The organism is Gordonia sp. (in: high G+C Gram-positive bacteria) (genome assembly GCF_020438995.1).
GTDB lineage: Bacteria > Actinomycetota > Actinomycetes > Mycobacteriales > Mycobacteriaceae > Gordonia.
On the sequence record NZ_JAGQTN010000272.1, the window covers coordinates 1 to 57,671 of the forward strand.

The following is a 57,671-nucleotide window of genomic DNA, read 5'->3' on the forward strand; positions in this document are numbered from 1 at the left end:
CCACCGGTCGGATCGGCCGATGCGACACCCGCACCGCCCAGACCCACGGCCATCGCCGCCACCGTCGCCAATGCCGCCGACCGCACACCGATCATGCGACGAGTTCCCCACAACCCAGCCATATACTCACTACCCTCCGCGAACCGATACGCGATATCACATATCCGGGAGGACAATAGCAGTTGTCGGCGTCACATCATACGGATGTCCCGATTTGTATGACCCGAATCGGACTATTCACACGCGACGCCGTCGCCGTCCCGGTCCAGTTTGCGTGAATAGCCCGGTTGCCCTGCATAGATCGGATCGGCCCCGGCGGCCCGGACCGCCGAGCAGTTGGCGTAGTAGACACTGCCGCCGCTGTCGGGAACCTCTGTCGTCTCGGGCACGACCGTCGGTTCCGGAACGACCGTCATTTCGGGGGTGACCGTCTCCTCGACGGGGAGCTCGACCACCCGGTTCGGGGTCCGGATGGGTGTGTCGGTCGTCGTCGTCGGCGTACGTGTCCGGGTCCGGGTCCGTTCGGTCTCGGTGGCTCGTTCGGTCTCGGTGGTCCGGGCGGGGGCCTCGCTCGACGTGGTCGAAGATTCCGTGATCGTCGCGCCGCAGGTCTCGAGGACCCGTTGCATCGCCGACTTCTCCGCGGTTGTCACCCAGAGGCGATATTTGGTCTTGACGTCGATCTGCCGCGACACGTACGTGCATCGGTACGACTTCTTGGGCGGCAGCCACGTCGCCGCGTCACCGTCGCTCTTGCGCGAGTTGGTGGGTCCGTCGGTGGGTTGCAGGTTGATCGGGTCGTTGGCGAGGTCGCGGCGTTCGTCGGCCGACAGTTTCTGCGCACCCTTCTGCCAGGCGTCCGACAGGGCCACGATGTGATCGATCTGCACCGCGGACGAGGACTTCTCGCCGCGCACGAACTCGATGTCGCGGCCGGTGTACGGATCGCGCAGCGTGCCCGACAGAACGACGCAGTCGCGAGTGCCGGGCTTGAAGGTGACGTCGTCGAGACCCTTGAGCATGTCGTTGCGGGTGTCGCAGCCGTTGTGGCCGCCCTCGACATCGACGTCGTCGGACCAGCGGCTGCCGAACTCGTCGCGGCTGTAGCCGGTCTTCGGAGCGCGGCCCTTGACGTCGAGTTCGTCGAGCTTGCCCAACGCCACCATCGCCTCGCGGCCCTGCATCCGGGTGCCGGTGGCCACCGCCGACGGACTGGCCGACGACGAACTCGACGAGGTGGTCGGCGGCGTTGTGGTGGTCGAGGACCCGGCGACGGTGTCGACGGTGCCCGCATCGTCATCCGGGGAACCGACAAGCCCCGCGACGACGATCAGCCCGACGACGGCCGCGCCCACGACCGCGAGCCACTTCCATTTCGGTGACCGGCGGCGCGGCGCACCCGGTGCACCACCGGTGACCGGCGACGGCGGCGGATACGGCGACGCACCGTCCTCATCTGCGAAGCCGTCGGTCCATCCCGACCCGTCCCACCAGCGCATCCGGCCACTGCCCGCCGGATCGGCAAACCATCCCGCCCCCGGCAAACCCGATGACATCTCTCGCACCCACTCCACTCTCACACCCACGCCACTCGCGGGCCATTCCGCACCGGCACCAGGTTCTGTACCGTCGTAGGCGCCAGAATTGTTACACAGGCACGGCAGCCGCCCGGGTGTCATCCGCTTCAACGATGTCCGGTCTTTCCGTGTTCGCATAGAGTGGCGTCTGTTGAATGTCGGCACGACAGACGTCGGCATCACACCGTCGGCACCACACACCACCACATCAACGGAAGGCTATACACAATGGGCGTGAGCCTGAGCAAGGGCGGAAATGTCTCGCTGACCAAGGAGGCCCCCGGCCTCACCGCGGTCTCGATCGGCCTCGGCTGGGACATCCGGACCACCACCGGCACCGACTTCGACCTCGACGCCAGCGCCATCGCGCTCGGCCCGGACAAGAAGGTGCTGTCCGATAATCACTTCGTGTTCTTCAACAACCTGCGTTCGCCGGAAGGCTCGATCGAGCACCTCGGCGACAACCTGACCGGCAGCGGCGACGGTGACGACGAGGTCATCAACGTCGACCTCGCGGGCACCCCCCCGACCATCGACTCGATCGTCTTCCCCGTGTCGATCTACGACGCCGAGGCCCGCTCGCAGTCGTTCGGGCAGGTCCGCAACGCCTACATCCGCGTTCTCAACCAGGCCAACGGCCAGGAGATCGCCCGCTACGACCTGAGCGAGGACGCCTCCACCGAGACCGCGATGGTCTTCGGCGAGCTGTACCGCAACGGCGCCGACTGGAAGTTCCGGGCCATCGGCCAGGGCTACGCCTCCGGCCTGCGCGGTATCGCCCAGGACTTCGGCGTCAACGTCTGACACCGCACCTCCCGGCCGGCGAGACTTCCCGTGCCCGGGTCCGGCACTCATTCAGTGCCGGGTCTGGGCACGGGAGCGCTCGCCGGTCACTCCCTCCGCAGCGTTGCGGACAACCGCTCCATCCCCGCGCGTTCACCGCGCACTTCCTGTTGCCCGCATGAAAGGCCCCGCGAACTCTCGTGGTTCTACGAATATTCGGCCTCTCCTTCGCCATCACGATCGTCTCGCTGATCGTCGCGTTCCTGTATGGCGGACCGGAGGCCCTGCTCCTCACCCTGATCCTCGGCATTCTCGAGGTCAGCCTGTCCTTCGACAACGCGGTCATCAACGCCACCGTGCTGCGCCGGATGAGCGAGTTCTGGCAGAAAATCTTCCTCACGGTCGGTGTGCTCATCGCCGTGTTCGGTATGCGTCTGGTCTTCCCGCTCGCCATCGTGTGGCTCACTGCCGGCCTCGATCCGGCCAAAGCCCTCGACCTGGCACTCAACCCGCCGGCCAACGACGCCGCGCACTTCGCCGACGGCTCACCGAGCTACGAAACGATCATCACCGACGCGCATCCGCAGATCGCGGCGTTCGGCGGCATGTTCCTGCTGATGCTGTTCCTCGGCTTCATCCTGGAGGAGAAAGAACTCACCTGGCTCACCTGGATCGAACGTCCGCTGGAGAAGATCGGCAAACTCGACCAGCTTGAGATCGTGCTGGCGATCGGCCTGCTGGTGGTCACCGCCGAATGGATCGCCCCCGACGACAAGCGCGCCACCGTCATGGTCGCCGGCGCGCTCGGCCTGATCACCTACGTCGTGGTCAACGGACTCGGCGAACTGTTCCACACCGATCAGTTCGAAGAGGACGACGAGGACGAGGCCACCGAAGACGCGAAGCCCGCTCGCAGCGGCCCGAGCGACCTGGCCAAGGCCACAGGCAAGGCCGGCTTCTTCCTGTTCCTCTACCTTGAGGTGCTCGACGCGTCGTTCTCGTTCGACGGTGTCATCGGCGCGTTCGCCATCACCGCCGATCCGATCATCATCGCGCTGGGCCTGGGCCTGATCGGCGCCATGTTCGTGCGTTCGCTGACGGTGTACCTGGTCCGCCAGGGCACCCTGTCGGAGTACGTGTACCTCGAACACGGTGCACACTGGGCGATCGGTGCGCTCGCGCTGATCCTGCTGTACTCCATCGGTACCCACGTGCCCGAGGTCGTCACCGGCCTCATCGGCGTGGTGCTGATCGGCGCGGCGCTCGTCTCGAGCATCATCCGCCGCCGCAACGAGCAGGCCAAGGAACTCACCGCGGCCTGACGCACGCATCGCGGTCACACATGAACGTCCCGCCCGGATTCGTCCGGGCGGGACGTTCATGTCTGCTCAGGAGGTGGTGACGCCGAAGCTCGCGACCGTCGCGACGAGATCGGGGTACTCGGTGCCTTCGGCCCAGAACTTCCAGGTGTCCGATTCGCGTGCCAGACGCCCGTAGACCACCGACCGGGCGTTGGGCATGCCCGAGTTGAGATTGTAGTCGGCGAGCACCTCGCCGCCGCGCCGCACGGTGATCCGGGCACCGGGTACCCGACCGAAACCGACCGCGGCGTCGTACACCGTGACCGCGACCGCGACCTGCGCGACCTGCGGGTCCATGCCGGCCAGATCGATCGTCAGGGTCTGCTCGGAGTCCTGCTTGCTGAAGCCGACCGTCCCGTCGGGAGTCACTGCGTTGTTGAAATAGACGAAGTGCTGGTTGGAGATGACCTTGCCGTCGCGGTCCAGCGCGTAGCCGGACATATCGGCGTCGTAGCCGAGCGAGGCGTCGGCGTCGACCCCGACGGTGACGGTGACCCTGTCCCGCCCTGCGCCCGGCTTGCGGCGCCGGTCCCGCGTCATATCTATCGCCATGTGCGCGTCTCCCTCACCGGATAACCCCGCGTCACCGGATAACCCCGCGGTAGGCCAGGACCCATCTGATCGGGTCCAGGCACCGGAACGGTGAGATGCCACTGCGGTGCAGCTTTTCGCCCACCGGCGGCATCCCGAGCGCCGATACCGCGAAGTATCTGTTCTCGTAGTACTGCCCGGTGACCGGGTTGCGCAGTGTCCGGAGCATCGGGCCCGCATGCAGTCGCTGCAGCAGACTCACCACCTCGGCATGCAGCAGATCGCCGTCATGCTCGTTGTACTCGGCCGGAATCAGCCCGGGATCGCGGTTGAACGCGGCGCCCGGGTTGGCCATCACCCGCCCCCACGAGCTCTGTTCCACTTTCGACAATGCTTGCAGCGCATCGAATTTCGACAGCACGAGGCCGATCTTGGGGTTGCCGTGACCGATCAGCGCCATCACCTTGCGCAGCACGTCGCCGGGGTCGCCGCCGATCAGGTTGGTGGGCGGCACCAGATCCAGGAGTTGGTCGGAGATGTCGCGCACCCGCAGCGGGTCGAACAGGAACAGCACGGCGTGCGCCTGACCGAAGAACTCCCACGACGGCCCGCCGGTGTCCGCGTTCTCCAGATCCTCCCCGGCCACGTCCCGGATGACGAGGAACTGCTGTCGCTCGCCCCAGAACCCGATGTTGAAGATGAGGGGCGGCTGATGTGCGGCCGATGCTGCGGCCGGGGTGGCGGCGGCGATCCCACGTTCCTCGAACAGCGGCCGCTCGTAGTTGGCGGCGTAGGTTCGCTCGGTCACCGCGTCGGCGGGGGTGACTTCCGTGTCAACGGCCTCCAGGAACTTCTTGAGCTGCTTGATCAGCACGGCTATGTACACGGTCTTGCCGGTGTAGCGGGCCCCGGCCATCGCGATGCAGGTGGCATCGCCCCAGCGCCAGTGCTGCGGCAGTTCGTAGTGGCAGCGCGGGCACACCTCGACGACATGAGTGACGTCCCCGGGCACCGGCGACCAGGTGTGGTCGGCGTCCGGCGGCCGTCGGGCGGTACTCACGGTGCGGGTGTGTACATCGCCGGCCGCGTACCGGGAGGCGACCGGGTTGAGTTCGACGCGTGTGTCGGCGCTGTCCGTCCAGGCGAACTCGTCGTCGGGAAGATCGTGAAAACAGCGGGGGCACTTGATCATCGGGCGGCTCCGAGGTGTCCGGTCCGACCGGACGCGGCGAGCAGTCCGGCGACCACCCGCGAGACGAGTTGTGGCTGCCCGGACAGGAATTCGCGGCCGTCCACACCGGGCGGCGGCAGCGGGCAGATCGCACCCGCGAAACCTGGCCGCGCCGACACCGTCGTGGAGTCCGAAAGCACCAGGGCCACAATGCCTTTGTTGAGGTCGACCACCCCGGTGCCGTGAGTGACCACCACGGTCAGCCCCGACCTGTCGAACGGGCTGATCGCCGCGTTCACATCCACCGAGTAACCGAATCCCGACGCCGGCGGCCGTCCGAGATGCTCACCGAGTTCGCCACCGCTGAAAGCGTTCTGCCCTGCGCCGGAGGGGCCCGGAGTGGTGAGAGCGACCGGCTGCCCACCCGAGAGGACCGCCGCCAGACCGGCCACGATGTCGCCGGCCGCGGCCACCATACCGGATGCGTACAACGACGCCATCGACACCGAGGTGTCGACGACGCAGCCGACGCTCACCTGATCGTCCTCGTCGACCTGATCGCGATGCAGCACCCCACGGCAGGCCGCCCGCGCCTGTGCGGCGACCGGCGGCAGCGGGGCATCGGGCACGGCGAGTTTGGTGGTGACGCTCACCGCGGCAGCGCCGGCGGGCACGAGCGTGGCCAGCTCGATGAAACTCAGGCCCGACACGTCGCGGGGTGTCAGCGCGATGACATCGGCACCCATGTCGGCCGGGTCGTCCGGGCCGAGCGTCACATGCAGGACCGTCCCCTGGTCGAACCGGTCCCGGCCGTCGGGCACTGCCGAGACCACCGTCTCCTCGTCGACGCGCGGCAGAATCAGCAGGCCGGCGGTGTGCTGGACCACCCGGACGGTCCGCCCGCCCCGGCCCTGTGCCAGCAGCCGGGCGCCACCGGTCTGGCCCCCGTCACCGATGCCGACCGATCCGGCGACGATCAGCGTTACGGCGATCGGCCTGCGCGGCAATTCCGCGGAAGCCTTGCCGTCGAGTACGAATGTGGCCATCAGCGTGGCTCCTTCCGGCTTCGGGGCGGCTGCCCCCCATCACGTACGGGATTGCCCTCACGTGCGGTGACACGAAACTCCTTGAGCCAGTCCCTGGCCGCGGCCGGATACTCGGCGAAGAACCGCTCGGCCCGCGCCGCGTACCCGCGCGCGAGGACCGGCCACACCGCATCACGCAGCGCGGTCACCGATGCGGGCAGCGGATAGCCATCGGCGGCCAGTGTCTCGATGATCCGGTCCGACCAGGTCGCCAGGCCCGGAACGTCGATCAGTGTGCGCACCGGCGGTTTTCCGTCGATGCGGCCGAGCAGCGACTGGGCCACCAGCAGGTCCACGTCGACGATGCCACGGCGGATCAGGTGCAGCAGGAACGGCGACACGTACCGGCGATCCGGGGTGAGTGCCCCCAGCGACGGTGTCCCCGGCCCCGACGGCGGTGCCCAGGGCTCACCTGCGAGCTGACCGACCACATATCCGGTACAGATGGCCAGGGCCAGGTCGGGTGCGCAGCGCCGCTCCGAAACGATGCCCTCCGTCACGCAGATCTCCACCGCCGCAAGCAATTCGGCGCGTGTCAGGGGCACACTGTCCGGTTCGGTGCACAATCGGCGCAGCATCGCGGCGGCGAGCGTCCCGTCGGTGATCCCGGCCTCCCGGACGTGCCCACGATCACCGGCGATGACCTGTTCGAACAGTCGGTGATCGGCCGGCCCGGTCAGCACCGGTGCACGCAGCAACGCCGAGCCCGTCCGGGCGGGCTCCCGGCTCGACCAATCCAGCAGATCCTCGACATCAGGACATTCGAGACCGACGATCCCGGCGACGACTGCGCGACAGTCCTCGTCGCTGTAACGGTCCGAGGAGAGAGTGAACTCTATTGCCGCCGTGGCCCATTCGCGCCGGACAGCGCGATCGGCCTGCGCGGTCTCCGGGGCCGCGAGCACCTGCACCGCGGCGAAAGGATACAGATACGCGTCGGCCGGGGTGGGGTTGGCCGGCACCGGAATCACCTGTCCGGCAATATCACCCGAACCGGCGGGGGCGTCCTCGAAGATCCACGACCACCCGGCGAAGCGGATCGACCGCAGATAGTCGACCGGATACTGGGCAAGTATCGGACGCAGATAGCGCGCCCGTACGTCAGGCCCGATGATGTGCACGCCGAAGTTGCCGGGCCAGCGATCGGGCGGCGCCCAGAAGAAGTCCCGGAGCCCGCCGGCGTCCAGAGCCGCGGCGAGTTCGCCGGTGACCCTGGTGAATTCGCTTCCACGCCGGCCCACCCTGTCGATGACCTCGGCCAGTCGCAGACCCTCGATCATTTGTTCGGCGGGTTCGGCCGATCCGCTTCGGGCGGCCAGTTCGGCGATGCGTTCGTCGAGCGCGGGACGCAGCGCGGCCAGGTCGACCGCCCGCGCATCCGGCACCGATTCCACAGGCCCCCAGGCGATCCACTGGGCATCGGCGAGCGCAGCGGTCAGGAACTGCGCACCGATCGCCTCCACCGGCCTGCTGTTCCGGTGCGCCTCGACGAACCTGGTCAAGAGTTGGTCGGCGGTCAGCGGGTGGCTCATGCGGGCCTTGCCGACGCGTTGCGCCGCCCATGGCACTCGATCCACGCCGTCGGGTGCGTCGTCGGCGATCACCTTGAGCGCATCGGCATGGAACTCGGCCAGATCCGCATCCTCCTCGACGGCGATCGCCAACGGCCACAACGGCGTCAGCGTGTCGTCGGCGAACTCCTCCGAGATCTGCTCACAGCGGGCGAGTACCCGGATCGCGATCTCCTCGTCGGCCAGTACCCCCTCGGCGAGCGTCGAGAGCACGCCGACCGGCACCTGTCCCCGGGCCACCCGGTGCACCGAGCCCAGGTCGCCGAGGTCGGGCACCTCGCTCTCGTCGATGACGACCGCTCCGGCCGGTCGGCCGGGCTCCGGCTCGGCGCCGTGGGCCATCGCGATCAGGTGCACACCACGGCTGACGTCGATCTCGGCGTAGTCGGGGCCGTCGTGGGTGGTCCACGAGAACCCCTGCGTAACCTGAAGCGGCAGAAAGAAACTCACCGCCGCAATCCACTGGGCCGAGTTCTCGTGGCCGTCGGTCAGCAGCACCACCGATGGTCCGCCGGAGATCGCCTGGGCGACAGCGTCGAGCAGCACCCGGAACACCCCCTGACGGTCGATGTCGCGGCCGAGCAGAAACTCCACTGCCGACACCACATTGATGTCGGGGTTGGGCCGCGGCAGCTCCGGACCCGCGAGGGTGGCCGCGGCCACGTGCGCCTGCCCGTAAGGCACCAGCCAGTCCGGCGAACGCCAGCGGACGATGGGCCGGTCGGCGCGCGCGGCGATCGGCCGCCGGTCCAGCGCCACGTGCGCGAACACGTTGCCGGGCCGCCCCGAGGCATCGCGACCGGCGTCGACGGTGTGCCAGTAGGCACCCACCCCGCCGATCACCTGATAGCTCAATCTCCTGGGGCGAGAATCGATCTGGTCCTGATCGGGAAACCGCGGCAGCCGCGGCTCGAGATCGAATGCCGTGACGATTCGCTTGACCAGGCTCTCCCGCTCGCTCTGGGACAGGTGCCCGGTGACCTCTTTGATCTGCCACCCGCCCGGACCCGTGCCGGTATCGAAACTGGTGTATGTCAACTGGGCGGCAGAGCGCGCTGCCGCGGCCGGCCGCGGCGTGGTGACGGGTGCCTTCGTGCTGTCCATGACCGGGCTACCTCTGCATTCCGGGCGTCTGGTGTGGTTGCGGGGACCGGTCCGGGATGAACAGGTGATTCATCGGCGGGTCGAAGAGCGCGACCGCGCGGGGCCGCCGGGTGTCGGTGGCGAACAATCGTAGATAGCCGCGTAGCCCGCTGGTGTCGAACGTCCACTCCGTACCGATGGCCCGGCCCTCCTTGAGGACTCCGTTGAACCGGCAATGCGGCACCGAACCGGTCGGTGAATCGAGCAGAATCGCTTGTCCGTCCTGCGGTTCGAGAGGCAGCCGCTGCTGATTGTTCACCAGCACCAGCGCCGGCGGTGATTCGATGTCGTTGTGCGACCGCAGAATCAGCCGCAACCGTCGCGATCCGGGGGCCACCGTGTCGAACCAGTAATCGAGGCGTTCGAGACCCGGATATGCCAACGAGGTGATCTCGCCGCGGATTGTCTCACCACGCGAATAGGCCACCGGCACAAGACAAACCTGGCATCCCGACCAGTGCAGCAGACGTGGCCGGAAGGTGAGCGCGCCGTCGCGTTCGTGGACCTGCTTGGTGATCTCCGCCGCCGGATGCTGCGCGCATACCTGCTCCGGCGGCAACGACATCGAGCCGACGAACGCCTGCACTGCCGCTGCCCCCGCCGGCCAGCCGAAGGTGGCGAGCTGGGTGTGATACCGCTCGACGATCCGCGGTTCTTGCACCGCGGCAAGGGGTCTGGTGTGCACACGGGTGGTGCCGACCCGGACCCGGTTGCCCGACACCGTGACCGGCGTGATGTAGGCGCGTTCCCAGTTGGGCGGCCAGATGACCCCGACCATCTGCGATCGCTCCGGATCGAGCGCGACGATCGGATCCTTGATGAGGTTACCGTCGACGAATCCCTCTGCGGCGATGACGGATTCGTCCCGGTCCTCACTGCCCAGGCCGGCGGTCGGCTCGGCGGGGAACCGGTAGATCCGTACATTCTGACCCGCATCCGGTGTGGTCCAGCGCAATCCGAAGGTACTACGGTCCTCGCCCATCTCCACATGCAGATCGGTGATGGGCTTGAGCTCCACGGGCACAAGGATTTCCAGCTGCCGTGGCCGGGACAGCCGGACCGTGCCGGCGAGGTCGACCTCGGCGACGGCCCGGTACAGGAACCGGCGTCCGCGGGCGGCGCCGGTATCGACGAAGCCGGTCAGGTTGGGTGCGCCCACACAGATCTGGTTACGCGGATTGCCGACCGCCGGCCCCGAACCGTCGAGCGGAATCCGGAACACCTGCACCGCACGGGTTCCCGGAAACACCGTCCACCGCCCGATGATCCGGCCACCGTCCTCGGTGAGGGTCATCGAGTCGACGGGGCTCACCTCGTGGCCGACCGCCCACCGCACCGGCTGCTGTGCGCATGCCGACGCCACGTCGGCGCCGACATGGCACCACACCTCGAACAGCCGCACCGCCGAACTCAGGAACCGGCCGTCGGCCAGGGATGTCGATGACGTCGCGGCCAGGAGCTCGCCGGCCTCGGGCCGGTAGATCGACGGCGGAGCGGCACCGGACCCGTCCGCCGACACCACCCGGTACACGACCACCTCACCGGCCCGCGCGGGCCACGGATTCCACGACAGTGCAACACCGTCGGCGTCCGGGGCGATAGTGATCCGGCCCGGTTCGACGTCGGTCTCGGGATAGTCGTAGTCGCAGAAGTCGGCGTGTGTCAGATTCAGCACGCCGCCTTGTGTACGCGGTTCCGACGGTGCCGGACGCGTCTGTGCGGGGACGGGTTCGGGTGGCCGCGAAATGGCGGGCACGGGCGACGTGCGCGGTGCGGTCGGTGTATCCGGTTCCGGCTCACCGAATCGGGCGAACACCGCGGCGATCTCGCCGGCCAGCCCTTTGGCCTGGCCGGGCAGTTTCACCCGGATGACGTCCTCGCCGGTCTGGTTGTACTTGACCAGGTTGCGCAGGGTGATGTCCTTGATGGCCTCCGCACCGTCGACACCGGCGGCGATCTGCGCGGACCGCCAGTCGATGAGCGCCTGGAAGATCAGGGTCTCGCGGTCGACGACCCGGGGTTCGGGCTCCGGCTCTGACGGCAGCACCTCAGCCGGGAATGCCTGAGCCGGTGGTACGCCCGGTGGCGTGCGCAGTGCGTCGGGCAGGAACTCGACGGCCGCCGCCGCGACCACCCCGAGACGCACCTGGAGAAGCAGGTGGTCGACGGTCGGGCGCCAGGCCAGTTCCACCGGGTCCGTCCCCGCCCGCCACCAATCGGCGGGACTACGCGAGATCTCCACCAACCGCGCCGGGTCCGGTACCGTCAGGCCCCGGTCGGCGGCCTCACGCGACCACCGGATCAGGACGTCGAGGTTGCCGTCGTTGCCGGAAGTCATGTCAGAACTCGAATCCCTTTCCGAGGTCCGGGGCCCGGAACTCGTCGGACGGGCCGGTGGCCGGCTTGAACAGCGGTGGTGGACCCGAATCGGGAGCGCGGCCCGCCTCGGTCGTCCATTCCGCAGCAGCGGCGACCGGTCCGGAGCGAATCTGATCGGGCACCAGAGCATCACTGAATTGGGTTGCCGCGCAGATGATTCCCAATCCCAGGCGCGCGCTGTGCCGGACGTCGGTGGCCACCCGCGCACCCGACCCGGTGATCGCGGTGTCGGTGAGCAGCGTCGTGGGGAACGATCCGGCGGGTGCGGCGGGCCGGTCGAGCCCGGCCAGGAAGTCGCCGACCGGCACCCGCGGGCCACCGGCGACCGCGACACTACCCACCAGTTTCCCGGCCAGCCCCGCCATCGGCCCGCCGAGCAGACTCAGCGACTCCTGCCACACCAGTTCGGCACCGGTGGAGGTGATGACGCCGTCGAACAGGTCCGACGACCAGCGGTCCAGGCCCGAACCCGTCTTGCGGCCCGGGTCGGTCCACAACGGCGAAGCGGTGGAGGAGAATTCGTAGCCGAACTGCGGTGGGGTGGCCACCGCGAGCATCTTGTCCCACGACTGGGTCAGCCAGCCCGGATGGAACAGGTCACGGCGCAGATAGCCCGCGGCCGTCGCCGTCTCCGCGTCGTCGGGCACCACCGAGCCCAGTCCCGCGGCCATCGGCAGACCCCACGCGACCGGGACCGGCTCCGGGTCGGCGTGGGTGTCGGGGCCAAGTGGTCCGGCGAGGAAACCTCCGATGGCCCGGCTCCACGACAGGAACTGCCCGTACGCGCGGGAGAGCCGGCGCAGATCGGCCGATGCCGTCAGCAGGTTCTGCTGATCGATCCGTTGCTCGCTGGTCACCGACTTACGCTGATGGATCAGGGCGAACAGTTTGCGCTGGACGTTGACGAATGCCACGGCCAAGCAGACCAGCGCCGCGACCACCGAACCGGCGACGATTCCGACGGCCGTCCAGGCGCCGATGACCTCCTTGTAGCCGAAGTAGCCGACCACCGCGGCCAGGATCACCAGCACCACGACCGTCACCTGTACCCAGCGGGCCAGTCGCAGGTCACTCGGCGGGGCCTCCGGGGCGGGCCGCGCGTTGCGCAGTTTCTCCCACAGGTACGCGACCTCCTGCTTGCAGTCGCTGAAGGCCTGCGCGAGAGCGGCACCGGCCTGCACGCCGAAACTGCGGGCGTGACCGTACTGCCACTCACCCAGCGCGGCCAGCGTCGACCCCGCTGCCAGACCGAGATCCGGGTTGCGCTGCAACTCGGTGAGCCGCTGGCGCAGGTCGATGATGCCGAGCGCGTCCGTGGCGTCGACGCCGTCGAAACCCACCGCCGCGGCGATGACACCTGGTATTTCGGTGAACCGCGCCTCGATCCCGGGCACCGCGTCCGCGGCGCCCGGCACGATCCCGCGCGCCGCGCCCACCCGGATCGGTGGGAGCTCGTTGGACCGCTCGCCCGCGTCACCGAGCGTCATCGCCGCGCGGGCGTAGTCCTGCCACACCCCCGACAGGTCCGCGGCCGCCTCGTGCACCGGGTGGTGGCCCGTGGTGTCACCGAACTGCCCTCCGGCGAGGGTGTCGCTCAGATGCCCCGAGGCGGCGCCGACCTCGGCCCAGCCCGCGTGCCGTCCGTCGGCACTCCGCCCCCGCACGACCACCTCGTAGGCGGCATTGCCCTCGGAGAAGACGGCCTGCTGCACCTGTGCGGCCATCCGGCCCGCAGCGTTGCTGACCATCCTGTTGTACCAGGACGACGGCGCATTCTTGATCGCCGCCCACAGGAAACCGAAGAACAGCTTCAGCGCCGCCCACCCGCTCAACGCCTCGACGGTCTCGGTCTCATACGCAAGCCGCGGGCCGCGCAGGACGTCACCATGCTTGCGCCACAACGCGTTCGCCATCGAATGGGACGCGAGCCCCACGTCGTCGACGTAGACCACGCGGGTGCGTTGATCGCCGGGCAACGGGAACTGCCCGCCCTGCGCCAGCACCTGATGCCGCAGCGCGGCTTCGGCGGCTGTGGTGTCCAGCCTTCGATAGTACGAACGGGCCAGTCGCACAACGCGACCCGGAAGAACGGCGGCGTCGTCGAGCGGGGCGTGGGACAGCCCCGACCACAGGCCGCACAGACCGGCGAGCACGGGTGCGGCGGTGCGGCCCAGGCTAGCCGGCGACGGATCTGCGGCAGTGGGCACCCGGCCGAAGTCGGGACCGCGCGAATCCTCCGGGGAGACGATGATGTTGTGCCAGCCCTCGACGACGGCGCCGTGGATGTCGGTCGCGCAGCCCTGCGGCCCGGTCAGCAGACAGCGGATCCGCACCACCGCGCCGGCCGCCGTCGCCGTGGCCAGCGCCGACACCGCCGACAGCTCCGCCGGGATCGACAGCCTGCGGTCACCCGCATAGGCGGGAACCAGCGAACACACCCGCAGCATCGTGGTGCGCTGCGTGGTGACGAACTGGTCGAGCCGCACGTCCGCGGCCAGTCCGCCCTCGACCACCGTGAGGCTGTCGGTCGGGACGTCGGCCGACGGATCGGCGATCCAACCGAACCGCTCGATGAGTCCGGCGGCCGACAGGTCACCGAGCGCGGCCAGCACACCGTCGGCACGGCCGGCCGGCGCGATGAATACGGTGAATGCCGACATCAGAGCATCCCTCCGAGCGGACCGTCGAATCCGGAACCGAACTTGGGCGCGCTCCAATCGTCGCCCTGCGCGGTGGGCACCGGCCCGATACCCTCCTGCTGAACGGGCCGTTTGGCGGCGACCGCCGCCGACGGCAGCAGAGTGATCAATTCGTTTGCGGCCCAATACACATCGGGCGCCAGATCACGGAAGAACGGGGTCTTGGACGCCTGGGCGCGAACACCGATCACCGAGAACACGCCGCCGCCGCGGGCCGGTGGCTGCCCCGCCGCGCTCACGTCGCCGGGCTTCATGAAGTGCTCGGAGACGAAGTTCGCGTAGTCGCGCAGGTAGGTGCCCGCCCGTTCCGCCCGTTCGTCGATGCTCGCCTTCTCCCCCGTGTCCTTGACCACCGACGCCAGGCCGGTTCCCGAGTCACCGGTCCGCAGCCAGTCCGCGAGGTTACGGTGGCCGGCGAGCAGGCTGCGCGCATCCGGTCCGGTGGTGGCGTTCTCCTGCGCACTGTCGAAGATGTGGCGCAGCGCCCGGTACGGCGCCATCGAGGTCATCACCGGCGGCTGATGCGACTGCGCGATGGCCAGCAGTACGGATTCGAGAACCGCAGGCAGCCAGTCATATTCGGCGAGGAACTCCGACGGCGGGGTCAGCAGGGGGTGCGGGAACGACAGCCACTGCCGGTTCTCCGCATCCCACACCCGCACCGGCTGGGTGAACGGCGGCTCGGGGGTGCGGACGAATCCGACGACCCGGCCCAGCAGCCACCCGGCCACCATCGCGCGCCGCTCCGCCTCGTGCATCGGCAGGCTCGCCTCCAGCGGGCGGGCCCGCCGGTACGTCCAGAACGCCGACCGTTCGGCGGGTGATGCCGCGAGCCACTGGCGTGCCGCCGGTTCGACCACCGATTCATAGGCCAGCGGCGAATAGTTGGGGTACGAGCCGAAGATATCGATGCGTTTGATGTTGCGTTCGTCGGTGAGTGCGTTCCCGAACGCCGCGGCGCTGTTGGAGTCGACGCGGATCCGTTGGGCCAGTGCGGTTCCCAATCGGTCGCCGAGTTCGAGTCCATGGAACGGCACGGCAGAGAACTTGTAGCGGTACACCATCTCCGACACCCCGTGGATGGCCTGCATGGCGTTCTCGTTGACGCTCGCGAGCGGACGCGCCAGGTCGACGGCCTCCCCGAACCGCAGCAGCAGATCCTGTCTGCGGGTATGCAATTCGGTCTCGGGCACCCGGCTTTCCGCGCCGGTCACGTACTCGCGCAACGACACCGCACAGAACCGGTCGAACGACTCGCCCGTGCGGGCGATGAATTCCCTTGCTCTGCTGAGAATTTCGGCTGGCGAGGTATGTACCTTGTACGCGGTGGGGGCGGCGATGAGGGTCTCGCCGGTCTCCGGATGCCGCGGGAACGCCCGCGATACCCACGCCGTCGTGCGTTCGACGACCGGACACGTCTCGCTCGGCGACCGCGTGCCGCCGACGGTGGTCCACGAACCGGTGATCACGTGCATCGACGCCCGCGTCACCGCGGTGCCGAACGCCTGGATGTCGACCGACGTCAACCCCACCGAACTGGGCAGGTCGATCTCGTAGCGCTGCTTGAACTCCGCGGACCGGGTCAGCATCACCTCGTTGTCGGCCTCGGCGAACCGTTCGGAGACGCGCTCGTCGGCGTCCGACGGCCAGGCCGCGTACTCATCGGTCTGCAGGTGCGCCAGACCCGACTCGCGGCGTGGAGCGGCGGCGGCCCGGCGCAGCAGCGACTGCGATTCGTTGAGCGCGGCGATCATCGGCTCGATGGCCTCGTTGACCAATGCCCCCGCGGCGGTGGATATCTGATAGGACAGTGCCGCGTAGATCTCCTGGGTGATCGTGGCCTGCAACCCGGCGAAGACCTGCTCGGACACCGCACCCGTAGTGGCCAGAGTGCCCTTGAGCGAGGCGAGGGTGCGTTTGACCTCGGGCGTGGCCTCGACGACGTCGGCCGGGGCATAGCCGGACAGATTGTAGGTCTCGGGCATCACCACGTCCTGCAACATGCGTGAGATCCTCTTGACAAGACCTGTGGCATAAGGTAATCCGAGCGTGGCGAGCGCATGGGTGACGGCATGTTCGAGCGCCGCCGCCAGCCGCTGCTGCCAGTGGTAGGCGATCGCATACGCGGCCGAGGCGGCATCGCTCTTGATCGTCTCGCGCTGCTCGGCCAGCACCCGGTACACCTGCGCGGCCCACTGCTCGCCGTTGACGCCCGGCGAGGTGTCCAGCCGCGGGCGCACCGTCTGGTTGACGATGGCCGCCGCATGCTGGTTGACCTGCTGGGTGGGCAGCACCACGTTCGAGAGCCACTGCGCGGTACCCGACGTGGTGCCCGCCCCGGCCAGGCCCAGTCCGCGGCAGATGTTGTCCCACTGATTGTCGAGGGCGGCGCCCACCTGCTCCTCGTCGGAGGCGGTGTTGCCCGGCCGCAAATGCCCGTGCAGGAGCCGGTCGGCACTACTGCGCGCCAGGCGCTGGGCGGCGTACTCGGCGTACCGGTCGCGGCCCATACTCAGGCTCGCGAAACCGAAAGTGCCCCAAGGGATGTTGTTCCACTGCCGGTTGCCCCAGCCCAGATACTCCAGCGAACCCTGATCGCCCACGCCGTTGGTGAGGTCCCACTCGACGAACTGCTGCATCGCCGGCGCCGACAGGGTCAGACCGGCCAGACCACGCCCCAGACCCCGGTACACCGCGTCCGGGGTGCCGTCACCGAACACGGTGCGCTGGGCACCCACGTAGCGGCCGACCGGGAACACACGGGCGAACGGGATCCGGGCGCCCTCGCCGTGTTCGTGACCGAGCGCCCGCAGCAGCTCCACGTCGGAGCGGCGGGCCGACCCGGTCTGCGCGGCGACGATCTCACCGAGCATCGCCAGCGCGTTGGCCCGGGTGCCGGTGACCGCCGACGGCGGTAGCGTCTCGAAGATGTCCGGGGTCACCATGAACACGGCCATCAGCCGCGGATCCACCCCCTGCACCAGCGTCAGGACACGGCAGATGTCCAGGGCCATCGACGCACCCGCACCGCCGGCCATCGACGACACCACCAGTACCAGCGGCTGATCGTCGGGACGGTAGGCCCCGGCGCCCGGGATGTGCAGCGACCGCATCTCGGTGTCGGTGGACGTCAGGTACAGCTGATCCCACGCCCGCTGCAACGAATCGCGCACCTGCCCGACGCGGCTGAGCGTGATCATCCGGCCCAGCGCCCGGTACTGGCCGGCACCCGTCGACAGCGGCGTGTACACCGTGTCAAGTTCGCGGGGCGCCCAGGTGGCGATGGTGTCGAGTTGCTGACCGGCGGCCAGACGCTGCGAAAGCGCGTTGTCGAGAACCTTGTAGCTGTCGCTTTCGGGTCCGGTGCCCACGTACACACCGTCCTGATCGCGGACCGAGCCGACACCCTCGACCCGCGACGGCGAGGTCGGCACGTCCAGGTGGACGAACTGCCAGCCGGCCGGGATGCGACCGATACCGTGTGCCGCCAGGTCCGACCGCAGCTGATCCATCATGTAGGCCAGCGTCGCGCCGCCCGATCCGCCACAGCCGACGATCAGTAGTCGCCTCATATGTCCCTCAACCCCTCGCCGTGATCCGGTCGGATCACTTGGTTATGCGTGCGTGAAAGATTCATCACCCGAACGGATTCGGTCTGTCTCCGGTTCCCGGACCACCCTGATTTCCCGGACCACCCTGATTACCCGGACCGCCCTGATTTCTCGGACCGCCGGGTGGAGGACCGAATGGGTTGCCGCCGAATGGGTTGCCGCCGAATGGGTTTCCTCCCTGCTGCGGCGGAACCTGTCGGGGTGGACCCTGTTGGGGCCGGAACTGTTGCGGCGGCCCCTGCTGTCCGGGTGGCGGGCCGAACGGGTTGGCCGGAGCACCGCCCGCACCACCTGTGCCGCCACCGCCGCCGAAGGGATTGCCCGGACCCGACGGCGCCACCGGACGCTGGTCCTCGGGGAGGTTGCGCAGCGCGTCGGCGCGCAGTTGCGGCAGTACTCGCGGCAGATGCTCGGTGACCTCGGCGGCGAGCCGGTCGATCACGTCGCGGCCGACGTCGCCGACGAGCATGACCACCGTGGCCGTGTTCTCCGGTCCACGCGGATCGTGCAGCACGAACCAGGTGTTGTGTACGGCCAGCGGCAGACGGGCGTCGGGCGTGGCGCCGGTCCGGTCACCGGAGCGGCCGGCCGCACCCGCCAGACCGGGCGCGGTGGCCACCACGTACCCGGTGCCGAACGGCGACCGGCCGATCCTGGTGCGCAGCAAGATCCCGCCCAGGTCGAGCCGGCGCGTCGCAGACCCGGTGCCGGGCACGAGCTGGACGAACTCGTCGTCGCGAACGGCCAGCGGCCGGCCACGGTGGGTCAGGGACGGCCCGCCGTCGCGGGTCAGGGACGGCCCGCCGTCGCGGGTCAGGGACGGCCCGCCGTCGCGGGTCAGGGACGGCGCGCCGTCGCGCATGACGGACGAGCCGTCGACGCGGACCTGGATCTGTTCGGCCCGCAACGCGCGGCCCGGAATCCGGGCGGTCAGCCACTTGGCCGCGTACAGCACCAGCAGCGGGATGAGCGGCCCGAGGACGAGCCCGACGATCAGTGCGATGAGGAAGTTCGTGGTGTTCAGCGGCTTCTGCAGTGCGGCGGTGAACGGGACCTCGGTGGCGATCGGTTGCTCGCCGGCCTGCTCGGGTCCGAGCATTACCCGCAGGGTGCCGTTGACGTCGCCGTTGACCGCGGTCGGTACGGCCATGCGGACGGTGAGTTCACCCGACGCGCCGTCGACGACCTTGACGCAGGAGTCCTTGGCCGCGGCGTCGGAGCTGATCGCGAGGCCGTCCGCGCCGTCGGGTGCGGCGACGACGGTGGTCTTGTCGAGCCAGACGCAGCCCGGGCCGGTCACCTTCAGGGTGGCCGTCGTGGTGCCCTCCCCCTCGAATGTGCCGAAGTCGAGCTTGGCGTCGACCTTGGGGTAGCCGACAGGTGGGTCGACGGTGACCGGTAGCTCCACCGTCGACGGCGACAGCGCGGTGCCCTGTACGAGCGTGCCGTCGCTGTCGCGGGCCGATGCGGTGGTCACCGACAGCGTCATCCGGAGCGTGGCCCGGCCGGGTGCCACCGAACCCAGATCCAGCGATCGGGCCGCGGCGATACGGCCCTTGGGGATGTCGCGCCCGATGGAGATCGCCTTACCCGACGCGGGAACGAGTTCGGTGGTCAGCGACGCCGTCCCGGGGATGCCGGCGGGGTCGACCTGTTTGCCCGCACCGTTGCGCAGGCCGAACTTCATGTCCACGGTGTTGCCGGAATGCAGGGCGGTGTTCTTCCCGCCGAGCCAGGTGGCCGTCAGATCACCACGAATGTGTATCTGCGACTTGGTCTTTGCCGCGGAATCGGAGTCGGGGGCGATGAACACCAGCGCCCACGCGCCACGCCACTGCGCCGCCTGTGAGTTGGTCATCCGGACAGCGACGGCCTTGTCACCGGGGAAGTCGTAAGCGATCGTCACCCCGCCCACCTCGGCGCTGCCCTGCTTGTCACCGGCCATGCGCGTTTCGGTGCCGTCCGGGGACACCAGCACCGGGGTCAGGCCGGTGCGGTCGGCACTGGCCAGGATATTGACACTGCCGACAGACGAATCGAGCACGAAACGATGCTTGCCCGAGTCGCACACCTTGACAGCGCAGGCTCCGGTCTCGTTGGTCAGCGGCGGCTGTCCCGGGGTGCTGAGTTTGTCGAAGGTGAACAGCAGTTCGTCGATGTCGTCGGCGAGGTAGAAGTCGCCGGGCACCGGGCTGCGCACGTCACCGCAGGTGCCGGTGGACGTCTGCTCACCGGTGGCGATGGACTTGAGCAGATCGAAATCGGCCGCCTTGACGTCCTTGCCGGCCAGGCCGATGGCGACGGTGATGATGTCGGACGAGCGCACCTGGTCGACGAGGCCGCCGGGACGGCACAGACTGGTCTTGGCCGCCTCGACCATCTTCTTGCGGTCCTGCTCGGTGTCGAGGGAGACGCCCGGCGCGTACGGCTTGTCCGCGCTCGACCGGATGGTGAAGTCGAGCTTGCCGTCGGTGAACCAGGCGATCATCCGGCACGTCGGCGCGTCACCGGACTGCATCGTCTTGCGGGCCCCGTCGAGGGCGAGCCAGTAGTCGGTGTCGGTGCCGCCCGCGCGGTCGGCGAACCCGTCGAGGGTGGCGGTAATCGAATCGAGGGACTTCTCCGACAGAGTGGTCCAGCCCTTGCGTTCGCTGTAGGTGTCGGAGAATCCGGCGATCGCCACATCGAGGGACACGCCGGTGTCGGTGGCATAGGTACTGAGCTGTTCGGTGAGGAACTTGGCCGCGGCTACGCGCGCGGCGTCGGGGTCGGTGACGGCGAGGCTGCGTGATTCGTCGACCAGCAGCAGCACCCGGCCTTCCTTGGCGCCGGCCATGCACGCACCGAACCGGTCGATGCCGGACTGGTCGTCGGGTGCGGCGCCGGCTGCCGGCGTCCCGGTGAGCGTGGCCAGGAAGGTCAGCAGGATCGTCGCGGCCAGCGCATGCCACCTCATCGGCGTCCCACCCAGATCGCGAAACCGAAGGCGCCGACCAACACGCCCGCGGCCACCAGCACCATCACCGCCACGTAGGCGCCCATGATCCAGCCGGGCCGCAGGTACACCGCCGACGTGCGGCGCATCGTGTCCTTCGAGGAGAACAGCGCCACGACACCGATCGCGATCGGTCCGGCCAGCAGCCAGCCGATCAGGCTCTGCCACTGCGCCCAGAACAGCGCACCGATCGCGATACCTGCGGCGGCGAGCACACCGGAGGCCACCAGCAGTGCGGTGGGCGGTCCGACCGGTGTCAGGTCCGCCTGTGCCGGGGCCGGTGGCGCCGAGTATCCGGGGACAGTACGGGCCTGCGGGGCTCCTGCCGGGGCGAATGGTCCCTGCCCGAACGGACCTCCCGGGGGTGGTCCCTGCGGGCGCCCACCACCGGGCGGCCCGAACGGCGAGCGGCCCGGACCGCCGTTGTTCACGGGGCCGCCACTGCCGGGGCCAGGCCCAAAGGGGTTACCGGAAGACACCCTCGCATCGTTCCACATCGCACCGGCGGTTGGGCGCTGCCGACGCCGGATTCGATCCTTTATCCGACGCTATTGATGCTGGCCGAGCTGCATGTTGATCTGCTGGTTGATCTGTTGCAGCCCGGGAGCCGACAGTCCGGCCAGCTGCCCCTGGATCGACCGGACGATCGAGCTGTCGTTGATGACCTTCTCGCTCGACTGCACCAGTACCGTTCCGGCGCCGGTGAAATCGAACTGCCGTTCCTCGCCGGAGTTGATGCCCATCCGGCGGCCGGCGGCGGCGATGAAACCGTTCACCCACGCTTCGTCGTAGTGATGGCTCGGCGACGGGCAATCGGCCCAGCCCACCAGCGCTTCCGGGTCGACCCGCACCGGCGGTTCGATGAACATCACCGGCCCGCTGGAGGAGGCGAGGAACTTGCCGCTGCCGATCAGGGTGACGAAGCCCGGCACGATCGACTGATTCATCGACAGGGTCGGCTGGAAGCCCAGCAGATTCGCCGACCGGATGGTGAGGTTGCCGTCGTCGAGATCGTAGGAGTTGATGTCGTAGCCGCGGTCGCCGATGACCAGCTTGCCCTGGCCCTCGGCGACGACGAAGTCGGCCAGATACAGGGGCGCCGAGAATTGCTGCGCCACCATCTGCAACAGACCGCCCTGCAGGCCGTGCGTCAGCGCGGTGAACCGCATCTGCCCGTAGTAGGCGATCATCGCGCCCTTGGACATGAACCACGGCTGGGTCAGGTCGATGCAGTAGGCATATTTGTTGCCCTCGATGTTGTCGTCACTGGGCAGGGTGTGCGGATTCCACACCGTGTTGTACACGCTCACAGTTGTTTCTCCACTCACATCTTCTGTTCGGATGCCTGCACGTACACCACGCCCTGACCGGTGCATTCGAGCTGCATGGACTCCCCGCCGCCGCGGCCGACGTTGCGCCAGCTCATCGCCGACTTGAGCGTCGAATTGACCTGTCCGGCCGAGGCGACGAACGCCTGCGGGTCGACGAGCACCGCGCCGCCGGGGTTCACCGGAAGCTCGAAGATGCCGCCGTGGCCGAGCACCACGACGCTGCCCGCACCCATCAGCTGGGTGGTGAACATGCCCTGCCCGGTCATCGCGCCCGCGGCCGCGTTACGCAGCGACCCGAACAGGCCACCGCCCCCGCCACCGCCCTGGCCGCCAGAGGAGGCCACCGACACGATCGACGCCTGGATGTCGGCGGTGCGGGCAAGCAGCCGGGACGCCTCGACGCGCATCTGCCCGCCGACCGATCCCAGGTTCACCACCGTCGCCTCGATGCCGCGGAAACCGTAGTGCACCACGCCGTTTCCCTGCGCGAGCATCGTGGCCTCATGTTCGCCGGAGAGCATGCGACCGGCCATCCCGCCCATCATCCCGCCGCCCATGCCCCCACCCCCGCCGGGGACCTGATGGGGTTCGAAGTACACCTGCCCGGTGTAGAAGAGCATCGCGCCGCGCCGGGCGACGATGGGCCCGGACTGTGCGAGATTGACCGAAACGACCTTGCTGTTGACCGCTGTGAACACCGCTGGGCCTCCTATCGTTCAGCCGGCTGGATGGAGACGACGCCGGTGCCGGCCCAGCGCAGCGAGAACGCCTCGCCACTGCCCTGGCCGACGGCGGTGCGCCACGACACATCGGTGTCGAAGGACTGGGTGAGCTGGCCGCGAGCGCACACGAACGCGTCGGGGTCGACGACCAGCGGGTACTGGGGGCTGACTTCGAGGTGGATCAGCGGCCCGCCGCGCGAGAGCAGCGCCACCTGCCCTTGTCCGGCGACCGTGGTGGTGAACAGCCCCTGACCACCGGCCATGCCCCGCACACCGGCGAACGTGACGTTGGTGGTCAGGTTTCCGGCCAGCAGCAGCAACTGCTCGGACTCCACCTGCAGCGTGTCACCGTTGAGGTCGATGATGGTCACCTCGGCGGCATCGTGGGCGAAGTACACCACCCCGTGCCCCGTGCACTCCATCAGCGACAGGGATTCGCCGGTCGCCTTCTGTTTGAGGCCGGCCACCACGCCCGCACCGCCGCCGAATCCGGCCGACTTGAACGTGACCTGGCCTTCATAGGCCACCATCGAACCGCTCAGCGCACGCACCGAGGTGCCCGCGAGGTGCGCTTCGAGCACCCGCTTGGATCGTTGTACCAGTTGCACGAGTCAGATAGTGACACACCGACGGGCGCTGCGGAATGCCCGGCGGAGCATCAGATCGCGTTGTCCGCCGTCCGACCGACACGACATGCGCCGATTAGCATCGGTGCCGTGGCCGGGAACTTCGTCAGACGCGTGTTCGGGGGGCGCTCGCGTGTGCAGGGCGCGCAGGTGCAGGAACAGCTGGGCGCGCTGACCACGGCCTTTCTCGACCTCGAACGACAGCTCACGCAGATCGACGCCGCCGTCGCGCCGGCCCGCGAGATCAACCCGAACTCGCCGGCCGCTCGCGACTGGCCGCCGCTGCGCGACCGGCAACTTCAGATCGTCGGTGAGTACCTGCGGCTGACCGCGACAACCGATCCCGGCGCCCGTGACCACACCCGGCCGCCGTCGCCGGCGGAGATCACCGCCTGCATCGACGCCATCGGTGCTCTATCGGGCGACATGGCCCGCTTCGGCCAGGTCCACCACAACGAACTGACCTCGGCCGCCGGTGCCGCCAGCCTCGCGGGCCACGAAACCCACCAGGCGAAAGTCGCTGCCCACCAAGCACTCTCCCAACTCGATCAGGCGCCGGGCGCCGCGCGCAGGCTCCGGACCGTCGACGGCGCCGCCCGGGCTGTGCGCGAGGGACTGCCCCGGCTCGATGCCGCCACGACGATCCCCCAGCGTCGTCGGGAGGCGGCGGCGGTCACCGCGGCGGCCCAGCGGCTGCACGGCGTGCTGACCGAGGCCGCATCGTTGCCCGAGCAGGCCGACCGCGTCATTCGGTCGGTGGAAACCCGGATGTCGGCCGTCGGCCACCGCGCCACCCAGATGCCCGACGCGCTGTCGGCACTGCTGCGCGAGTTCAGCACCGACTGTTCGAAGGATCTGCGCGACAATCAGCGTGCGGTGGACGGCCATCTCACCGAAGCCCGCGACGACATCGAACAGGCCCGCCGGCATGTGCGCACCGACCCTGACGTGGCCATCACCGACGCCGAGCGGGCCCGCGATCATCTCGACGAGGCGCAGCGGGCGGTCGACCAGGTGCTCGATCGGCTGCGCACGTTGCGCGATGTGCGCGCCGATCCGGCCGGGCATGAACGCAAGGTGAGGTTCCGATTACGGGATGCGCAACAATTCGCCGTCAACAATTCTCTGGTTGACGATTGGGGTTCTGTGCTCGACGCTCAAGGCGACCGCATCGACCGGGCAAAAACGACGCTCGGCCGCATACACCCCGACTACTGGGCGTACTGGACCGAACTTCGCGCGGTCGATGCCAGGATCACCGAGATCATCGACCGCATGAGAGGACAACTCGCCGCGAAATGAGCACGCCCCGATTCCGGCACTTCCATCACCTCGACGACGCCGTCGTCGAACGCCTGTTTCTCCATAGCCCCCAGCCGGTCGGGCACGACGATCCGACGCGGGTGCTGGCCCTGGCACTGGGCGCCACGCTGTACGTGCCCGGCAACCGGGCCGATCTGGCGCGCACCATCGAGCGGCGCTTCGCCAATGGGGTGACGTCGATGGTCATCGACCTCGAGGACGCCGTCGCCGACGACGAGGAGGACCACGCCGCCGCCTGTGCCGTGGCCGCCCTCGACGAACTCGCCGACGGGCCGGCGGCGGCGATGCTGCTGTTCGTGCGCACCCGCACCCCCGAACGGATCCCGAAGATCGCCGCCGAACTGGGCCCCGGCCGCACGGCCCTGTCAGGTTTCGTGCTGCCCAAGTTCACCTCTGCCATCGCCCGCGACGGGCTCGACGCGGTGGTGCGGGCCTCGGAGGTGCTCGGCAAACACCTGTACGCGATGCCGGTCCTGGAATCGCCGGAGATCGTGTACCGGGAGACCCGCGACATCGAGCTCGGGTCTATCGCGGAGATCCTGGGCGAGTATCGATCTCACGTCCTGGCCGCCCGGATCGGCGCCACCGATATGTGTGGGATGTTCGGCATCCGCCGCGACCGCGACCTGACGATCTACGACGTGCGCGTGGCCGCCGACGCCATCGCGAGCATCATCAACTACCTCGGGCGCGCCGGCGACGCCGGCCACATCATCACCGGGCCGGTGTGGGAGTACTTCGCCGACCACGAGCGGCTGTTCCGGCCCACGCTGCGGCAGACCCTGTTCGCCGACCACGACGCGGTGCTGTTCCGGCAGCACCTGGTGAGCCGCGACATCGACGGCCTGCTCCGCGAGATCGCACTCGACCGGGCCAACGGCATGCACGGTAAGACCGTCATCCATCCCACCCACGTGGCGGCCGTGCACGCACTGTCGGCGGTCACTCACGAGGAGTATCACGACGCCGTCGACATCGCGGGCGGTGACGCCGGCGGGGTGCGCACCTCGACCTATCGTAACAAGATGAATGAGCTGAAACCGCACCGTCGTTGGGCCCAGGGTGTGCTCGACCGGGCGCACGTTTTCGGGGTGACCAATCCGAACATCACCTTCGTCGATCTGTTGACGGCGCTGGTTCCGGCGTGAGCACATCTCTCGAAAGCAGCTGGGTGAGCGATACTTTCGGTGTCCTGCTGGGCGGTGACGGTATCGGCGACCTGGTACGGCTGGGCCTGCGCCGCAACCCCAAGCGGGCACACCTGCTGGTGTCGACGGTGCTGGGCAAGCATATTCCCACCGACCCGGCTCTCGTGCGTGGTGCCGCGGATCGGCTCGCCGATCTGGTCATCGAACATATTGGTGTGGAAAAGTCATCTGCTGCAACGGTTCTGGGATTCGCCGAGACGGCCACCGGGCTGGGTCACTGCGTCGCCGACCGGATGGGTGCGGCCTGTTACCTGCATTCGACACGGCGGTGCGCCGGCGGGGTGAGCGTCACCGCGACATTCGAGGAGGGGCATTCGCACGCCACCACCCACTTCATCGAACCCACCGACGCCGCACTGTTCACCCCCGATGCGCCGGGCACCGAGGTGCCGCTGGTACTCGTCGACGACGAGATCTCCACCGGCGCCACCGCCTTGGAGGCGATAGCCGCACTGCACCAGCAGTATCCGCGGCCGTCGTACGTCGTGGCCTCGCTGGTGGACATGCGAGATGCCGACCAGCAGCGGCAGTGCGAGGTCGATGCGGCCGAGTTGGGTGTAAGCGTCGAGTTCGTCGCCCTCGCGCACGGAAGTATCGATCTTCCGAAGGGATTCACCGACGAGGTGTGTGCGCTGGCTGCACCCGCACTCAATCCCGTCGGGCCTGTCACGGGAAGCCTGGAGACGGTCCGGATTCCCTGGCCCGCAGAGGTTCCGGACGGCGGTCGGCACGGGTTCCTCCGTACCGATGGTCCGGCATTCGGCGAGGCCACCGCCGCGGTGAGTGCCGCCATCGCCGGAGTACTCGACACGTCGGCGCCGGCTGTGGTGGTCGGGCACGAGGAGTTCATGTACCTACCGCTATGCGTGGCCGAATATCTTGCGCAGGAGGGATTTACGGTGCGCTATCAGACATCGACGCGCTCACCCGCATATGTCCTCGACGAGCCGGGGTACCCGCTGCGGCGTGGCTTCGAGTTCCCCGCTCCCGAGGGGGACCACAGCGCGAAACGTTATCTCTACAACGCGGTGGTCGACGCCGCCGACCCGCGGGGTTCTCAGGTGGTGTTCGTGTGTGACCGGCCCGCCGACACCGACGAGTTGTACGGCTCCGGCGGCCTGGCCGATGTGCTGGCCCGTGCCGGACACAATGTGATTGTGGCCGTGGTGGATACACCGTCCCAACAGACACTGCGCGCAGCCAGGGAGGCACTATGACCACGCCACCGCTGACCGGCCCTGACTTCGGCTCTTACGCCGCGGGGGAGGTGACATGGCTGCTCAAGGATCTGTCCCACGTCGCGCTCGAAGGTGATATCGCCGACCGGGAACGGGCCATCCAGTCGGGCCGGGCACACTACGCCGAATCGCTGCCGGTGGAGTTCCAGCCGGACGAGGAGTACCAGAAGCTGTTCCGCACAGCGCTGTCCGAGAGCGCCGACCGGCTCGCCACCGCCATCGGCGCCGTCACCGACCTGCTGATCACCGACAGAGTTGCCAAGTCCGGGGCTACTGATCTGACCCTGGTGTCGCTGGCCCGGGCCGGCACCCCGGTGGGAATCCTCATGCGCCGCTGGGCGGCCCGCATCCATGGGCTCGACCTGCCGCACTACACCATCTCGATCGTCCGGGACCGCGGTATCGACTCGGTGGCGCTCGACTACATCGTTTCCCGGCACCGTCCGGAGTCGGTGGTGTTCGTCGATGGCTGGACCGGAAAGGGCGCCATCGCAAAGGAACTCACCGCCGCACTCGCCGAGTACGCGGCGGCCGGCGGTCCGGTTCTGTCCGACGACCTGGCCGTCCTCGCCGACCCCGGATACTGCGTGCGCACCTTCGGTACCCGCGACGATTTCCTCATCGCCTCGGCCTGCCTCAATTCGACGGTGTCCGGGCTGGTATCACGTACGGTGCTCAACAGCGACTACATCGGGCCCGGAGAATTCCACGGCGCCAAGTTCTACCGCGACCTGACCCCCTACGACGTGTCGAATCTGTTGCTGGACACGGTCGCCGACCGATTCACCGCGGTCCGTGACGCGGCCGCGCGGCAGTGCGCCGACGTGCTGGCCTCCGACCGGGAACCCACCTGGGCCGGCTGGCATTCCATCGAGAAGATTCAACACGAGTACGGCCTCGGGTCCATCAACTTCGTCAAACCCGGTGTGGGAGAAACCACCCGGGTCCTGCTGCGGCGGGTGCCGTGGAAGATCCTCGTCGACGCACCCGACCGTCCCGAACACGACCACATCCGGCTGCTGGCCGCCCAGCGCGACGTCCCCGTCGAAGTAGTGCACGGACTGGCGTACTCGTGTGTCGGACTGATCAAGGAGAACACCGAATGACCGTGCCGCTCATAGCAACCGATCTCGACCGCACCATGATTTTCTCGAAGGCCGCGATGGGGCCCGAGCAGTTCGGCAGACTCGACCTGCGATGCGTCGAGATCCACGAGGACGCGCCACTGTCGTTCATGACGGCCGACGCCGTCGACCTGCTCGACGCGCTGGCCGCGGCGGCACCGGTAGTGCCGGTGACCACCCGAACTCCCAAGCAGTACCGGCGGATCGCACTGCCCGGCAGACCATTCCGGTATGCCGTGGTGTCCAGTGGCGGCAGGATCATCACCGACGGCGCCGACGACAAGTCCTGGCGCGCCCACATCGACAGCCAATTATCCGGTGCGGGAGCCGACCTCGGCACCGTCGTCGCAGAACTCGAATCGCGGATCGATCAAGCGTGGGTCAAGAAGTTCCGCATCGCCGACGAGCTGTTCTGCTACATCGTCGTCCGTACCGAACGGCAACCGGCCGGGTTCCTGGCCGACTGGACAGGCTGGTGCGCCGAGCGTGGCTGGACCGTATCGCAGCAGGGCCGCAAGATCTACGCCCAGCCAGCCACCGTCACCAAGAGCGCGGCGCTGGCCGAGGTGCGGCGCAGACTCATCGACGACGGCACCCTGGCCGCGGCGGCGCCCGTGCTCGCCGCCGGTGACGGACTGCTCGACGCCGACCTGCTCGAGGCCGCGGACCGAGGGATCCGGCCCGCGCACGGCGAACTGCACGAACTGGACTTCCAGCGCGACCACGTGCGCGTAACCGAGACGGTCGGCGCGCTGGCCGGTGAAGAGATCCTCGCCTGGTTCCACGCCGCGATACCCGGCGAAAGCGCCGCCTGATCGACCCGCCCGACCCGCCATGCCGCACTTGCCCGAATCGTGACTTGGGAGACATGCCCTAGGGTGGTCGGCAACACCTGCGACACCAAACCTGAGGGAGCCGCCATCGTGACCGCATTGTCGAAGGGGCAGAACGCCCCGCTGCCGACACCCGACGTCGTCCTGTCCGTCGAGATCGGCACCGCTGCCGACGTGTCCGCCCTGCTGGTCACCCCTTCCGGCAAGGTGCGTACCGACAACGACTTCGTGTTCTTCAACCAGCCCACCGGCCCCGGCGTGCGGCTGGTCCCCGGTGCAGGCCTGGCGCAACTGCACATCAACACCGGCCAGGTCCCGGCCGAGATCGACGCGATCCGCGCCGTGATCACCCTCGACGACGCGTCGTCGTCGTTCGGGAGGTTCGCCGCGCCCACCGCCCGCGTCAGCGATACCTCCGGACGCGAGCTGTATTCGTACACGATCGGCGAGTTGTCGTCGGAGTCGGTGGTCATTGCCCTGGAGATCTACCGCCGCAATACCGACTGGAAGGTACGGGCCGTCGGACAGGGCTACGCGGGCGGATTCGCCGACCTGGTCCGCGATCACGGGGTGAGCGTCGACGACGCACCGGCACCGCCTCCCGCGCCGGCACCGGCCTACCAGCAGCCCGCACCCGCGCCGTCGTACCCGCAGCCCGCACCCGCGCCGTCGTACCAGCAGCCCGCGCCCGCATCGTCGTACCAGCAGCCCGCGCCGGCACCGGCCTACCAACAGCCCGCCCCCGCATACCAGCCTCCGCAGTCGTTCCCGCCTCCCACAGGGACACCCGCCGGGTACGGTCCGCCGCCCGAGATCAGTCTCAGCAAGAGCCGGCCCGTCAGCCTGGTCAAGGGTCAGAAGGTGACCCTGCGCAAGGAGGGTGGCGTCAAACTCACCGACGTGCAGATGGGACTGGGCTGGGACCCGGCGCAGGCCAAGTCGATGTTCGGGCGCAGCCGGGCCAGCTCGATCGACCTCGACGCCTCGGTGCTGATGTACTCGCAGGGCCGCTGCGTCGACGTCGTCTACTTCGGGCAACTCAAGAGCAAAGACTTCTCGATCCAGCATTCGGGCGACAACCTCACCGGCGAGGGTGACGGCGACGACGAGTCGGTGACCGTCGCGCTGCACAACGTCGCACCCAGCATCGACGCGCTCGTCTTCATCGTCACCTCGTACCGCGGTCAGACGTTCGAGGAGGTCGACAACGCCTACTGCAGGCTCGTCGATCTGACCACCGGCGCCGAACTGGCCCGCTACACCCTGCGTGGCGGAATGCCGTACACGGGTGTGACGATGGCCGTCATCAAACGGGAGGCCGGCGACTGGAAACTCACCGCCCTCGGTGACGGATTCCAGGGCAAGACCCCGAAAGACGCTCTGCCGCACGTCCAGAAATACGTGTAGTATCTTTCGCCGGTTGAGTCACCAGGGCATTGCCTTAGTGACTCAACCGGCGAAAAGGCCGTCAGCCGAGGGCGTCGTAGAAGGCTGTTTCGAGCTCCATGTACTTGGTGAACGAGGTCGGATCGCCGAACGGCAGGATCTGGGTGGCCCAGTAGCCGCCGAAACCGTTCTCGCGGTCGATCCAGTAGAACAGGTTGGCCAGACCCGCCCAGCCCTGCGCGCCCGCCGGACGTCCGGTGGGGGCCTTCTCGTTGTTGATCATGAACGGCAGCGACCACGACTTGGACTGTCCGGGGAAGAATTCCGCGGTGTTCGACAGCGACGGGATCACGCCGGGCAGTTCGGTCACCGGCAGGTCACCGAGGTGGTTCTGCACGGCCATCTCGACGGTCGACTCGGCCAGCACCCGGCCGTTCGCGCCCGCACCGTCGTTGAGCCACATCCGGATGAACTTCATGTAGTCGCCGACGGTGCCGTACAGCCCGTGACCGCCCATGTCGACCTCGGGCGGCGACGGCAGTTCCAGGTCCATCGGAGTGAGCGAGCCATCGTCGCCGCGGGCGTGGATCTCAGCCAGGCGCGGCCGGAAGTCGTCGCGCAGTTCGAAACTCACGTTCTCGATGCCGAGCGGGGCAAAGATCTTCTCTGCGAACACAGCTCCGAGACGCTTACCGGTGATGCCTTCGACGACCTGCCCGACCCAGTCGATGTTGGTGCCGTACTGCCAGCGCTCGCCCGGATCGAACAGCAGCGGCGTGGTGAGCGCGGCCATCGTGGCGGTGATGACGCTGGGCTGGCCGTGTTCCTCAGCCAACTTGCAGTAGTTGACGTCGAAGAAATCGTAGCCGAAACCGCCTGTGTGCGTGAGCAGTTGGCGGGTGGTGGGCACCGACTTGGGCGCACGCTGCACCGGGTTGCCGGCGTCGTCGAATCCTTCGAGGACCTGCAGTTCGCCGATCTTCGGTGCGTAGTCGGAGGCGGGTGCGTCGAGGTCGAGTTGACCGGCCTCGACGAGCTGCAGCGCGGCGGTCGCGGTGAACGCCTTGGTGGTGGAGAAGATGGCGAACACGTCGTCGGTGGTGATCGCATTATCTGTGCCGAGACGACGTACCCCCGCGGCACCCTCGTAGATGTTGCCGTCGCGGTCGGTCACCATCGCGACGACGCCGGGGACGCGGGCGTCGCCCTCGACGGCCGAGGCGAGCACGGCATCTGCCGCGGACGTGAACGCGGCCTGGTCTAGGGCCGGGGAGGCGCTGGTCATGATGTGAAATCCCCTCACGAAGGTTGTGTGACTGGTTAGCTGTACTTATAAACTCGGGTAGCCGGTGGCCGTGTCTCGTGTGGCCGGCGGCCGCGTCATCGAGTGCGGCCTGCCAGGCAGGCGCCGACTCCGTCCGTGTAGGACACCACACGACGCGCTGCTGCGGGCAAGGTTTGGTCCGGTTGGACCAGGAATTTTGTCCAACCGGCCAGGTCGTTCCCTGCCACTTCGTCGTGTCGCGTCCCATCACCACACGGCGTCACCACACCGGACGGGGAGTGCCGTCGCCCGCGAGGTCATCGAGCATGCCGGTGAACGATTTCAGTGCGACCGGACCCCACCGGGTTTCCAGCCGCTCGACCTCGGCCGCGGCTGTGCGCGACGCGGCGCGGGTGACCTGCCGCCCACGGGCGGTGAGTTCGATGATCGAGGCCCGACGGTCGGCTGGATCGGGCCGGCGCGCGACGTATCCATCGCGCACTAGGGCATCGACGATGGCCGACGCCGACTGTTTGGTGATGCCGAGGTGTTCGGCGAGCTGATTGATCGACGCGCCGGCACCGGAGATGCGGGCGAACACCAGGCCATACACGGGCCGCAGTCCGGGGTGACCGGAAGCGATCACGGCATCGTTTATCCGTTCGGCCACAGCCGAACTCGCCCGCATCAGTAGTAGCGACAATTCCTCCGCCCGAACAGCACGCCTTGACATATAGACAGCTTAACTGACTTAATTATGGACAGTTAGACTGTCTATTCTATTCGGAGGTTCCCGACATGCCCGTATTCACCATGACCGACGCCAGGCCGCACGAGATGCACGGTGCTCGATTCGAGTCGGTGGTCGCGCCATCGGCCGGCAGCACCGAACTGTGCGCCTGGCGCACCACCGTCACCCCCGGAACCGCCGGGCAACCACACACCGTCGACCACGAGGAGGTGTTCCTGGTACTCGCCGGAACCCCCACCATCACCCTCGACGGAACGCCGACGCGCGTGGCGTCGGGATCGGTGATCTTCGCGCCCGCGGGCAGCAGCGTCAAGCTCGACAACGACTCGGAAACCGAAGCGCAGCTGTGGGTCACGACGGTCGTCGGACTGACCGCGACCACCCCGACCGGCGACCGGATCGTGCCGCCCTGGACCCTGTAGTCCCGGCGCACCATTGAGGTAAATCGTTAGTAAGCCTTAGCATAAATCCCCCGGATTTGCTATCTACAATTTCTTGGTTCACTGACGTAACATGGCCGAGGGTTTGCGCAGCCGCGCGGACACGATCATCCGATCGACCGGAACACACGTAGGGGATTTCATGCATCAGGTCTTTCGACGCTCCGCCGCTGCCGCAGCCGCGGTAGCCGCCACCGCACTCATTGTCGCCGGTTGCGGCGACGACAACGACGACAACGCCTCGTCCTCGGCGGCCTCGTCGGTGCAGGTGTCCGCAGAAGCGAGCGCGGACGCCTCTGCCGGTGCCTCAGCGGGTGCCGACGCCTCCACTTCCGCCGACGCCTCCGCAGGTAAGGACGTCAAACTGACCGCCGCCGACGGCACCGAGGTGACGCTCACCGGCGCCATCGCGGCCAAGTTCAACGCCGCCACCGACAAGCAGCGGGCCGACCTCGGCAAGCCGCTGACCGGCGCCGATACCTCCGGCACCAGCGACAGCGGAATGACCTTCCAGCAGTTCGACGGCGGCGTGATCTCGTCCAAGGGCGACAACGCCTTCATCACCTGGGGCAAGATCCGCGACGCCTGGAACGTCAAGCGTGACGACACCGGCACCCCGTCGGAGTCGGGCAAGAGCGGCTCCACCGGACCGCTCGGCGCGCCAACCAGCGACGAGACCGACGAGGGCGGCCTCAAGCAGTCGACCTTCGAGAACGGCAAGATCACCTGGGATCCCAAGACCGACACCACCGAGGTGACCGTCAAGGACAAGGTCGTTCCCGCCAAGTAGGCACGAGAGCACTACCGCAGCACCCCGCAGCCCCACCTCGCTCAGGCGACGTGGGGCTGCGGCTTTCGCTCGGGCCCGCCTTTCGGCTAACTTGAATTGAGGTTCAAGTCAGCGGACCGATTCCCGTCGCTTCGCTCGCCCCGGAAGGAAACCCCATGGATACGACGACGCTGTTCTCCCTCGAAGGCCGCAGCGCGCTGGTCACCGGCGGCTCGCGCGGCATCGGCAAGATGATCGCCGAGGGGCTGCTGCGGCAGGGTGCCCGCGTCTATATCACCGCCCGCAAGGCCGCGGCCTGCGACGAGACCGCCAAGGAGTTGTCGGCGCTCGGGTTCGGACAGTGCGTCTCGCTGCCCGTCGACGTGTCCACCACCGAGGGCATCGAACAGCTCGTCGCCGCGTACTCCGCACATGAGCAGTCCCTCGATATCCTCGTCAACAACGCCGGGGCCGCGTGGGGCGCCGGATTCGACGAGTTTCCCGAAGCCGGCTGGGACAAGGTGATGGACGTGAACGTGAAGGCACCGTTCTTCCTCACCCAGAAGCTCAAGCCGCTGCTGCTGGCCGGGGCCGGAGGCGGGCACCTGGCCAAGGTCATCAACATCGCCTCCATCGACGGACAGTCGCTCAACCCGATGGAGACCTACTCCTATCACGCCAGCAAGGCCGGCCTGATTCACCTCACCAAGCGGATGGCCGTGAAGCTCGCCCCCGAGGGCATCGTCGTCAGCGCCATCGCGCCGGGCGCCTTCGCGTCGAACATGAACAAGGAGGCCCGCGACCACGGAGACCTGATCGCCGGCCACATCCCGTCGCGGCGCGTCGGCGAGCCCGAAGGACATGGCGGCGGCCGCGATCTACCTGGCCTCCCGCGCCGGTGACTACGTCGTCGGGTCGACGATCACCGTCGACGGCGGGGTGAACATCGCCCGCTGACCCGGCGGCATCCGGGCAGGCGCGCCTAGACTGGACGGGTTCCTGTCGTCAGCGAAAGAAGATGTGACCCATGACCGCCGCACTCACCCCGGAAGCCGAGCAGTCGGTCAGCAACATCGCCGCACGGTACGGGTTGTCCACCGATGCGGTGGTGGCCATGCTGTACGCCGTCAACTCCGGCGGCGGCACCATGGCGCAGTTCTCCATTCCCGAGCTCGGCGGCTCCGGCCAGTGGATGCGCGGCGGAATGACCATGGTGGGCAACATGTTCGACAACAACCTCAAGGCGCGGGTGGACAATCTGTGCAACGAGCTGTCGCAGTTGCTGGCCACCACCATCGTGTTTCCGCCCGCCCCGGCCGGGGTGGGTGGGTCGCAGATAGTCGGGTTCACCGCCGGCAACTGGTGGCCCGCCGACCTCGGCGTACCCAGTTCGACAGGCGCGCAGAACGGGGCGCGGTACGCGATCTTCCCGGCCACCGCCCGCCTGGCCGTCGAATCTGGCGGTGTGACCAGGGTTTACGACACCGGTCAGCATCAGATCGGCGGGGTCCAGCAACAGCAGGGCGGGCTCGCCGGCACGGTGTCGTTCACCAGCCAGTTCGGCACCTTCGACACCACCTCACTAGTCGAGCTGACCGGTGGGCAGGTGGCCGCCACCCCGGTCGCCGCGCCGGCACCTGAACCGTACGTGGAGCCGATCGCCGAACCGGTTCCCTCCGCGCCGGGCGGTCCGGGTGGTTCCGACGACATCTTCGCCGCCATCGAATCCCTTGCGGGACTTCACCAACGGGGAATACTCACCGACGAGGAGTTCGCCACCAAGAAGGCGGAACTGCTCGGCCGACTGTAACAACCATCACCCGGCACGATCCTGCCGGTAGACTGTGGCACCGATGAGCAGCAAATCGCAGGACAAGGCCAAGCGCAGGGCCCGACGTAAGGCAAAGAGTGCCGGCGGCGAGCGGGACTCCAATGTGGTCCCGCTGTTCGGTCCGCCGCCGATCCCCTACGTCGACGAGTTCACCGACTGGGTCGCCGACACGATCTTCGACGGCGACATGACGACCACCAACAGTCTGCTGGCGCAACTCCAGATCATCGTCGCCGCGATACGACAGGCACACCCCCGTTTCGACCCCACTGCCTGGACCATCGCCGACATCGACGCGATGGTCAGCTTCCTCGAGTACATGCAGTCCGAGGACAACGTGTCGCTGGACCAGGCGCGCGCGATCGCACTGTCCGCACAAGCCTATCTAAGCTACCTCGATGAACAAGACCTGTGGGCCGGCGATGATGACGTCGCCGACTACGCGCGGACGGAACTAATGTCGGCCGTCGGCCTCGAACAGTCGGCGGCGATGATCGGTGATGTTGACGAGGACGACGAGCGGGCGGCTCTGCTCGCGACCAGGCCGGTATCGCGGCTCATCGAGTTGGCAGCGTGGATCGGCGACGAACGCCCCACCACCCCACATCTGTGGCTCAAGCCGGCGTTGCTCCCGCAACTCGCCGAGGCACTCTCGGTCGAACTGTCGCCGAGCACGAGGAGCATGAGTTCATGTACGCCGCTGCGTGATGTCTGGGAGCAGGCCCGGGCCATCGCGGTGATCGAAGTCAACGGCGTGCGCGCGGTGCCCGGCAAAGCGGCTGCGCTGTGGCACCCGGACGCGCCGATCGAGGTCCTGCGGCTGGGCCTGGCCTCCTGGATCGGGATGCGTTTCGACGAGATCGCCGACGACCCGGAACTGGTGTCCACGTTCTCCGGCGTCATAGTCGGCGGAATGACCGGCCTGCCGGCGGGCAAGCACCACATCAACATGTGGCCAGAACTGCACGGCGTCGACCGCACAGTCGTCCGCGACACCCTCCGACTCCTCGATGATGCCGTCGACGACGGCTGGGTGAGCGTCGTCGACGACGAGTTCGTGGTCCCCGAAGCGCTTCGGCCGGCGGTGGTCATGGCCATTCCCGCACCGGACGGCGCCGACGGCATCGACGACGCCGAACCGGCACTGCTCACCGTGCGTGTCGCCCTCGACGGCACCGAGCCACAGGTGTGGCGGCGCATCGAACTCGATTCGGAGACAACACTTGACGAGTTCCACGAGATCCTTCAGGTCACCTTCGACTGGGATGACAGCCACCTGCATCAATTCACCGCGGACGGATGCACTTTCGTGCCCGACCACCAACTCGCCGACAGCGTCGGATGTGCTCATGCCGAGGACGAATCGGAGATCGGTGACTTCCTGACCGCACCGGGCAACCGGATGATCTACGAGTATGACTTCGGCGACGGGTGGCGGCACGTCATCACCCTCGAAAAGACGTCATCACCCGGCACCGACGGGCCCGCCTACATCACCGATGGCGCCGGGATGGCACCGCTCGAAGATGTGGGCGGACCGGGTGGCTGGCTGGATTTCGTTGCCGCGGTGAATGATCCGGACGATCCCCGCTGCCAGGAACTCCGGGAATGGGCGGGCATGGACGACGCCAAGCCGCTCGACGCGGCGGCGTTCGACCGGCCGTCCACCAACCGTCAGTTACGCCGACTCGGCCTGTAGCGGCTCCCGCTCCCCTACGGCATCACCAGGACTGCTTTCACTGCCTTTCCGGAGGCGGTGTCGGCGATGGCCTGTTCGATCTGATCGAACGGGTAGGTGGTGATGAGTTTGTCGAACGGAAACAGACCGGCCTCGTACAGACTCAGCATCTGCGGGATGAAGGTCTGCGGGATCGCGTCGCCCTCGATCGCCCCGATGATCGTCTTGCCCGTCGCCGACACCAGGCCGAGGTCGATGGACGAACCGGGCCGGGGAACGCCGACGAGGGCGATTTTGGCGCCGAAGGCCGCGGCCTGGATCAGCGACGCGATCACCGGAGCGACACCGGTGGTGTCGAGCACGAAATCCACTCCGCCGCCGGTGATCTCCATGATCTTCTCGATCGGATCAGCGTCCTTGGAGTTGATGGTGTGGGTGGCGCCCAGGCTTGCCGCGACCTCCAGACGTTCGTCGAGAATGTCGATGGCGATGATGGTGGTTGCCCCCGCGACCTTGGCACCCATGATCCCGGACAGGCCGACCGCCCCGGTGCCCGCGACGGCGATCGTGCCGCCCGCGGGCACCGCCAGCGAGTTGAGCACCGTGCCCGCACCGGTTTGTATCCCGCAGCCAAGCGGACCGACGAGTTCGACGGGAACGCCGGCGGGGAGCTTCACGAGGTTCTTTTCCTGCGCGACAGCGTGGGTGGCGAACGACGACTGACCGAAGAAGTTGCTCGACACCCGGTTGCCGTCCGCGTCGGCGAGCGTGGTGGTGCCGTTCTCGCGGGCGCCACCGAAGTTGAGTGCCATGAAGTTGACACAGTAGGCCTCGCGCCCGGCCAGGCAGTTGCGGCACCTGCCGCACGCCGCAAAAGACAGCGCGACGGCATCGCCGACAGCGAAACCGCTGACCGCACTGCCGATCTGCTCGATGACGCCGGACCCCTCATGGCCGAGGACGATCGGGAACGCCGCAGGAATATGACCGTGCTGGACGGCGAGGTCGGTGTGACACAAACCCACCGCGGTGATCTTCACGATGACCTCGTCGGGTTCGATATCGCCGATGACCAGGTCGGCGAAGACGAAGGGCTCATCGACGCCGCTCAGGACCGCGGCGTGAACAGGTGTCGGCATGGGGTCTCCCTTTCTCTTCGGCGAGGAAGTTCGCCTGGAATCGTCCCATCAACGTACTGCGATGTTTCGCGCACCGCTCGGATTCGGGCACAGTCGGTCAGAGGCGCCTTGGCGTTCATTCGGGCAGCGGGTCCGTCAGGTAGTGCTGGACGGTCGGGCCGATGTGGGCGGCGAGGTCGTCGAGGCTCATCGAAGTGATCGGTTCCAGGCGGACTATGTAGCGCAGCAACAGGACTCCGGCTACCTGGCTTACGGCGAGGGCTGCGCGGGTGGCCGCGGTGGCGGGGTCGAGTTCCGCGTTAGCCGCCAGCGCATTGGTGACGATGTCGCCGAGGAAGGTCCGTAGAATCGTCGAGTCGGGGTCGGTGACCTGTGCTTTGAGCAGGGCGATACCGGCCTGTTGGTGGTCGCAGTCCCAGAAGCCGATGACCGCCCGGACCATTGTTTCGCCGAGTCGGTCGCGGGGTACCGATGTCAGTGCCGTCAGCAGGGTTTCGGGGTCGAGCGGGATGGCGACAGCGGCCAGGAACAGTTCGCGTTTGGTGCCGAAGTAGTGATGGACGAGGGCGGCGTCGACACCCGCAGCGTCAGCAACGGCACGCACCGATGTTCCGGCAAATCCACGTTCGGCGAACAAGTTTCGCGCATTCGCGAGCACCAGGCCGCGGGTGTCGGGGGATCCTGGGCGACGTCCGCCGCGGCGGCCGCTCATTCGGTTCTCCGCCGCAGCGTTGCCGACGCCAGCGTCAGAGCCACGATCACCCAGCCCACGATCACGGCCACGTCCCGCCACAGTGCTCCGGTCGGGTTCGTGTGGGCGGCAACCTCTTTGAGAGCATCAACGGCATAGGTGAGCGGCAGAACAGCGGAGATCGCCTCCATCCATCCGGGCAGGTCCGCGCGCGGCACGAACAGTCCGCACACGAACAATTGTGGGAAGACGACGGCCGGCATGAACTGGACGGCTTGAAACTCGCTGTTGGCGAACGCACTACACAGCAGGCCCAACCCCACACCCAGCGTCCCGGACAGCACAGCCACCACACCGACGAGCCAGATCGAGCCTTCGACGGTCAGCCCGAGCAGGCCGACGGTGACCGCACACGCGACGATCGCCTGCGCCGCGGCCATGAGGGAGAACGCCAGACCGTATCCGCCCAGCAGATCCAGCCGGCTGATCGGGGTGGTGAGCAGACGTTCGAGGGTTCCCGAACTGCGTTCGCGCAGCATCGCAATCGAGGTCACCAGGAACATACTCACGAACGGCATGATGCCCAGCACGGGGGTGGCGAACTGATCGAAACGGTGACTGCCGCCGGGCAGGTCGTCGAACATGAAGTACAGCAACGTCATCATGACGGTGGGAATCATCAGCATCATCACGAGGGTGCGCGGGTCGGCGCGCAGTTGCCGCAGAACACGGACGGCGGTGGCACCGAGGAGCCCCGGATGGATCGGTGCGGATGAAACCTCCTGCGTTGCAATATTACTCATCGTTCACTCTCCTCGATCAAAGCCAGGAACGCCCGCTCGAGATTGGTCTGCCCTGTCCGGGTTCGTAGTTCGGCGGGGGCCAGCTCGGCGACCAGTGCACCCTCGCGCATCAGGATTAGGTTGTCGCACTGTTCGGCCTCGTCCATGACGTGGCTCGACACCAGCAGCGTGACACCGTCGTCGGCGAGGCGCCGGAACCGTCGCCACAGGTCGGCGCGCAGCACCGGGTCGAGCCCGACGGTCGGTTCGTCGAGGATCAGCACCTGCGGCCGCGACACCAGCGCACACGCCAGCGACACACGGCTGCGTTGCCCACCCGAGAGGGCCCCTGCTTTCCGGTCCGCTTGATCGTCAAGACCGACCACCGAAATCGTCTCGGCCACAGCATCTTCAGATCCGAGGATGGTGGCGAAGTAGCGTACGTTCTGGGAAACCGTGAGGTCGGTGTACACCGACGCCGCCTGGGTGACATAACCGACCGATCCCCGAAGTCCCGCAGCGCCGGCCGGCTGCCCGAGAACCTCGACCGACCCGGACACGTTCCGCTGCGTCCCGACGATCGCCCGCATCAGCGTCGTCTTCCCACAGCCCGACGGCCCGAGCAATCCGGTGATCGCGCCACGTGGGATCGCGATGTCGATGCCGCTGAGCACCTGGTGACCGCCCCGACGGACCGACACACCCGCACAGCGGATCGCCACCTGCCCCGGCGATAACTCACCACTCGATGAATTCATCATGCGATGAATTATTGACCCACGCCGACGACCACGTCAAGGGGCGTCGTCATGCTCGCGCTGTCAGTCCTCCAGCAGGTCGAGCACCGCGTGCAGCAGCACGTTGATGCCGTCGGCGCAGGCCTCGGGCGTCGAGTACTCACGCGGGTTGTGGCTGATGCCGTCGTAGAGCCCGGGGACGAAGACCATTCCCGCGGGACACAGCGCGGCGATCTCGCCGGCGTCGTGACCGGCGCCGGAGGTGATCTCCTCGCTGCTCAACCCCAGATCGGCGGCCGCCTTGGCCACCCGGTCCTGCATCTGCGGAGGGAAGTGCACGGGTGGGGTCCGCGCGGTGACACTGACCGAGATGGTGGTGCCGGTGCGTTCCTCGACGGCGCGCAGGTACTCGTGCAGATCGTCCGTGGCGCGATCCATCTCGTCACCGTCGTGGTTTCGCAGGTCGACGGTCATCAGCACATGGGACGGCACGATGTTGATGAGGTTGGGTGTCGTCTCATGCCGTCCGACCGTGGCCAGCATGACGCCGTAGTCGCCGGAGGTCACCATCTCGTCGAGACGCACCCGGATGAGCGCGGCGGCCAGTTCTGCGTCACGGCGCAGCGAGTTGGGGGTGGCACCGGCGTGGGCGGCGCGGCCGGAGATCTCCAGTTCCAGCCAGGTGATGGCCTGCACGCCGCGCACCACACCGATCTCGGTGTTGTGCTCGGCGAGGATCGGCCCCTGCTCGATATGGCATTCCAGGTAGGCGTGGGGTTGCGCCGGCATCGGGACCGCCTGGTCGCCGACGAGGTCGTGCCGGTCGAGCTCGGCACCCACGCTGACGCCATCGCGATCGGTGCGGGAACGGGCCTGTTGCAATGCGATACGACCGGCGGCGGTGGCACTGCCGAGCATGTCGGTGCCGAACCGGGCACCCTCCTCCTCGGTGAAGATCGCCACCTCGAACGGGCGTCTGGTGCCCACCCCGTGATCGTTGAGGGTACGCACGACCTCCAGGCCACCGAGCACCCCGAGGCATCCGTCGAATCGGCCTGCGGTGGCCACAGAGTCGATGTGGCTGCCGACGAGAACCGGGGCGAGCGAATCGTTGAGCCCGGCGCGGCGCGCGTATACGTTGCCGATGGCGTCCATCCGGATGGTCAGGCCCGCGTCCCGCATCCAACCGAGCACCAGCTCACGGCCGGCGATGTCGTCGTCGGTGAGTGCTAGGCGGCGCACACCGTCGAGGTCGGTGTCCGAATCATGGTAGGCACCAATCGCTCCGAGCTCGCTCAGCGATTCCCAGAGTCGCTCCGGGTCGATGCGCAGCACCGCGGTGTCGGTCGCGCCACTCATGCCGGGCTCGTTTCGGCGCCGACGATGCTGCGGTAGTTGGCCAGGTCGGTGGCGCCCTCGGTGGAGACCACGAGGACCGAATCGGAGTCGTTTATGCCCAGCACATCCCGGTGTGCCAGCAGACCGCCCAGACCGGCCGCACCGCTTTCACCGGAGACTATGTCGTCCGCGGCGAGCAACCGCATGGCGTCGGCAACCTGGTCGTCGGTGATGGTGACGAACGAGTCGTAGCCGGCGGATACATCGGGCCAGGCGATGAGAGACGGTGTGCCGCAGTTGAGTCCGGCCATCATGGACAACTGCGGGCCCGGAATGGTGGTGACTTCACCGTGTTCGATGCTGGCAGCAACGCAGTCGGCGTCGGTGGGCTCGACGCCCACGAGCCGGGTCCCCTCCGCACCTGCGAATGCCCGCGCCACCGCGGCGGCGAATGCCCCGACGCCGATCTGCGCGGCGACCACGGTCGGCGGGGTCAGACCCTCGGCACGGTATTGGTCGAGCACCTCGCCCATCATTGTCGAATAGCCGTCGATGACCCAGCCCGGCGGCTCGGTGTAGCCCTCCCACGATGTGTCGGAGATGACGAGGGTGGTGTCGGAGGCGAGGGCGGCACTGGCAGCGATGGCGTCGTCGTACCCGCCGTCGATCACCTCGACATCGGCGCCCTCGCTCCGGATCGCGGCGATGCGTTCGGCCACCATGTCACCGGGCACCAGGATGGCCGCGTCGAGGCCGAGCAACTTGGCCATCCGCGCGACGGCACGGCCGTGGTTGCCGTCGGTGGCGGCGCACAGCCGCAGGCCCGAGCTCTTGACGCGCTCGGCCAGAGCGTCGAGCGTCGGGATTTCCTCCGGCGTGGCACCGAGGTGCGCCAGTAGCACCCGATAGGTGGCCCAGGAAGCCCCGAGCACCTTGAACGACGGCATGCCCAGCCGCGCGGATTCGTCCTTGACCCGCACCGACGCGGCACCCAGCTCGCGGGCGGCCGCGGGCGCGTCGATCAGCGGTGTGGGCGCATAGCCGGGCAGGGTCCGGTGAAATCGCGCGGGCTCGGCGCTCAGCTCCCCCACGCGGGACGGCGCATGCAGCGCATTGGCAAGAACACGGGGTTCTGGCACGACGGACTCCTTCACTTTTCGACGGGACCAGGCTATTAACTTGTATGACAACTGTCAAGATACCAATTGTGGGCGGTTCTGCTAGTCTTCGGTGCCAGGAGCGCGAACTCCCCACCGGGTCCAGTTCTTCGCGCGCAGGGAGGACCGGGATGCCAGCTGGAACGAAATCGTCTGCCAGTAAAGATATTTCGCGGATAAAGTCGCGGCGCCCGCTGCAGTCGGAGATCCGGGACACCATCCTTCGCGAATTCATTCTTTCCGGGAGGCTGCACCCGGGCGACAAGATGCCGTCCGAGAACGAACTCTGCGAGATCTTCGGTGCGTCGCGGGTCACCATCCGGACCGCGATGCAGGGGCTCAAGGATGCCGGCTACATCCGCATCGTGCGCGGATCGGGTTCCTGGGTGCTGCCGCGCCCCGAAGCCATCAGCTCCGGCCTGGACCGACTGGTCTCCTTCGACACGTTCGCGTCCAACTCGGGTCATCCGATCGATACCGGCGACGTCGAGATCGTCCATCTCGCCCGTGGTGACGACGAGAGCTGCGAGGTGTTCGACGGGGCGGACGGCTTTACCCGAGTGAGCCGCACGAAGCTGATCGACGGCCGCGTGATCGCGTGGATAGTCGACTACGTTCCCGACGACGTCCTCGGCACCGACGAGATCCGCCGCTCGTTCAAAGGATCGGTGCTCGACGTGCTGCTCGCCCACCACAGCGCCGCCTACTCCGACTGCACTCTCACCCCGGTGATCCCCGACCGCGCGATGGCCGACCGCTTCGGCGGCGCTCAAACCGCATTGCTGCAACTCAGCGAGCTGACACGCGCCGATTCGGGACGCATTGTCAACCGCAGCGAGGCGTGGCTGACCCCCGACGCGTTCACCTTCCAGCTGCGGCGACGGCGCGATAACTGACATGTCACCGCGCAACGAGGAGCGCGCTGAAGATCGCACGATAACCCTCCACGCCCGCCCGCAGTTCGGCCAGTGACATCGACTCGTCCGGGGTATGCGCCTGACCGGGATCGCCGGGGCCGAAGCCGACGGTGGGGATGGATCGCCGTCCCGCGCTCTCGGAACCGTGGGTGCAGAACTTCCAGGTACCGATTGTCGCGTCGAAATCGTTGCGCCGCAACGCCGCCATGACGTCGGTGACGGGCCACTCCTGCGGTTCCTCATACCAGGCGGGCGCGTATATGGGAACGTCGACGTTGCGGCCGCGCCAGGTCTGCCAGCGCGCCCGCGCCAGCCGAGTAACCGATCCCGCCCCGTACTCGTGCGCCACGGATTCGACGACGGCACCGATGTCGTCGAGGATCGTTGTATCGGATTCGCCGACGACGGTGCGGCGATCGAACACCGCGACGCATCGGGACGGCACCGTCGATTGACTCGGATACGGTTCGGATCGGATGCTGACCAGCGTGAGCAGGCCCGTACCGACATGCGGATCGGTCCGCAGAGGCAGATCCCGCAGCGCGATGATCACCTCCGCCATCACCTCGACGGCGTTGATACCCGACTCCGGGAACGCCGAATGCGATGACGCACCGATGATCTCGACTTCCACCTCCGCACGGCCGCGTTGCCCGATGCGCAGCGTGTTCGCCGACGGCTCCCCGATCACCACGACGTCAGGGTTCACGTCGTCGAGGATGCGGCCCAGCGACGGCCCTTCGGCCAGTTCCTCGTCGACCGATCCCGAGATGACGAGCCTGCCACCCAGACCGGGCTGTCCGACCATCCGGTGTGCGGCGGTGATCGCCGCAGCCAGTGGGCCTTTGGTGTCGACGATGCCGCGGCCGACGATCCGGTCGCCGACCAGTTCGCCTGCCGGGTCGTGGGTCCAGCGTGAGCGGTCGCCGACCTCGACCGTATCGATGTGCGCGTCGAACAGGACCGTCGGTCCCGGTCCGAAATCGATGTGGCCCAGCGTGTTTCCCCAGTCATCGACGGAGACGGCGAAACCGTGGGACTCGAGGACGGCCGCCAGGATCTTGGCTGCCGGGCCGGCGTCCGGCGACACGCTCGCCGCACCGACCAGTTCGAGGGCTGTCGTCACCACGTCGGTAGTGGTTGCCGGACGCGGACCGCTGGTCATCGCCGCTCCGCTGCGGGGCCCGCGAACGTCTGCGCACCCGAGACGAGACCCGGTCGGGCGCCGGTATGGCTACCATTGTCCCACACGGTTATTCCGTTCACGGTGACGAGTTCGACGCCGGGCGGCACCTGATGGGGCTCGTCGTAGGTGGCGGTGTCGACATAGCGCGCCGGATCGATGAGCACCAGATCGGCCCGTTTGCCCACGGCGATCTCGCCGCGGTCGTCGAGACCGAGTACCCCGGCGGGGCCGGTGCTGAGCCGACGGATCGCCTCGGACACGGTGATCAGCTTCTCGCGCAGGGCATATCGTCCGAGCACGCGGGGTGCCGTGCCGTACAGCCGGGGATGCGGGTGTGGATTGAACACACCGTCCGATCCGACGAGCGCACCCGACGACGAGAAGATCTCGCGGACAACCTTTTCGGTCGAGTAGTGGTCGATCATGCAGGCGTCGAGCTCGGTGTGGTCGAGCAGGTCGAGGATCGCGAACGCCGGGTCGGTCCCGGTTGCCTCGGCAACCTCGGCGACCGTCTTGGACACCGCGTCCGAGCGGTCACCACCGGCCTGGGTAATGACGATATTTTCCGGACCGCATGCCCCGAACAGGTTCTCCCAGTTGGGAAGTCCGGCCTCCATGTCGCGTGCCATGCGTTCGCGCTCGGCGTGGTCGCGGACGCGCTCGAGGGTGGCCTGGGGACCGCCGTCGAAGGCATAGCCGGGCAGCAGCGCCGACAGCAGGGTGCTGCCCGCCCCGTACGGATACTGATCACAGGTGAGGCGGATCCGGTCCTGAGCGGACGACAGCGTGTGCAGCAGATCGGACAGCAGGTGCGGTACGCCGACGAGTTTGACGTGGGAGACATGCAGGTGCGCGCCCGTCTGCTCGCAGACATGCACGAACTCCGAGATCGAGTCGATGACGCCGGCGGCCTCGTTGCGCACGTGCGGAACGAGCGGCACACCGTACTGGGCCGCGGTGTCCGCGATCTGGAGAATCTCGTTCGTGTCGGCGTAGAGTCCCGGCGCGTAGATCATGCCGAACGACACCGCCCGCGCGCCGGCGCTCAGGGATTCGGCCACAAGATCTTTCATGGCCGACATCTCGCGCCGATCCGGCGGGCGGTTGGCGTTGCCCATCACGGACTCACGGACAGCGCTGTGCGGGACGCAGCTGATCATGTTGGCCGAGGGCCGCGTGACCTGCAAGGCGTCGAGGTAGGACTGCATCGAGCGCCAGTCCCAGCCGGCGCCCGTGCTCGGCTCCAAACCCCGCAGGTAGCGCCTCCTCGTGTCGACCGTCGCGTCGGTGAGCGGCGCGGGCCCGAGGCCGTCGGGGCAGATCAGTTCGGTGGTGAATCCCTGACCGATCTTGGCTCCGAGCAGTGGGTCGTCGAACGGCCGCAGCGCCGAGTGCGCGTGAAGATCGATGAAGCCCGGACACAGCAACCGGCCTGCGGCATCGACGGTCCGGGCGGCCGATCCAACGCTGAGGTCCGGGCCGACCGCGGTGATCAATCCGTCGTTCACCAGGACATCGGAGCGCCGCACCCCGTCGACGGTTACGACATCGGCGTTGAGGATTGCCAGAGAAGCATCCATGAACTCACCTGCCTACTTGTAGGACAACTGCCCTCTGTCTACCACATACCCGCCGGTAGATGGAGGTTTAGAGGTGCGAATTGTTTCGCACATGTGTCGTTATGGGAAGTTTGGAAGACAGCTATTGACAGTTGTCCTACAAGTTGCGAAGGTCGGATGAGTCGCGTGGTTCACACGACCGCCCCTGAAGGTGCCGGGGCCGATCCACAAATCCGCAACCGAATAGCCTTCAGCCCAGCCGAGGAGGACGACATGCCCGCAGATCTCACGCAACCGCAGAACGTACCCAAGACGCCCGAGTCCATGACAGCCACCACAGACATCGCCATCTCCGGCGACGCGCAACTGACCAACGACGACCTACTGCCGGTGCCACTGCGCAAACGCACCTGGGGCGCCTGGAACTTCGCCGCCCTGTGGATGGGCATGGTGCACAGCGCGTTCGGCTTCGCCGTCATCGGCGGCATGATGGACACCGGCATGACGGTCCTGCAGGCGCTACTCGTCGTGCTCCTGGCCAACCTGGTCCAAATGACGCTGATGGGATTCACCGGCCGAGTGGGCGCACGCTACGGAGTCCCGTTCGCCGTGTGGGCACGCTCCACCTTCGGTGTGCTCGGCGCCAACATTCCGGCCGCCCTGCGCGGGATCGTCGCCATCGGCTGGTTCGGAGTGCAGTCCTACCTCGGCTCCACCGCGATCAACGTCCTGCTGGAGACCAGTTTCTCCGGCTGGCGCGACTGGAACACCGAAGTCGGCGGTGTCGCGGCGAATCTATGGGTGTCGATGATCATCTACTGGGCGCTGAACCTGCTGCTCATCCGGCACGGCATGGAAACCATCCGCCGATTCGAGGGCTGGGCCGGTCCCTTGATCTTCGTCGTGATGGTGCCCCTGGTGATCTGGGCGCTGATGCAGATGGACGGACTCGGGCCGATCTTCGATCAGGAATCGCACTACTCGTCCACCGGCAGCTTCATCAGCAGCGGACTGCTGCCCGGTATCGCCCTGTTCATCTCCGCCAGCTGGGCGACGATGGTATTGAACATGCCCGACATCACCCGCTACGCCAAGTCCAACAAGGCGCAGATGACCGGCCTGTTCTACGGCCTGCCCATCGCGACCGTCGTGTTCTACGGCATGGCCGCCATCGTCGTGTCCGGAACCCAGGCCGCGACCGGCGAGATCATCTGGAACCCGGCCGATGTCCTTGTGGCCATTGACAACCCGATCGTATCCGTCATCGGCGCCATCTCGATCGCCGTCGCCACCATGTCGGTGAACCTGGCCGCCAACATCATTTCACCGGCATTCGATTTCACCAACCTGTTCCCCAGATGGCTCACGTTCAAACGCGCGGCGCTGATCAGCATCATCCTGGGCTTCGTCTACATGCCGTGGAGGCTGATGGAATCACCGGACACCCTGTTCTCGGTGCTGAACAACGTGGGCGCGGTGATCGCCCCCGCCACCGGAATCCTCATCGCCGACTTCTATCTCGTGCGTAGAGGCAGGCTCGACGTCGAGGCACTGTACCGCCGGGGAACCCAGTACGAGGGCTACCGCGGATACAACTGGTGGAGCCTGTCGGTGCTGATCGTCATGTCGTTGTTCTGCATTCTCGGACAATGGATCTCCGCAATCCACTGGGCATACGAGTATGCTGCGGTACTGGGTGTGGTGCTCGGCTTCTTCGGCTACCTCGCCGTCGTCCCACTGGCCCGAAAGAGTTCCGTCGGCGCGGCATTCGAGCCCAGCGGCACCGTCGGCGTCGAGTTGGACGAAGTCGAGCGGGGTACCGTCGACAAGGAGAGTCTGTCATGAGCACCAGAACGATTCTCAGAGGTGGTGTGGTGGTCACCGCCGACGGACAGTCCCGCGCCGATGTGGTGATCGAGGACGACACCATCGTCGCGCTCGGCACCGACATCGACGCCGACGGTCAGGTCGTGGACGTCACCGGCTGCCAGATCCTGCCCGGACTCGTCGACAGCCACACCCACCTCGAGATGCCGACGATGGGTACCGTCACCGCCGACGACTTCGCCTCCGGGACCATCGCGGCCGCGGTCGGCGGCACCACGACGGTCATCGACTTCGCGATGCAGACCGACGGGTCGTTGCTGACCGGTCTGGAGACGTGGAAGGCGAACGCCCGCGACAAGGCGCACATCGACTACGGCTTCCACATGGCCGTCACCGACGCCTCCGCGTCGGCCATCAAGGAGATGGCGGACATGGTCGACGAGGGTGTCACCTCGTTCAAGGTGTTCATGGCGTTCAAGGGGTCGTTCATGGCCGACGACCAGCAGCTTCTGCGAGTGCTGAGGCGTACGGGCGAAACCGGTGGCCTGGTGCAGGTGCACGCCGAGAACGGCGACGCGATCGACCTCAACGTCAGCGACGCGCTGTCCCGCGGCCAAACGGCTCCGGGTATGCACGCCACCACCCGGCCCGAATCCACCGAGCAGGAGGCCACCGGGCGGGCGATTCATCTGGCGACGTGGGCGAAGCGGCCAGTGTTCGTGGTGCATGTGTCCGCGGCATCGGCGGTGCGGGAGATCCAGGAAGCCCGCATGAACGGGCTGCCCGTCTTCGGTGAGACCTGTGTTCACTACCTGACGCTGACCGAGGAGGAGTTGCACCGCCCCGGTTTCGACGGCGCCAAGTATGTATGCTCGCCGCCGCTGCGGCACGAGCATGACCAGGATGTGCTGTGGTCCGCGTTGCGCCAGCACGATCTGCAGATCGTCACCACCGACCACTGCCCGTTCAACTTCTGTGGTCAGAAAGAGCTTGGGCGGGAAGACTTCTCGAAAATACCCAATGGCCTGCCGACGATCGAGCACCGGCTGCCGCTGCTGCATGAACACGGCGTGCGCACCGGCCGGATGACGATGGCGGAGCTGGTGAACCTCACGTCGACGGCGCCGGCCAAGATGTTCGGTCTCGACCGCAAGGGCCGGGTGGCACCCGGATACGACGCCGACCTCGTCGTGTTCGATCCGTCGTCGACGCTGGAGATATCCGCGGCGAATCACCATATGGCCGTGGACTACACACCGTTCGAGAGCTGGACCTGTCACGGCGCGCCGGCGATGGTGTACAGCCGCGGTGACCTCGTCTACGGCGGCGGGGACGTGCGCAGCGCCCCCGGTCGCGGCCGGTTCGTGCGCCGCAGCACCGGCCCCTTCCCCGCCGGAGACATCACTCGGCTATGACCGAACCCGTTGTCCTACTGATCAATCCGAACTCCTCGGATGAGGTCACCCGGATCATCGACGACGTCGCGGGTAGGCATCGCGGAAACGGAACGCGCTATGTGACCGTGAAGGTGGCGTCCAATCCCCCGGCCATCGAGACCGTCGACGATGAAATCCTTGCGGTGCAAGGACTTCTGGCCTCCGTTCTCGAATGGCGCGACCGATTCGACGTCGCCGCGGCCGTGGTGGCCTGCTTCGGCGATCCGGGGGTATCCGAGCTGCGGCACGCCACCGGCTGGCAGGTTCACGGCATCGCCTACGAGGCCATGCGGAGCGCGGTGGAACGGGGGCAACGATTCTCAATCGTGTGCGCCCTGCCGTCGGCGGTGCCGATCATGGAACAGCTTGCCGCACACTATGGCTGGGCCGACATGCTGGTGAGCGTACGGCCCCTGGGCATCTCGGTCCTCGATATCGCGGCAGCACTGGAGGACACCGCCTCACGCCTGGAACAAGTCATCGACGACTGCGTGTCCGACGGCGCCGACGCCGTCTGCCTCGGCTGCGCATCCATGACTCCCCTGGCCGAGGCGCTGCGCTCATCGGCCAGGGTGCGGATCATTGACGGTGTCGAAGCGGCCATCACCGCCGTCGATCATCAGGCACCCTCCGACAACAGTCCGGCCTGTGGATAAATCACTCGCCGATCACGATATCGGTTGTTACGGTCGTAGCCTTGCCACACCGAACCAACTTTGATCGGAGAACCTTCACAAGCCTATGACCGACATCGATATCAGCGGAGAGCAGTTCCCCGTTCGCCGGTCCATCGAGTTGATCGCCCGGCTTCTCGGCGGTGCGGTCAGCGCCGCCGACGAGGAGTCGACGGACAGCTTCCTCCTCACCCATTTGGGTGCTCGCCGTAGCTCTTTGGTCGGTCAGCGGATCGAACTGTCTTCGGCGACGTTCGTTGCCGGTGGTCTGGTGATGGCCGATCTGATGGCCGAGCACGAGGTGATCGTCGGACCCGGCAGCTACGATTCGGCGCCGTCGTGGACCAGTCACCGACTCGGATCCGACGACATCTCCGTGCCCAGTTGCCTGACCGCATTCTTTCCCGACGGCCTGCTGGTGGGCAATGATCCTGTCGCCGTGCAGATCTCGGCGGAGGACAGGGGCTACCTGGGATCCGACGACGGTCTCACCATTCTCGCCGGCCCCGGCTCCCGCGAATTGGCAACGGAGACAGCCGCACTGATCCGTGATCGGATCCGTCTGCGGAACCCCTTGCGCGGCAAGATGCTTTCGGCGATCAGTTCGTCGGGATCGGTGGTGTTCGACATCGTCGACCCGCAGCCGGCCGGCCGTGGCGACGTGATCGTCGATTCGCGTGTGTGGCACGAGATCGACCTGTCGATCCGCTCGGTCACCGACCGCCGCGACATCCTGCTGGCCGCCGGGTTCAGCACCAGCCGCGGCCTGATGCTCGCCGGACCGCCCGGCGTCGGCAAAACTGCGGTGGCGCGCGTCATCGCCCACGAACTCGTCGCTCAGGGATTCACCGTGATGCTCGTCGATCCCGACGTCGGGTCCCGATGCCTCTCCTCGCTTTACGCGCATGCGGCCGAACTGTCCCCGTCGGTGGTGGTGCTCGACGACGTCGATCTCTACACGGGCCGGCGCGGCGGCCACACCGACGACGGCCTGGGTGCGTTCCTCAGCGCACTCGACGGCGCCCGCCGCCACAATGACGTCCTGAGCGTGGCGACCACCAACGACCCCAAGGCCATGGACGCCGCCGCGATCCGCGCCTCCCGCTTCGACAGCATCATCGAAATGGGCCTGCCGTCCGACCAGGCCGCCGAACGCATCCTCACGCGCTCACTGTCGGCCCTCGACCACAGTGTCGACGTCCACCAGGTGGTCCGGGCGTTCCCGCCCGAACGCAGCGGCGCCGACATCTGCGAAGCCGTCCGCCGTGCCATCCTCACCGTCGACGACGGTGTCCGGATCGGCACCGCCGACCTCATCGGCGTCATCTCCGCCGGCAGCTACCGCGCCGAACTCCCCACCGGCGCCTACCTGTGATGTCGTCAATGCTCAGGCTGCCGGCAAGCACATAGCCTTTAGTCACTGTCATCTATACATCTAGTTCGTTATTCTGTCTCTAAGAAAGGAGATTGATGACAGTGGCGCGAGTGATCACCCGACCCAACGCCGACGTCGTCGAGCAGTTCGAGTTGGACGGCGACGTCATAGTGACCGTCGACCGGCTTGCTGCGGTGATGCACGACGTCGGCATGGAAGGCGATCCACGTAAACTCGCGTACGACCTGCAGCGTGGCGGATGGCTCGGAACCCTACGCTCACGAAACGCCTGGGAGTTCCTTCCCGCAGCCCGGGCGGGTGCGTACTCGTCGGGTGACCGATTCCTGGAGTTCCGCGCCCAGCAGGCCCTACGCCCCGATTGGCCGGGCACTTTGGCGATGGAGTCCTCAGCCGCACTGCTCGGTCTCGCGCAACGGATCCCCGAGCGGGAAGTCGTCGCGCTCGGCGACGATGTGGTCTTCCCGAAGGCGATGAGTGGCCAGTGGCGTTGTGTTCGCATCGTCATGCCGCCCGAGTGCCTCACGCAGATCGATGGGTTGCCATCCTGGGATCGGGAGTGCCTCATTGTCGGCATCGGAATCCGGCCATCCGGTTACAAGGACATCGCCGGTTTGGGGCAATGGTTGTCGGTGGCCCCCTACCAGGTTGACCTCCCCAAAATCGTCGAACTTCTGGCGCCGGCGAGTTCCGCGGCCAGGCAGCGCACCTCCTACCTGCTGAATGCATCCGGAAACCGTGCAGGTGCCCAACAGATCATCGACATCTATCCGCCGACGGACACCGCGTGGCTCGGGCCACGCCGGCAAGGCGGCCACTACGACCCCGTGACCAAGGTCAGCGACACCCTCCTTCACCCCTATCTGAGTGTCGGCGGAGGGGCATGAACCGCATCACCGAAGGCCACCTGGTCCGCCACTACCAGGGCGCCAAAGGCGGACGCGATGCCGCACTGTTGGACATCGCCCAAGACCACGCGCTGTGCCTGCTCCACCAAGCCGGACTCTTCGATGACGGTCTCGTGTTCAAGGGCGGCACGGCACTGCGCAAGTTCCGGGCTGGCAACGCCGGACGGTTCTCCACCGACCTCGACTTCGCCGCACCCGGCGATGATCTCCCACTTGCCGCGCTGGATGCCCTCGATGAAGTGAACCTGAACGACTTCACCTTCGCGATCGAGAATCTGGGCGACGACGGTCGACGCGGCGACCTGCGGATCGACACACCGTTCGGCAGTCCACGCCTCGGTGCGAAGATCGAACTCGCACGACATCCGCTCAGCCTGACCCCGGAAATCCTGGAACCTGTCCACCTCCCCATTCATGACAGATACGACTTCACCGTGCCGGCTACGCCCGTGATCCGTGTCGAAGAGTCCGTCGCCGAGAAGCTCGCCCGCTACCGCAGGGTCTCCCTCGCTCGTGATCTGTACGACCTCCAGTGGTACGCCACCGCCGGTGCCATGAACCAGCCGCTCGTCCGACGACTCTGGGTGCTCAAGGTCTACCGTGACATCGTCGTCGACGGCCGCGGCACCAAACCGATCGATCCCGACGACGTCCTCGCCGACCGCACATCGGCCGACTTCCACCCCGAGGACATCGGATACCTCACCAAACCCGTCCGCATCGACGAGTGGATCGCCACCGTCCGGACCCGTTACGCCTACCTGGCCGACCTTGATGCCGTCGAACGCCGCTGGGTGCAGTGCAACGAACGCGACCGCTATGAAATCGACACCGCCCTCGCCCAGATCGGGTAGAGACAGCACCAACGCCGTGCTGAACGGTAGCCACCAGAACTCACCGACTCCCGCATCATCTGGCCCCGACCACACTTCGCGAGACCTACAGTGATCGGGTGAGTATCCTCCGCGGCGAGCTTCTCCCGGTTCAGGGTGACATGGTTCAATTGCTTGTCGCCGAACCCATCGACGTCGAAGCCTCACGGCCGGGCGATGACGCGGCCATCGGGATAGACGGTAGACCCGCCGGCCACGAATGCGGGCATCCTTTGATGCTGGCGATCGCGCTGCCACCAACCGATGCTCGTGTCGGCAGCGTCACGCTGTGCGAGACGATGAACGATGCTGCGCAGGTACATCTTTGGATCGATACCGAGCATCGCGGTCGTGGATTCGCTCAGGCAGCACTCGCGCTCACCGTCGAACTCGCACGACGTAGCGAAGTGCGCCGCCTGACGGCTCAGGCCGACGCTGAAAACGAGACGGCTCGGTCCATCCTCCACGACACCGGTTTCGTGCTCTCGGAGCCCGACGACGGCGGCGCGGCGACGCAGTATGTGCGTGAGGTCGCACCGATCACCCTGTTGCCCAAGGACACCCAACGTCTTCGCCTGCGTCTCTTCGAGCACGAAGACACCGCCGATTGCCTGCGGCTTACCAATCATCCCGACGTCATCCGGTACTCGTTCGGTGAACCCTGGTCGGAGACCGACGCCGCCCGCAACGTGAGCGAGCAGATGGTGAAGACCGGGATCGGTGACGGATGCACCGGCCTGACGGTCGTCATCGAACACGCCGGCACCAACATCGGCCAGATACAGCTCTGGTCAGGGAGCAGACAGCCACGTGTCGCCGAGATCAGCTGGACCATCGATCCCGCATACGGACGGCGCGGCTTTGCGACCGAAGCCGTCAACGCGGTCCTCGACCTCGCGTTCGGCCACTACGGAATCCACCGGGTGACAGCCCAGATGGACGCCCGCAACGAGGCCTCCGAGCACCTCGCCCGGCGAGTCGGGATGACACGTGAGGCTTTGCTGCGCGACGAGTGGTGGTTCAACGACGAATGGACATCCACCCTCGTCTACGCGATCCTCTCCACCGACACCAGACTCAGGGCCGCGGCCCGGCGATGATCACCCCTCTACCTGCTCACGGGTTTCGTTCGTACTCAATGGATTCCGTGAGTGGCAAGAAACTCGGTGATAGGACAGGCTTGCGCGCATGCTGAGTTGACCAGGAGCGCGATATGGATCGCCGATCATGGTCGCGGTATTCGCACCTGGCGTACTCTACGGTGGTCAGTATGTCCACACCGCCGCGCTGGTTCGTCAGACGACTCGAGTTGACGAACTTCAGGTGCTTCGATGAACTGTCGATTGATTTCGACTCCGAATTGACCGTTCTCATCGGCGAGAACGGCGCGGGCAAGACCGCAGTCCTCGACGGGCTCGCTGTCATGCTGTCAACAGCCCTCTCCGCGCTTGGCGACAGTCGGCGCGGATTCGACATATCAGATATCCGCTTGCGCCCTCAGGGCACGAGTGGGCAGTCGGTTCCGTCAATGGAAGCGATCATGCCGATCGGTGGGCAAATCCATGCGGTTCTCGCCGGCGAGGACTACCACTGGTGGCGGCAGAAAACGAGCCTCAAAGGACGCACCGGGTGGGGTGACAAGCACCTCATCGACGCCCATGTAGGCAATATATGGGACGCCGCGAACGCGGAGCCACCAACGACTGTGCTACCCGTTGTCGCATCGTATGGAGTCGACCGCCTCGTTGGCGTCCGTCGTGCCCAAGGCACTCTCGGACGATCTCGGCGGGATGCATATTCGGCTGCCCTCGACAGTAAATCGGATCTCACGCGCCTATCGTCGTACATACAGGGTTTGACCCTGGACGACTTCGCCGCGACCGAGCGAGGTGCCACCGATACACCCGAGGCTCGGCAGCTGGCGGCGATTCGTGCAGCCTGTGATCGGGTATTTGGCCACCTAGGATGGCGGGGTCCATACTGGCGCCAGAACGTCGAAGAGCTCACGATGATTCACGATGATCACGGTGAGCTTCCGCTGAGATTCCTCTCCAGCGGGTTGAAGATTGCGACAGGACTGACCATCGATGTCGCAAGTCGTATGGCACGCGCCAACCCCGCCCTCGGTGGCGACGACCTGCTCAAGAGCGTTCCGGGGATCGTGTTGATCGACGAGATCGATCTACATCTGCACCCGACATGGCAACAGCAAATTGTGCCCTCAATGCGCAGGGCCTTTCCGCATGTTCAGTTCATCACGACAACGCACAGCCCCCAGGTTCTGTCGACCGTCCCGGCCAAGCACATTCGAGTACTCGGCGCTGAGGGAGTGACCGGCGTGAACTATTCGGAAGGCCTGCAAAGCGACGTTGTCCTCCAGAAGGTCATGGGAACACCACCGATGCCCGACAACATCGAGATCTCCCAAACTCTGTACCGCTACGCCGACCTCGTCGCCCAGGGCGGCGGACTCTCCGACGATGCCCGGCGTATGCGGCAGATCCTCGATGAGAGGCTTGGTGGCGCGTCAATGGTGTCGCTACTCGCCGATGCCGACGCGACGATGGCCTTCTATGATCTGGACGACGAATGAGGCGGATCGCGACCGGCGGCGAACCCACCGCACTCACTGACGCGAACCGGAACAGTATCCGGCACGACAGTTGGGGTGCGGCGATCACCGGCCCCATTCGCGACGCCCTCCACACAGACCAGTCCGGGATCTGCGTGTACTGCGAGCGCACGATCCCTTTGGCGAAGCACCAGTACGTTCCGGTCGCGAAGATCGAGCATTTCCATCCACGCGCCGATGCCGCATGGGCAGGTAAGAGCACACGTCAATGGACACGATCCGCATGCTGCACCGAGTCAGCAGCCGGAAGTCATTCTGCATCCAAGACCGCATGGACCAACTTGCTCCTCGCCTGTCCCGGTACTGTTCCACATCGTCCCGACGGGAAGACCGAAACAACCTGTGACACAAGCAAGGCCGAATCCGATATCTGTGCGGTGTTCCACAATCCGAAACTCACTCACCTCGTCCAGCTGGTCGACGTGGAGCGCGACGGTCGTATCCGTCCCGTCCCGGGAATGCCGGCCGGATCGGAGAAGGTCATCAACGATATTCTGCGGCTGAACGCATCCTTCCTGTGCGACGAGCGCCGCAAAACGATGGCAAGGTTGTATCGGGAATACAAGAAGGCCAAGGATCGGCATCACGGACTAACACCGAAACAGAAGCGGAACTACGCATCCCAAATCCGCCGACAAGCAGACCAGCTCGGCACCGAGTATCCGTCATCGATGCTGGCCGTCGCCAAGGAGATCGAGTCGCGGGCATAGCGATTGCCTACGTGTACAAACTGCACGTTACGCAATCCGCACCTCCCGCTTCGACCGCACCATCGAAATGGGCTTGTAGCCCGACCAGGTCGCCGAACTCATCCTCACGCGCTCACTGTCGGCCCCCGAGCACATCGCCGGCAGCTACCTACCGCGCTGAACTCCCCACCGGGGCGACACGACATCGGGGCTACTGTGTTCGGATCACTCTCCATACGGTGACGAGGCGGGAGTGTCTTCGACACCGATGTAGACTCCACCGAACTTTGCTTCCCCAATGGCA

At 67.0% G+C, this 57,671-nt stretch carries 46 protein-coding genes and 1 pseudogene (1 of these 47 running past the window's edge); 23 read left to right on the forward strand and 24 right to left on the reverse strand.

Features of this window, described 5'->3' with window-relative positions:
- Positions 1-233 precede the first annotated feature (233 nt).
- Entirely contained in the window at positions 234-1,565 is a 1,332-nt protein-coding gene (locus tag KDB67_RS18985; protein WP_291019213.1) for a DUF1524 domain-containing protein, read from the reverse strand.
- Positions 1,566-1,805: 240 nt separating this feature from the next.
- Between KDB67_RS18985 and KDB67_RS18990 the strand changes: the two genes are divergently transcribed.
- Positions 1,806-2,381 (forward strand): TerD family protein, encoded by a 576-nt coding sequence (locus KDB67_RS18990; RefSeq protein WP_291019216.1) that lies wholly within the window; start codon positions 1,806-1,808, stop codon positions 2,379-2,381.
- Between the two features lie 179 nt (positions 2,382-2,560).
- Complete coding sequence (locus tag KDB67_RS18995) at positions 2,561-3,682, forward strand: DUF475 domain-containing protein (RefSeq protein WP_291019219.1); 1,122 nt, start codon at positions 2,561-2,563, stop codon at positions 3,680-3,682.
- Between the two features lie 66 nt (positions 3,683-3,748).
- Here KDB67_RS18995 and KDB67_RS19000 read toward each other — a convergent pair whose 3' ends face one another.
- The 12 genes from KDB67_RS19000 to KDB67_RS19055 form a co-directional block, all read right to left on the reverse strand.
- Positions 3,749-4,273, reverse strand: coding sequence for a TerD family protein (locus KDB67_RS19000; protein WP_291019221.1), 525 nt, complete (start codon positions 4,271-4,273; stop codon positions 3,749-3,751).
- A 31-nt stretch (positions 4,274-4,304) separates the two neighbouring features.
- Entirely contained in the window at positions 4,305-5,444 is a 1,140-nt protein-coding gene (locus KDB67_RS19005) for a hypothetical protein (RefSeq protein WP_291019223.1), read from the reverse strand.
- Positions 5,441-6,469 carry a hypothetical protein gene (locus tag KDB67_RS19010; RefSeq protein ID WP_291019225.1) on the reverse strand — a complete coding sequence of 343 codons (1,029 nt, stop codon included), beginning with the start codon at positions 6,467-6,469 and terminating at the stop codon, positions 5,441-5,443. Before KDB67_RS19010 ends, KDB67_RS19005 begins: the two co-directional genes overlap by 4 nt.
- Positions 6,469-9,183: a hypothetical protein gene (locus KDB67_RS19015; RefSeq protein WP_291019228.1), complete on the reverse strand. Its 2,715-nt coding sequence runs from the start codon at positions 9,181-9,183 to the stop codon at positions 6,469-6,471. Before KDB67_RS19015 ends, KDB67_RS19010 begins: the two co-directional genes overlap by 1 nt.
- A gap of 7 nt (positions 9,184-9,190) precedes the next feature.
- Positions 9,191-11,560 (reverse strand): hypothetical protein, encoded by a 2,370-nt coding sequence (locus tag KDB67_RS19020; protein ID WP_291019231.1) that lies wholly within the window; start codon positions 11,558-11,560, stop codon positions 9,191-9,193.
- Between the two features lies 1 nt (position 11,561).
- Positions 11,562-14,261: a hypothetical protein gene (locus tag KDB67_RS19025; protein WP_291019233.1), complete on the reverse strand. Its 2,700-nt coding sequence runs from the start codon at positions 14,259-14,261 to the stop codon at positions 11,562-11,564.
- Positions 14,261-17,872, reverse strand: coding sequence for a tubulin-like doman-containing protein (locus tag KDB67_RS19030; RefSeq protein ID WP_291019236.1), 3,612 nt, complete (start codon positions 17,870-17,872; stop codon positions 14,261-14,263). The genes KDB67_RS19025 and KDB67_RS19030 overlap by 1 nt, the downstream gene beginning before the upstream one ends.
- Positions 17,873-17,936: 64 nt before the next feature.
- The gene (locus tag KDB67_RS19035) at positions 17,937-20,867 is read right to left on the reverse strand and encodes a VWA domain-containing protein (RefSeq protein WP_291019238.1); all 2,931 of its coding nucleotides are present in this window, start codon (positions 20,865-20,867) and stop codon (positions 17,937-17,939) included.
- Positions 20,864-21,337: a hypothetical protein gene (locus tag KDB67_RS19040; protein WP_291019240.1), complete on the reverse strand. Its 474-nt coding sequence runs from the start codon at positions 21,335-21,337 to the stop codon at positions 20,864-20,866. Before KDB67_RS19040 ends, KDB67_RS19035 begins: the two co-directional genes overlap by 4 nt.
- Positions 21,338-21,454: 117 nt before the next feature.
- On the reverse strand, positions 21,455-22,216 hold the full coding sequence (locus tag KDB67_RS19045) for an AIM24 family protein (RefSeq protein ID WP_291019243.1): 762 nt from the start codon (positions 22,214-22,216) through the stop codon (positions 21,455-21,457).
- Between the two features lie 14 nt (positions 22,217-22,230).
- Positions 22,231-22,935 (reverse strand): AIM24 family protein, encoded by a 705-nt coding sequence (locus KDB67_RS19050; RefSeq protein ID WP_291019245.1) that lies wholly within the window; start codon positions 22,933-22,935, stop codon positions 22,231-22,233.
- Between the two features lie 11 nt (positions 22,936-22,946).
- Complete coding sequence (locus KDB67_RS19055; protein ID WP_291019249.1) at positions 22,947-23,567, reverse strand: AIM24 family protein; 621 nt, start codon at positions 23,565-23,567, stop codon at positions 22,947-22,949.
- Positions 23,568-23,675: 108 nt separating this feature from the next.
- Between KDB67_RS19055 and KDB67_RS19060 the strand changes: the two genes are divergently transcribed.
- The 6 genes from KDB67_RS19060 to KDB67_RS19085 all read left to right on the forward strand — a co-directional run bounded on the left by KDB67_RS19060 (position 23,676) and on the right by KDB67_RS19085 (position 30,718).
- A complete protein-coding gene (locus KDB67_RS19060) occupies positions 23,676-24,887 on the forward strand; it encodes a hypothetical protein (RefSeq protein ID WP_291019252.1) in 1,212 nt (403 codons plus the stop codon).
- Positions 24,884-26,056: an HpcH/HpaI aldolase/citrate lyase family protein gene (locus KDB67_RS19065; protein ID WP_291019254.1), complete on the forward strand. Its 1,173-nt coding sequence runs from the start codon at positions 24,884-24,886 to the stop codon at positions 26,054-26,056. Before KDB67_RS19060 ends, KDB67_RS19065 begins: the two co-directional genes overlap by 4 nt.
- Before the next feature lie 23 nt (positions 26,057-26,079).
- Positions 26,080-27,333, forward strand: a complete 1,254-nt coding sequence (locus KDB67_RS19070) for a phosphoribosyltransferase family protein (RefSeq protein ID WP_291019256.1) — start codon at positions 26,080-26,082, stop codon at positions 27,331-27,333.
- Positions 27,330-28,460: a cysteine protease StiP family protein gene (locus tag KDB67_RS19075; RefSeq protein ID WP_291019258.1), complete on the forward strand. Its 1,131-nt coding sequence runs from the start codon at positions 27,330-27,332 to the stop codon at positions 28,458-28,460. Before KDB67_RS19070 ends, KDB67_RS19075 begins: the two co-directional genes overlap by 4 nt.
- A complete protein-coding gene (locus KDB67_RS19080) occupies positions 28,457-29,293 on the forward strand; it encodes an HAD family hydrolase (RefSeq protein ID WP_291019260.1) in 837 nt (278 codons plus the stop codon). The genes KDB67_RS19075 and KDB67_RS19080 overlap by 4 nt, the downstream gene beginning before the upstream one ends.
- A gap of 108 nt (positions 29,294-29,401) precedes the next feature.
- Positions 29,402-30,718, forward strand: a complete 1,317-nt coding sequence (locus KDB67_RS19085; RefSeq protein ID WP_291019262.1) for a TerD family protein — start codon at positions 29,402-29,404, stop codon at positions 30,716-30,718.
- A 61-nt stretch (positions 30,719-30,779) separates the two neighbouring features.
- On the opposite strand, the gene KDB67_RS19090 is transcribed toward KDB67_RS19085, so the two are convergent.
- Entirely contained in the window at positions 30,780-31,982 is a 1,203-nt protein-coding gene (locus KDB67_RS19090; RefSeq protein ID WP_291019272.1) for a serine hydrolase domain-containing protein, read from the reverse strand.
- A gap of 259 nt (positions 31,983-32,241) precedes the next feature.
- A complete protein-coding gene (locus KDB67_RS19095) occupies positions 32,242-32,694 on the reverse strand; it encodes a MarR family transcriptional regulator (protein WP_291019275.1) in 453 nt (150 codons plus the stop codon).
- 65 nt (positions 32,695-32,759) lie between these two features.
- Here KDB67_RS19095 and KDB67_RS19100 point away from each other — a divergent pair, with 65 nt between their 5' ends.
- The 5 genes and pseudogenes from KDB67_RS19100 to KDB67_RS19120 all read left to right on the forward strand — a co-directional run bounded on the left by KDB67_RS19100 (position 32,760) and on the right by KDB67_RS19120 (position 37,451).
- The gene (locus tag KDB67_RS19100; RefSeq protein WP_291019278.1) at positions 32,760-33,134 is read left to right on the forward strand and encodes a cupin domain-containing protein; all 375 of its coding nucleotides are present in this window, start codon (positions 32,760-32,762) and stop codon (positions 33,132-33,134) included.
- Between the two features lie 160 nt (positions 33,135-33,294).
- Complete coding sequence (locus KDB67_RS19105; protein WP_291019281.1) at positions 33,295-33,942, forward strand: hypothetical protein; 648 nt, start codon at positions 33,295-33,297, stop codon at positions 33,940-33,942.
- 155 nt (positions 33,943-34,097) lie between these two features.
- Positions 34,098-34,878, forward strand: a pseudogene (locus KDB67_RS19110) (SDR family oxidoreductase).
- Positions 34,879-34,948: 70 nt separating this feature from the next.
- The gene (locus KDB67_RS19115) at positions 34,949-35,731 is read left to right on the forward strand and encodes an SHOCT domain-containing protein (RefSeq protein ID WP_291019283.1); all 783 of its coding nucleotides are present in this window, start codon (positions 34,949-34,951) and stop codon (positions 35,729-35,731) included.
- Positions 35,732-35,774: 43 nt separating this feature from the next.
- Positions 35,775-37,451 (forward strand): plasmid pRiA4b ORF-3 family protein, encoded by a 1,677-nt coding sequence (locus KDB67_RS19120; protein WP_291019287.1) that lies wholly within the window; start codon positions 35,775-35,777, stop codon positions 37,449-37,451.
- A gap of 14 nt (positions 37,452-37,465) precedes the next feature.
- Here the strand turns inward: KDB67_RS19120 and KDB67_RS19125 are convergent, their stop codons facing one another.
- The 6 genes from KDB67_RS19125 to KDB67_RS19150 all read right to left on the reverse strand — a co-directional run bounded on the left by KDB67_RS19125 (position 37,466) and on the right by KDB67_RS19150 (position 43,256).
- Positions 37,466-38,569 (reverse strand): NAD(P)-dependent alcohol dehydrogenase, encoded by a 1,104-nt coding sequence (locus KDB67_RS19125; RefSeq protein WP_291019290.1) that lies wholly within the window; start codon positions 38,567-38,569, stop codon positions 37,466-37,468.
- Between the two features lie 115 nt (positions 38,570-38,684).
- Positions 38,685-39,281 carry a TetR family transcriptional regulator gene (locus tag KDB67_RS19130; protein WP_291019294.1) on the reverse strand — a complete coding sequence of 199 codons (597 nt, stop codon included), beginning with the start codon at positions 39,279-39,281 and terminating at the stop codon, positions 38,685-38,687.
- Positions 39,278-40,063: an ABC transporter permease gene (locus KDB67_RS19135; RefSeq protein ID WP_291019297.1), complete on the reverse strand. Its 786-nt coding sequence runs from the start codon at positions 40,061-40,063 to the stop codon at positions 39,278-39,280. The genes KDB67_RS19130 and KDB67_RS19135 overlap by 4 nt, the downstream gene beginning before the upstream one ends.
- Positions 40,060-40,803, reverse strand: coding sequence for an ABC transporter ATP-binding protein (locus KDB67_RS19140; RefSeq protein WP_291019301.1), 744 nt, complete (start codon positions 40,801-40,803; stop codon positions 40,060-40,062). Before KDB67_RS19140 ends, KDB67_RS19135 begins: the two co-directional genes overlap by 4 nt.
- Positions 40,804-40,863: 60 nt before the next feature.
- Positions 40,864-42,138 (reverse strand): M20 family metallo-hydrolase, encoded by a 1,275-nt coding sequence (locus KDB67_RS19145; RefSeq protein WP_291019304.1) that lies wholly within the window; start codon positions 42,136-42,138, stop codon positions 40,864-40,866.
- The gene (locus tag KDB67_RS19150) at positions 42,135-43,256 is read right to left on the reverse strand and encodes a diaminopropionate ammonia-lyase (RefSeq protein ID WP_291019307.1); all 1,122 of its coding nucleotides are present in this window, start codon (positions 43,254-43,256) and stop codon (positions 42,135-42,137) included. The genes KDB67_RS19145 and KDB67_RS19150 overlap by 4 nt, the downstream gene beginning before the upstream one ends.
- A gap of 149 nt (positions 43,257-43,405) precedes the next feature.
- Here KDB67_RS19150 and KDB67_RS19155 point away from each other — a divergent pair, with 149 nt between their 5' ends.
- The gene (locus KDB67_RS19155) at positions 43,406-44,170 is read left to right on the forward strand and encodes a GntR family transcriptional regulator (protein WP_291019309.1); all 765 of its coding nucleotides are present in this window, start codon (positions 43,406-43,408) and stop codon (positions 44,168-44,170) included.
- Between the two features lie 4 nt (positions 44,171-44,174).
- On the opposite strand, the gene KDB67_RS19160 is transcribed toward KDB67_RS19155, so the two are convergent.
- Together KDB67_RS19160 and KDB67_RS19165 are read right to left on the reverse strand one after the other, a co-directional pair.
- Complete coding sequence (locus tag KDB67_RS19160; protein ID WP_291019311.1) at positions 44,175-45,356, reverse strand: M20/M25/M40 family metallo-hydrolase; 1,182 nt, start codon at positions 45,354-45,356, stop codon at positions 44,175-44,177.
- A complete protein-coding gene (locus KDB67_RS19165; RefSeq protein WP_291019313.1) occupies positions 45,353-46,957 on the reverse strand; it encodes an amidohydrolase family protein in 1,605 nt (534 codons plus the stop codon). Before KDB67_RS19165 ends, KDB67_RS19160 begins: the two co-directional genes overlap by 4 nt.
- A gap of 252 nt (positions 46,958-47,209) precedes the next feature.
- Between KDB67_RS19165 and KDB67_RS19170 the strand changes: the two genes are divergently transcribed.
- From KDB67_RS19170 to KDB67_RS19210, 9 genes are all read left to right on the forward strand, one after another.
- A complete protein-coding gene (locus KDB67_RS19170) occupies positions 47,210-48,781 on the forward strand; it encodes an NCS1 family nucleobase:cation symporter-1 (protein WP_291019319.1) in 1,572 nt (523 codons plus the stop codon).
- On the forward strand, positions 48,778-50,178 hold the full coding sequence (gene hydA / locus KDB67_RS19175) for a dihydropyrimidinase (RefSeq protein WP_291019327.1): 1,401 nt from the start codon (positions 48,778-48,780) through the stop codon (positions 50,176-50,178). The genes KDB67_RS19170 and hydA overlap by 4 nt, the downstream gene beginning before the upstream one ends.
- Entirely contained in the window at positions 50,175-50,855 is a 681-nt protein-coding gene (locus KDB67_RS19180) for an aspartate/glutamate racemase family protein (protein WP_291019329.1), read from the forward strand. Before hydA ends, KDB67_RS19180 begins: the two co-directional genes overlap by 4 nt.
- Positions 50,856-50,940: 85 nt before the next feature.
- Positions 50,941-52,248, forward strand: a complete 1,308-nt coding sequence (locus KDB67_RS19185) for an AAA family ATPase (RefSeq protein WP_291019332.1) — start codon at positions 50,941-50,943, stop codon at positions 52,246-52,248.
- Between the two features lie 95 nt (positions 52,249-52,343).
- Positions 52,344-53,153: a hypothetical protein gene (locus KDB67_RS19190; protein ID WP_291019335.1), complete on the forward strand. Its 810-nt coding sequence runs from the start codon at positions 52,344-52,346 to the stop codon at positions 53,151-53,153.
- Complete coding sequence (locus KDB67_RS19195; RefSeq protein ID WP_291019338.1) at positions 53,150-54,028, forward strand: nucleotidyl transferase AbiEii/AbiGii toxin family protein; 879 nt, start codon at positions 53,150-53,152, stop codon at positions 54,026-54,028. Before KDB67_RS19190 ends, KDB67_RS19195 begins: the two co-directional genes overlap by 4 nt.
- A gap of 98 nt (positions 54,029-54,126) precedes the next feature.
- Positions 54,127-55,146 (forward strand): GNAT family N-acetyltransferase, encoded by a 1,020-nt coding sequence (locus KDB67_RS19200; protein WP_291019341.1) that lies wholly within the window; start codon positions 54,127-54,129, stop codon positions 55,144-55,146.
- 170 nt (positions 55,147-55,316) lie between these two features.
- Positions 55,317-56,639, forward strand: a complete 1,323-nt coding sequence (locus KDB67_RS19205; RefSeq protein ID WP_291019344.1) for an AAA family ATPase — start codon at positions 55,317-55,319, stop codon at positions 56,637-56,639.
- A gap of 134 nt (positions 56,640-56,773) precedes the next feature.
- Positions 56,774-57,388 carry a hypothetical protein gene (locus KDB67_RS19210; protein WP_291019347.1) on the forward strand — a complete coding sequence of 205 codons (615 nt, stop codon included), beginning with the start codon at positions 56,774-56,776 and terminating at the stop codon, positions 57,386-57,388.
- Positions 57,389-57,592: 204 nt separating this feature from the next.
- Here KDB67_RS19210 and KDB67_RS19215 read toward each other — a convergent pair whose 3' ends face one another.
- On the reverse strand, positions 57,593-57,671 hold the final stretch of the coding sequence (locus tag KDB67_RS19215; protein ID WP_291019350.1) for a hypothetical protein. 743 nt of this gene lie beyond the right edge of the window; 79 of the gene's 822 nt are visible here — the last part of the coding sequence; the start codon falls outside the window, past its right edge; its stop codon occupies positions 57,593-57,595.

Bases quoted from the DNA above. Each gene is read 5' to 3' on its own strand.
- KDB67_RS18990 (WP_291019216.1), top strand. From the start codon at position 1,806: ATGGGCGTGAGCCTGAGCAAGGGCGGAAATGTCTCGCTGACCAAGGAG.
- KDB67_RS19000 (WP_291019221.1), bottom strand. From the start codon at position 4,273: ATGGCGATAGATATGACGCGGGACCGGCGCCGCAAGCCGGGCGCAGGG.
- KDB67_RS19005 (WP_291019223.1), bottom strand. From the start codon at position 5,444: ATGATCAAGTGCCCCCGCTGTTTTCACGATCTTCCCGACGACGAGTTC.
- KDB67_RS19010 (WP_291019225.1), bottom strand. From the start codon at position 6,469: ATGGCCACATTCGTACTCGACGGCAAGGCTTCCGCGGAATTGCCGCGC.
- KDB67_RS19015 (WP_291019228.1), bottom strand. From the start codon at position 9,183: ATGGACAGCACGAAGGCACCCGTCACCACGCCGCGGCCGGCCGCGGCA.
- KDB67_RS19020 (WP_291019231.1), bottom strand. From the start codon at position 11,560: ATGACTTCCGGCAACGACGGCAACCTCGACGTCCTGATCCGGTGGTCG.
- KDB67_RS19025 (WP_291019233.1), bottom strand. From the start codon at position 14,261: ATGTCGGCATTCACCGTATTCATCGCGCCGGCCGGCCGTGCCGACGGT.
- KDB67_RS19030 (WP_291019236.1), bottom strand. From the start codon at position 17,872: ATGAGGCGACTACTGATCGTCGGCTGTGGCGGATCGGGCGGCGCGACG.
- KDB67_RS19035 (WP_291019238.1), bottom strand. From the start codon at position 20,867: ATGAGGTGGCATGCGCTGGCCGCGACGATCCTGCTGACCTTCCTGGCC.
- KDB67_RS19065 (WP_291019254.1), top strand. From the start codon at position 24,884: ATGAGCACGCCCCGATTCCGGCACTTCCATCACCTCGACGACGCCGTC.
- KDB67_RS19075 (WP_291019258.1), top strand. From the start codon at position 27,330: ATGACCACGCCACCGCTGACCGGCCCTGACTTCGGCTCTTACGCCGCG.
- KDB67_RS19080 (WP_291019260.1), top strand. From the start codon at position 28,457: ATGACCGTGCCGCTCATAGCAACCGATCTCGACCGCACCATGATTTTC.
- KDB67_RS19090 (WP_291019272.1), bottom strand. From the start codon at position 31,982: ATGACCAGCGCCTCCCCGGCCCTAGACCAGGCCGCGTTCACGTCCGCG.
- KDB67_RS19095 (WP_291019275.1), bottom strand. From the start codon at position 32,694: ATGTCAAGGCGTGCTGTTCGGGCGGAGGAATTGTCGCTACTACTGATG.
- KDB67_RS19100 (WP_291019278.1), top strand. From the start codon at position 32,760: ATGCCCGTATTCACCATGACCGACGCCAGGCCGCACGAGATGCACGGT.
- KDB67_RS19105 (WP_291019281.1), top strand. From the start codon at position 33,295: ATGCATCAGGTCTTTCGACGCTCCGCCGCTGCCGCAGCCGCGGTAGCC.
- KDB67_RS19115 (WP_291019283.1), top strand. From the start codon at position 34,949: ATGACCGCCGCACTCACCCCGGAAGCCGAGCAGTCGGTCAGCAACATC.
- KDB67_RS19120 (WP_291019287.1), top strand. From the start codon at position 35,775: ATGAGCAGCAAATCGCAGGACAAGGCCAAGCGCAGGGCCCGACGTAAG.
- KDB67_RS19125 (WP_291019290.1), bottom strand. From the start codon at position 38,569: ATGCCGACACCTGTTCACGCCGCGGTCCTGAGCGGCGTCGATGAGCCC.
- KDB67_RS19130 (WP_291019294.1), bottom strand. From the start codon at position 39,281: ATGAGCGGCCGCCGCGGCGGACGTCGCCCAGGATCCCCCGACACCCGC.
- KDB67_RS19135 (WP_291019297.1), bottom strand. From the start codon at position 40,063: ATGAGTAATATTGCAACGCAGGAGGTTTCATCCGCACCGATCCATCCG.
- KDB67_RS19140 (WP_291019301.1), bottom strand. From the start codon at position 40,803: ATGATGAATTCATCGAGTGGTGAGTTATCGCCGGGGCAGGTGGCGATC.
- KDB67_RS19145 (WP_291019304.1), bottom strand. From the start codon at position 42,138: ATGAGTGGCGCGACCGACACCGCGGTGCTGCGCATCGACCCGGAGCGA.
- KDB67_RS19155 (WP_291019309.1), top strand. From the start codon at position 43,406: ATGCCAGCTGGAACGAAATCGTCTGCCAGTAAAGATATTTCGCGGATA.
- KDB67_RS19160 (WP_291019311.1), bottom strand. From the start codon at position 45,356: ATGACCAGCGGTCCGCGTCCGGCAACCACTACCGACGTGGTGACGACA.
- KDB67_RS19165 (WP_291019313.1), bottom strand. From the start codon at position 46,957: ATGGATGCTTCTCTGGCAATCCTCAACGCCGATGTCGTAACCGTCGAC.
- KDB67_RS19170 (WP_291019319.1), top strand. From the start codon at position 47,210: ATGCCCGCAGATCTCACGCAACCGCAGAACGTACCCAAGACGCCCGAG.
- hydA (WP_291019327.1), top strand. From the start codon at position 48,778: ATGAGCACCAGAACGATTCTCAGAGGTGGTGTGGTGGTCACCGCCGAC.
- KDB67_RS19180 (WP_291019329.1), top strand. From the start codon at position 50,175: ATGACCGAACCCGTTGTCCTACTGATCAATCCGAACTCCTCGGATGAG.
- KDB67_RS19185 (WP_291019332.1), top strand. From the start codon at position 50,941: ATGACCGACATCGATATCAGCGGAGAGCAGTTCCCCGTTCGCCGGTCC.
- KDB67_RS19190 (WP_291019335.1), top strand. From the start codon at position 52,344: ATGACAGTGGCGCGAGTGATCACCCGACCCAACGCCGACGTCGTCGAG.
- KDB67_RS19195 (WP_291019338.1), top strand. From the start codon at position 53,150: ATGAACCGCATCACCGAAGGCCACCTGGTCCGCCACTACCAGGGCGCC.
- KDB67_RS19205 (WP_291019344.1), top strand. From the start codon at position 55,317: ATGTCCACACCGCCGCGCTGGTTCGTCAGACGACTCGAGTTGACGAAC.